Annotated in this window: 48 protein-coding genes and 2 rRNA genes (1 of these 50 running past the window's edge); 15 read left to right on the top strand and 35 right to left on the bottom strand. The window is 58.1% G+C overall.

The window, feature by feature from the left end; genetic code table 11:
• From iscA to trmJ, 5 genes are all read right to left on the bottom strand, one after another.
• Positions 1–269: the 5' portion of an iron-sulfur cluster assembly protein IscA gene (gene iscA, locus ACLEXF_RS09790; RefSeq protein ID WP_002913979.1), read on the bottom strand. Its footprint begins 55 nt before the window's first position; 269 of the gene's 324 nt are visible here — the first part of the coding sequence; it begins with the start codon at positions 267–269; the stop codon falls past the left edge of the window.
• Between the two features lie 17 nt (positions 270–286).
• Positions 287–673, bottom strand: coding sequence for a Fe-S cluster assembly scaffold IscU (gene iscU, locus ACLEXF_RS09795; protein WP_002913991.1), 387 nt, complete (start codon positions 671–673; stop codon positions 287–289).
• Positions 674–699: 26 nt separating this feature from the next.
• Positions 700–1,914 carry a cysteine desulfurase gene (gene iscS, locus ACLEXF_RS09800; RefSeq protein ID WP_017900428.1) on the bottom strand — a complete coding sequence of 405 codons (1,215 nt, stop codon included), beginning with the start codon at positions 1,912–1,914 and terminating at the stop codon, positions 700–702.
• 178 nt (positions 1,915–2,092) lie between these two features.
• Entirely contained in the window at positions 2,093–2,584 is a 492-nt protein-coding gene (gene iscR, locus ACLEXF_RS09805; RefSeq protein ID WP_002913993.1) for a Fe-S cluster assembly transcriptional regulator IscR, read from the bottom strand.
• A 252-nt stretch (positions 2,585–2,836) separates the two neighbouring features.
• Positions 2,837–3,571, bottom strand: a complete 735-nt coding sequence (trmJ, locus tag ACLEXF_RS09810; RefSeq protein ID WP_017900427.1) for a tRNA (cytosine(32)/uridine(32)-2'-O)-methyltransferase TrmJ — start codon at positions 3,569–3,571, stop codon at positions 2,837–2,839.
• A 120-nt stretch (positions 3,572–3,691) separates the two neighbouring features.
• On the opposite strand from trmJ, the gene suhB reads away from it, so the two are divergent.
• Positions 3,692–4,495, top strand: a complete 804-nt coding sequence (gene suhB / locus ACLEXF_RS09815) for an inositol-1-monophosphatase (RefSeq protein ID WP_002913995.1) — start codon at positions 3,692–3,694, stop codon at positions 4,493–4,495.
• Between the two features lie 45 nt (positions 4,496–4,540).
• On the opposite strand, the gene ACLEXF_RS09820 is transcribed toward suhB, so the two are convergent.
• The 3 genes from ACLEXF_RS09820 to ACLEXF_RS09830 all read right to left on the bottom strand — a co-directional run bounded on the left by ACLEXF_RS09820 (position 4,541) and on the right by ACLEXF_RS09830 (position 7,086).
• Complete coding sequence (locus ACLEXF_RS09820; protein WP_276417464.1) at positions 4,541–5,377, bottom strand: hypothetical protein; 837 nt, start codon at positions 5,375–5,377, stop codon at positions 4,541–4,543.
• A gap of 99 nt (positions 5,378–5,476) precedes the next feature.
• Positions 5,477–6,457, bottom strand: a complete 981-nt coding sequence (locus tag ACLEXF_RS09825; protein WP_049116064.1) for a nickel/cobalt transporter — start codon at positions 6,455–6,457, stop codon at positions 5,477–5,479.
• Positions 6,448–7,086 (bottom strand): DUF1007 family protein, encoded by a 639-nt coding sequence (locus ACLEXF_RS09830; RefSeq protein ID WP_004201860.1) that lies wholly within the window; start codon positions 7,084–7,086, stop codon positions 6,448–6,450. The genes ACLEXF_RS09825 and ACLEXF_RS09830 overlap by 10 nt, the downstream gene beginning before the upstream one ends.
• 124 nt (positions 7,087–7,210) lie before the next feature.
• Here ACLEXF_RS09830 and csiE point away from each other — a divergent pair, with 124 nt between their 5' ends.
• On the top strand, positions 7,211–8,488 hold the full coding sequence (csiE, locus tag ACLEXF_RS09835) for a stationary phase inducible protein CsiE (protein ID WP_004201858.1): 1,278 nt from the start codon (positions 7,211–7,213) through the stop codon (positions 8,486–8,488).
• Here csiE and ACLEXF_RS09840 read toward each other — a convergent pair.
• A complete protein-coding gene (locus ACLEXF_RS09840; protein WP_060656206.1) occupies positions 8,485–9,621 on the bottom strand; it encodes a 3-phenylpropionate MFS transporter in 1,137 nt (378 codons plus the stop codon). The two genes, csiE and ACLEXF_RS09840, sit on opposite strands and share 4 nt — an antisense overlap.
• 300 nt (positions 9,622–9,921) lie before the next feature.
• On the opposite strand from ACLEXF_RS09840, the gene ACLEXF_RS09845 reads away from it, so the two are divergent.
• Positions 9,922–10,344: a DoxX family protein gene (locus tag ACLEXF_RS09845; protein WP_048326434.1), complete on the top strand. Its 423-nt coding sequence runs from the start codon at positions 9,922–9,924 to the stop codon at positions 10,342–10,344.
• Between the two features lie 55 nt (positions 10,345–10,399).
• On the opposite strand, the gene glyA is transcribed toward ACLEXF_RS09845, so the two are convergent.
• Entirely contained in the window at positions 10,400–11,653 is a 1,254-nt protein-coding gene (gene glyA / locus ACLEXF_RS09850) for a serine hydroxymethyltransferase (protein WP_002914027.1), read from the bottom strand.
• Positions 11,654–11,978: 325 nt separating this feature from the next.
• Here glyA and hmpA point away from each other — a divergent pair, with 325 nt between their 5' ends.
• The gene (hmpA, locus tag ACLEXF_RS09855) at positions 11,979–13,169 is read left to right on the top strand and encodes an NO-inducible flavohemoprotein (protein WP_407259635.1); all 1,191 of its coding nucleotides are present in this window, start codon (positions 11,979–11,981) and stop codon (positions 13,167–13,169) included.
• 74 nt (positions 13,170–13,243) lie between these two features.
• Here the strand turns inward: hmpA and glnB are convergent, their stop codons facing one another.
• The 5 genes from glnB to purL form a co-directional block, all read right to left on the bottom strand.
• On the bottom strand, positions 13,244–13,582 hold the full coding sequence (gene glnB / locus ACLEXF_RS09860) for a nitrogen regulatory protein P-II (protein WP_002914032.1): 339 nt from the start codon (positions 13,580–13,582) through the stop codon (positions 13,244–13,246).
• Between the two features lie 65 nt (positions 13,583–13,647).
• Positions 13,648–14,985, bottom strand: a complete 1,338-nt coding sequence (gene glrR, locus ACLEXF_RS09865; RefSeq protein ID WP_004201849.1) for a two-component system response regulator GlrR — start codon at positions 14,983–14,985, stop codon at positions 13,648–13,650.
• A complete protein-coding gene (gene qseG / locus ACLEXF_RS09870) occupies positions 14,972–15,658 on the bottom strand; it encodes a two-component system QseEF-associated lipoprotein QseG (RefSeq protein ID WP_004201847.1) in 687 nt (228 codons plus the stop codon). Before qseG ends, glrR begins: the two co-directional genes overlap by 14 nt.
• A 29-nt stretch (positions 15,659–15,687) precedes the next feature.
• Complete coding sequence (locus ACLEXF_RS09875) at positions 15,688–17,109, bottom strand: sensor histidine kinase (protein ID WP_004201845.1); 1,422 nt, start codon at positions 17,107–17,109, stop codon at positions 15,688–15,690.
• Positions 17,110–17,701: 592 nt separating this feature from the next.
• Positions 17,702–21,589, bottom strand: a complete 3,888-nt coding sequence (gene purL, locus ACLEXF_RS09880) for a phosphoribosylformylglycinamidine synthase (protein WP_065878254.1) — start codon at positions 21,587–21,589, stop codon at positions 17,702–17,704.
• A gap of 175 nt (positions 21,590–21,764) precedes the next feature.
• On the opposite strand from purL, the gene mltF reads away from it, so the two are divergent.
• Positions 21,765–23,381, top strand: a complete 1,617-nt coding sequence (gene mltF, locus ACLEXF_RS09885) for a membrane-bound lytic murein transglycosylase MltF (protein WP_004201842.1) — start codon at positions 21,765–21,767, stop codon at positions 23,379–23,381.
• Here mltF and tadA read toward each other — a convergent pair.
• Entirely contained in the window at positions 23,378–23,887 is a 510-nt protein-coding gene (gene tadA / locus ACLEXF_RS09890; RefSeq protein WP_023318886.1) for a tRNA adenosine(34) deaminase TadA, read from the bottom strand. The genes mltF and tadA overlap by 4 nt on opposite strands.
• 62 nt (positions 23,888–23,949) lie before the next feature.
• Positions 23,950–24,585, bottom strand: coding sequence for a phosphatidylglycerophosphatase C (gene yfhb / locus ACLEXF_RS09895; RefSeq protein WP_004201838.1), 636 nt, complete (start codon positions 24,583–24,585; stop codon positions 23,950–23,952).
• Between the two features lie 211 nt (positions 24,586–24,796).
• Here yfhb and ACLEXF_RS09900 point away from each other — a divergent pair, with 211 nt between their 5' ends.
• Both ACLEXF_RS09900 and ACLEXF_RS09905 read left to right on the top strand, forming a co-directional pair.
• A complete protein-coding gene (locus tag ACLEXF_RS09900; protein WP_017900417.1) occupies positions 24,797–25,645 on the top strand; it encodes a MurR/RpiR family transcriptional regulator in 849 nt (282 codons plus the stop codon).
• Positions 25,646–25,701: 56 nt separating this feature from the next.
• Positions 25,702–25,962, top strand: coding sequence for a YfhL family 4Fe-4S dicluster ferredoxin (locus ACLEXF_RS09905; protein ID WP_004144350.1), 261 nt, complete (start codon positions 25,702–25,704; stop codon positions 25,960–25,962).
• 12 nt (positions 25,963–25,974) lie between these two features.
• On the opposite strand, the gene acpS is transcribed toward ACLEXF_RS09905, so the two are convergent.
• The 12 genes from acpS to rseD all read right to left on the bottom strand — a co-directional run bounded on the left by acpS (position 25,975) and on the right by rseD (position 35,445).
• A complete protein-coding gene (gene acpS / locus ACLEXF_RS09910; RefSeq protein WP_004201835.1) occupies positions 25,975–26,355 on the bottom strand; it encodes a holo-ACP synthase in 381 nt (126 codons plus the stop codon).
• Complete coding sequence (gene pdxJ, locus ACLEXF_RS09915) at positions 26,355–27,086, bottom strand: pyridoxine 5'-phosphate synthase (RefSeq protein ID WP_064189956.1); 732 nt, start codon at positions 27,084–27,086, stop codon at positions 26,355–26,357. Before pdxJ ends, acpS begins: the two co-directional genes overlap by 1 nt.
• 11 nt (positions 27,087–27,097) lie before the next feature.
• Entirely contained in the window at positions 27,098–27,835 is a 738-nt protein-coding gene (gene recO / locus ACLEXF_RS09920) for a DNA repair protein RecO (RefSeq protein WP_004201833.1), read from the bottom strand.
• An 11-nt stretch (positions 27,836–27,846) separates the two neighbouring features.
• Positions 27,847–28,752, bottom strand: coding sequence for a GTPase Era (gene era / locus ACLEXF_RS09925; RefSeq protein WP_017900415.1), 906 nt, complete (start codon positions 28,750–28,752; stop codon positions 27,847–27,849).
• Positions 28,749–29,429, bottom strand: coding sequence for a ribonuclease III (gene rnc / locus ACLEXF_RS09930; RefSeq protein WP_002914065.1), 681 nt, complete (start codon positions 29,427–29,429; stop codon positions 28,749–28,751). Before rnc ends, era begins: the two co-directional genes overlap by 4 nt.
• A 249-nt stretch (positions 29,430–29,678) precedes the next feature.
• The gene (lepB, locus tag ACLEXF_RS09935) at positions 29,679–30,653 is read right to left on the bottom strand and encodes a signal peptidase I (RefSeq protein ID WP_004201827.1); all 975 of its coding nucleotides are present in this window, start codon (positions 30,651–30,653) and stop codon (positions 29,679–29,681) included.
• 15 nt (positions 30,654–30,668) lie between these two features.
• On the bottom strand, positions 30,669–32,468 hold the full coding sequence (gene lepA, locus ACLEXF_RS09940; RefSeq protein ID WP_004201823.1) for a translation elongation factor 4: 1,800 nt from the start codon (positions 32,466–32,468) through the stop codon (positions 30,669–30,671).
• Between the two features lie 185 nt (positions 32,469–32,653).
• Entirely contained in the window at positions 32,654–33,133 is a 480-nt protein-coding gene (gene rseC, locus ACLEXF_RS09945) for a SoxR-reducing system protein RseC (RefSeq protein ID WP_004201822.1), read from the bottom strand.
• Entirely contained in the window at positions 33,130–34,086 is a 957-nt protein-coding gene (gene rseB, locus ACLEXF_RS09950; RefSeq protein ID WP_004201821.1) for a sigma-E factor regulatory protein RseB, read from the bottom strand. The genes rseC and rseB overlap by 4 nt, the downstream gene beginning before the upstream one ends.
• Positions 34,086–34,736, bottom strand: coding sequence for an anti-sigma-E factor RseA (gene rseA, locus ACLEXF_RS09955; RefSeq protein WP_004201820.1), 651 nt, complete (start codon positions 34,734–34,736; stop codon positions 34,086–34,088). The genes rseB and rseA overlap by 1 nt, the downstream gene beginning before the upstream one ends.
• Positions 34,737–34,768: 32 nt before the next feature.
• Positions 34,769–35,344 (bottom strand): RNA polymerase sigma factor RpoE, encoded by a 576-nt coding sequence (gene rpoE, locus ACLEXF_RS09960; protein ID WP_002914074.1) that lies wholly within the window; start codon positions 35,342–35,344, stop codon positions 34,769–34,771.
• Positions 35,341–35,445, bottom strand: a complete 105-nt coding sequence (rseD, locus tag ACLEXF_RS09965) for a rpoE leader peptide RseD (RefSeq protein WP_122383554.1) — start codon at positions 35,443–35,445, stop codon at positions 35,341–35,343. Before rseD ends, rpoE begins: the two co-directional genes overlap by 4 nt.
• A gap of 319 nt (positions 35,446–35,764) precedes the next feature.
• Between rseD and nadB the strand changes: the two genes are divergently transcribed.
• Complete coding sequence (gene nadB, locus ACLEXF_RS09970) at positions 35,765–37,384, top strand: L-aspartate oxidase (protein WP_017900412.1); 1,620 nt, start codon at positions 35,765–35,767, stop codon at positions 37,382–37,384.
• On the opposite strand, the gene trmN is transcribed toward nadB, so the two are convergent.
• Positions 37,369–38,106 (bottom strand): tRNA(1)(Val) (adenine(37)-N(6))-methyltransferase TrmN, encoded by a 738-nt coding sequence (gene trmN / locus ACLEXF_RS09975; protein WP_407259634.1) that lies wholly within the window; start codon positions 38,104–38,106, stop codon positions 37,369–37,371. The genes nadB and trmN overlap by 16 nt on opposite strands.
• A gap of 131 nt (positions 38,107–38,237) precedes the next feature.
• Between trmN and srmB the strand changes: the two genes are divergently transcribed.
• Positions 38,238–39,569: an ATP-dependent RNA helicase SrmB gene (gene srmB, locus ACLEXF_RS09980; RefSeq protein WP_004201817.1), complete on the top strand. Its 1,332-nt coding sequence runs from the start codon at positions 38,238–38,240 to the stop codon at positions 39,567–39,569.
• Between the two features lie 46 nt (positions 39,570–39,615).
• Here the strand turns inward: srmB and grcA are convergent, their stop codons facing one another.
• The gene (grcA, locus tag ACLEXF_RS09985) at positions 39,616–39,999 is read right to left on the bottom strand and encodes an autonomous glycyl radical cofactor GrcA (RefSeq protein WP_002914084.1); all 384 of its coding nucleotides are present in this window, start codon (positions 39,997–39,999) and stop codon (positions 39,616–39,618) included.
• A gap of 311 nt (positions 40,000–40,310) precedes the next feature.
• On the opposite strand from grcA, the gene ung reads away from it, so the two are divergent.
• Entirely contained in the window at positions 40,311–41,000 is a 690-nt protein-coding gene (ung, locus tag ACLEXF_RS09990; protein WP_057216653.1) for a uracil-DNA glycosylase, read from the top strand.
• Positions 41,001–41,056: 56 nt separating this feature from the next.
• On the opposite strand, the gene ACLEXF_RS09995 is transcribed toward ung, so the two are convergent.
• Positions 41,057–42,127 carry a tRNA/rRNA methyltransferase gene (locus ACLEXF_RS09995; protein WP_004201815.1) on the bottom strand — a complete coding sequence of 357 codons (1,071 nt, stop codon included), beginning with the start codon at positions 42,125–42,127 and terminating at the stop codon, positions 41,057–41,059.
• Between the two features lie 203 nt (positions 42,128–42,330).
• On the opposite strand from ACLEXF_RS09995, the gene trxC reads away from it, so the two are divergent.
• The 5 genes from trxC (at position 42,331) to ACLEXF_RS10020 (ending at position 48,051) form a co-directional block, all read left to right on the top strand.
• Complete coding sequence (gene trxC, locus ACLEXF_RS10000) at positions 42,331–42,756, top strand: thioredoxin TrxC (RefSeq protein WP_002914091.1); 426 nt, start codon at positions 42,331–42,333, stop codon at positions 42,754–42,756.
• 69 nt (positions 42,757–42,825) lie between these two features.
• Entirely contained in the window at positions 42,826–43,524 is a 699-nt protein-coding gene (gene tapT, locus ACLEXF_RS10005; RefSeq protein WP_065697586.1) for a tRNA-uridine aminocarboxypropyltransferase, read from the top strand.
• Between the two features lie 34 nt (positions 43,525–43,558).
• Positions 43,559–46,210, top strand: coding sequence for a bifunctional acetate--CoA ligase family protein/GNAT family N-acetyltransferase (locus ACLEXF_RS10010; protein ID WP_155008918.1), 2,652 nt, complete (start codon positions 43,559–43,561; stop codon positions 46,208–46,210).
• Between the two features lie 120 nt (positions 46,211–46,330).
• Positions 46,331–47,686 (top strand): CDP-diacylglycerol--serine O-phosphatidyltransferase, encoded by a 1,356-nt coding sequence (gene pssA / locus ACLEXF_RS10015; RefSeq protein WP_114506380.1) that lies wholly within the window; start codon positions 46,331–46,333, stop codon positions 47,684–47,686.
• Between the two features lie 41 nt (positions 47,687–47,727).
• Positions 47,728–48,051, top strand: coding sequence for a YfiM family lipoprotein (locus ACLEXF_RS10020; protein ID WP_004201811.1), 324 nt, complete (start codon positions 47,728–47,730; stop codon positions 48,049–48,051).
• A 3-nt stretch (positions 48,052–48,054) separates the two neighbouring features.
• On the opposite strand, the gene ACLEXF_RS10025 is transcribed toward ACLEXF_RS10020, so the two are convergent.
• The 3 genes from ACLEXF_RS10025 to ACLEXF_RS10035 form a co-directional block, all read right to left on the bottom strand.
• Positions 48,055–49,353, bottom strand: coding sequence for an MFS transporter (locus tag ACLEXF_RS10025; RefSeq protein WP_114506381.1), 1,299 nt, complete (start codon positions 49,351–49,353; stop codon positions 48,055–48,057).
• Between the two features lie 382 nt (positions 49,354–49,735).
• Positions 49,736–49,851, bottom strand: a 5S ribosomal RNA gene (rrf, locus tag ACLEXF_RS10030).
• 196 nt (positions 49,852–50,047) lie between these two features.
• Positions 50,048–50,269: ribosomal RNA gene (locus tag ACLEXF_RS10035) — 23S ribosomal RNA — on the bottom strand; the annotation flags it as partial.

Consider the following 50,269-nt stretch of genomic DNA (forward strand, 5'->3'; position numbering starts at 1 on the left):
AACTTAAACCCTTCGTTAAGGCCTTCTTTGACGAAGTCCAGCTGCGTGCCGTCGAGGAATTGCAGACTTTTGCCGTCGATCACGACCTTCACGCCTTTGTCTTCAAACACGGTGTCTTCAGCCGCCGGCTCGTCAACAAACTCCAGTACATAGGCCATACCTGAGCAGCCGGAGGTTCTCACGCCCAGGCGCAGGCCAAACCCTTTTCCGCGGTTTGCCAGGAAGGCATTGACTCGCGCTGCTGCACTGTCGCTAAGAGTAATCGACATAACAAAACCTCAACTAATTATTTTGCTTCACGTTTGCTTTTGTAATCCGCAATCGCGGCTTTAATCGCGTCTTCCGCCAGAATAGAGCAGTGAATTTTCACCGGCGGCAGTTCCAGTTCATCGGCGATATCGGTGTTCTTGATCGCCTGCGCTTCGTCCAGGGATTTACCCTTCACCCACTCGGTGACCAGGGAGCTGGAAGCGATAGCAGAACCACAGCCGTAGGTCTTGAAGCGCGCGTCTTCAATGATACCTTCATTGTTGACTTTAATCTGCAACTTCATCACGTCGCCGCAGGCCGGCGCGCCGACCATGCCGCTGCCGACGTTCTCGTCGCTGTTGTCAAAAGAGCCGACGTTGCGCGGGTTCTCGTAATGATCGATAACTTTTTCGCTGTATGCCATGATGAATTCTCCTTATTGGTGCCGAATTAGTGATGTGACCATTCAATACTGTTCAGATCCACGCCCTGTTTGAACATTTCCCACAGTGGAGAAAGCTCGCGCAGACGGCCAATGGATTTACGAATCAGGTTGATGGCGTAGTCAATCTCTTCTTCGGTAGTGAAACGACCTAAAGAGAAACGAATAGAACTGTGCGCCAGTTCATCAGTCATGCCTAACGCGCGCAGCACGTAGGATGGCTCAAGGCTCGCGGAAGTACAGGCTGAACCGGAGGAAACCGCCAGGTCTTTCAGCGCCATAATCAGCGACTCGCCTTCAACATAGTTGAAGCTGACGTTAAGAATGTTCGGCGCGCCCTGCTCAAGGTCGCCGTTGAGGTACACTTCTTCCATATCCTTCACGCCGTTCCACAGACGGTTGCGCAGCGTGCGCAGACGCGCCATCTCGCTTTCCATCTCTTCTTTGGCGATACGGTAAGCTTCACCCATGCCGACGATCTGGTGAACAGGCAGAGTACCGGAACGCATACCGCGCTCGTGGCCGCCGCCGTGGATTTGCGCTTCGATACGAATGCGCGGCTTACGACGCACGTACAGCGCGCCGATGCCTTTCGGACCGTAGATTTTGTGACCGGAGAAGGACATCAGGTCCACTTTCAGCTGGCTGAGATCGATAGGCAGCTTGCCCACGCTCTGGGTGGCGTCTACGTGGTAAATGATACCGCGGGCGCGACACATCTCGCCGATGGTAGCGATATCCTGCACCACGCCGATTTCGTTATTCACATGCATGATGGAAACCAGGATGGTGTCGTCACGCATCGCCGCTTCCAGCTCTTTCAGATCGATAATCCCGTTGCTCTGCGGCGCCAGGTAGGTCACTTCGAAGCCTTCGCGCTCCAGCTGACGGCAGGTATCCAGAACCGCTTTATGCTCGGTTTTGCTGGTGATGATGTGCTTGCCTTTTTTCTGATAAAAGTTGGCAGCACCCTTGATCGCCAGGTTGTCGGATTCAGTCGCACCAGAGGTAAAGACGATTTCGCGCGGGTCGGCACCGACCAGCTCGGCAATCTGATTGCGGGCGATATCAACCGCCTCTTCAGCCTGCCAGCCAAAACGGTGGGAACGAGAGGCCGGGTTACCAAAGGTCCCGTCCATGGTCAGGAACTGCATCATTTTCTCGGCAACACGCGGGTCCACCGGCGTGGTTGCGGAGTAATCGAGGTAAATCGGTAATTTCATTGCTCTTAAACTCCGTACATCACTCAATGCAAGGAATCAGGCAACCGGCTTGATGTACGACCGAGTACACGGAATGTCGGAGCATCCCGGCCTGATTCTGAAAGCTCTTTATAATCGTTGTCCCGCCGTTTCGCGCTGCCTCGCCCTGTCAGCCGCAGCCCGAAACGGGACGGGTCACTCAGGCGCGCAGTTTAACGTCGATCGCGTCCTGGGTGCGCGCATTGCGCTGGGTTTCGTGCTGATGCTGACGACCGGAAACATCGAGGATCTCCTGGTTATTCACCAGTTCTCCGAGGGTGATATTGTTCAGGAAGCCGGTCAGACGCTCGCTCAGATCGCGCCACAGCGCGTGAGTCAGGCATTTATCGCCGCCCTGACAGCCGCCCTTGCCCTGGCAACGGGTGGCGTCAACGGATTCGTCCACGGCGCTGATGACTTCGCCGACGGCGATACTGCCGGCATCTTTACCTAACAGATAACCACCGCCTGGGCCACGAACGCTGGAAACCAGGCCATTTTTACGCAGGCGAGAGAACAGCTGTTCCAGATAGGAAAGCGAAATTCCCTGACGCTCTGAAATATCTGCCAACGGCACCGGGCCCGTTTCAGAGTTGAGCGCAACGTCAAGCATCGCGGTCACGGCATAACGCCCTTTAGATGTCAGTCTCATGTCTTACTTAACCTCAAACTCGCCCCTGGCCGGGCTTTTTATTAATATGGGTATTGCATAGCAGGGCCAAGTCTGACATTCCCGAGTAATTTGGTCAACTATTTACTTGACTGTTTTAGTCAGGTATTTGGCTTTCCGTGCCGTTATTAATTTCGAGCCGCTCCCAGGGTCGGCCAAAGGCCTCGCCCGGGCTACAACAGAGATGTAGATTCGTAGGCCGGATAAGCGAAGCGCCATCCGGCGTTAACGCTCTTACTTACCTTTATTCTGCTGCTCAATAGACGCCAGCATGCCGCGCAGGATGTTCAGCTCCTGGCTTTCCGGACGTGCGCGGGTGAACAGACGACGCAGCTTGTTCATCACCTGCCCCGGATGATTCGGGCGGATAAAGCCCGTCGCCAGCAGCGTCTGCTCAAGATGGTCGTAGAATCGCTCCAGATCGTCCACCAGCGGGTACGGCGCCTCTTCATGTTCAACCGCCGGCTGCGCTTGCTCCTGCGCCGCCAGCCAGGCCATCCGCACTTCATAGGCGATAACCTGCACCGCCATCGCCAGGTTCAGCGAGCTGTACTCCGGATTGGCGGCGATGGCCACATGGTAGTGACACTTCTGCAGTTCATCGTTAGTCAGGCCAACGCGCTCGCGGCCAAACACCAGCGCCACCGGCGCATGCTGGCCTTCGGCGATGCTTTTCAGACCGCATTCGCGCGGGTCGAGCATCGGCCACGGCAGCGTGCGGGAACGCGCGCTGGTGCCAACCACCAGGCTACAGCCCGCCAGCGCTTCATCAAGGGTATCGACGATCTGCGCGTTGCCAATGACGTCGCTGGCACCCGCGGCCAGCGCAATGGCCTGGGAATCAGGCTTCACCAGCGGATTGACCAGCCACAGGTTGGTTAAGCCCATGGTTTTCATCGCGCGGGCAACGGAGCCCATATTGCCGGTGTGGGAAGTTTCTACCAGTACGATTCGAATATTTTGCAGCATTATGGTTCTTCGGCTAAAGATTATTCGGGCATGCTACCATAAAACGGAGACATAAGCAGATTTCGCTGTTATTATATGCGCCGTTTTTTCCCGTTCTTTAACATCCAGTGAGAGAGACCGATGCATCCGATGCTGAACATCGCCGTGCGCGCCGCGCGCAAGGCGGGTAATTTAATTGCCAAACACTACGAAACGCCAGACACCGTAGAAACCAGCCAGAAAGGCAGCAATGATTTTGTGACCAACGTCGATAAAGCCGCCGAAGCGATTATTATCGAAACCATTCGCAAATCTTACCCGCAGCACACCATTATCACCGAAGAAAGCGGTGAACACGCTGGTGAAGAGCAGGATGTTCAATGGGTTATCGATCCACTGGATGGCACCACCAACTTCGTTAAACGTCTGCCGCACTTCTCTGTTTCCATCGCCGTACGCATCAAAGGCCGTACTGAAGTCGCGGTGGTTTACGATCCGATGCGTAACGAACTGTTCACCGCGACCCGCGGCCAGGGCGCGCAGCTGAACGGCTACCGTCTGCGCGGCAGCAACGCTCGCGACCTCGACGGCACCATCATCGCGACCGGCTTCCCGTTCAAGGCGAAGCAGCACGCCACCACTTACATGAATATTCTCGGCAACATGTTCACCGAATGCGCCGATTTCCGCCGTACCGGCTCCGCCGCACTGGATCTGGCCTACGTTGCCGCCGGCCGCGTTGACGGTTACTTTGAAATCGCCCTGAAACCATGGGATTTCGCCGCAGGCGAGCTGATCGCTCGTGAAGCAGGCGCTATCGTGTGCGACTTCACCGGCGGTCATAACTATATGCTGACGGGCAACATCGTTGCCGGTAACCCGCGCGTGGTAAAAGCGATGCTGGCGAACATGCGCGAGCAGCTGAGCGATGCGCTGAAGCGTTAATCTCTTACTGATGTCAAAAAGGAAGCCGCGGCTTCCTTTTTTATGTCATGACAGCATCCTCAGGATCTGGCGAATCACCGCATTACCGCCAATACAGAGCACCGTCAGGCCGCTAAATAAAGCCAGCGGTCCGCGCCAGCGCAGGCAGCCCTGCGGCCCCAGCCAGCACCGGAAACACAGCGCTATTCCTACCGTCGCCAGGCGAGCGAGCAGCACGCCCACCATCGCCGGAACCAGCAGCAGCCATCCCCACAGCGGCAGCTCATACTGCTGCGCACTGAGTAAAATCCATACCAGCTGAAACGGCAGATAAAAACTCAGGGCAACGATCAGCGGAATGCGAATATTGCCTGCCGGTGCGGCAACGCCTTTAACGCCGCGCCAGCCGTCGCGCAGCAGTATTGCTGCCAGCACCAGCGTGGCCAGATAGCAAACGTCGTTACAGATGCCCGCAATCTGCATTAGCCTGTCGCTGCTTAGCTTACTCATAAACGCGAAACGCCAGAAAATGATCACCAGAAAACCGAACTGCAACGCCCAACTGCGCAGGATCCAGTCGACCATCTCCCGCGGCGAGGGTTGGTTATGCACAGCCCAGGCGACGATGGGCAGTTTACTGTGCCCGGGATGGCAAAAGGCCAGCACGAAGCCTGACAGCGTCAGGGTGGCGTAGGCCACCAGCGGGATATCCGCGACACTCGTCACCCTGAATCGCATAACATACGGCATGGCGTGGTAGACGCGCACCAGATCGGACGGCCACCAGCTGGCCAGGGCTGGAAACCAGAAGACGATCGCCAGGCCCGCCAGCAGCCCGGCGGCGCCGGCGCAGCCATAATAGAACCGCCCGCTCTGCGCGGGAGAAACGATATTTGCGGCCATAGCGACTCCTTGTCACCCGCCGAAAAGCGGAAAACTAGAGCATCGCCGCGTCAGCGGCAAGCGCCGGCGCCCACTTTCGGATTTGCGCCCGACGCCTGGCTAAAACGGACGGATCCCGCCGCCGGCCGGGACGGCGCTGAACCACATCACGCCTGCCGCCGCGAGCAAAATGACGCCGCCGGCCAGCGCCAGCGTCAGCCAGCCTACCTGGCGCCACAGCGGCGGTGCCTGATGCTGACCCAGCTTCACCGCCAGCTGGCGAAAACTGTGCACCAGCAGCGCCAGCGCCGTGATAGTCAATGAGGTCCCTGCCGCCATCGCCAGCGCCGCCGCCATCCCCCAGTTGAACACCCCGATCACTTTGCTGAACAGCAGGACCATGATCGCCCCCGAGCAGGGACGCATGCCCATCGACAGGACAATCACGGTGCGAGCCCGCCAGTCATCGCCGGCCTGCAGCTGCTCCGGGGCCGGGAGATGCTGATGCCCGCAGCCGCAGTGTTCGTTATGAACATGATGCGGGGTGAACGCGGTAAACGTTGGCCGGCTCAGCAGCAGACGCAGCTTTTTCAGCGCCCGCCAGCAGAGCAGCAGACCTAACGCGCCCACCAGCAAATAGCTGCCCTTCTCCAGCCAGAAACTGCTGAGATGCAGCTGGCGCGCTGGCAGCTGCAGTAGCGCCAGCACCACCACCACCAGCGCGATAGCCACCAGCCCCTGCAACAAAGAGGCGGCCAGCGTCAGGTTAATACTCGATTTCAGCTTTGAGGGATGGGTGGCAAGCCAGGTCGTAATGACAATTTTGCCGTGGCCGGGCCCTAAGGCATGCAGCACCCCGTAAACGAAGCTGAATCCAAGCAGCGACAGCCCCGCCGCAGCCGGGTTCTCCGCCACCGCCTGCAGCAGGCGGCTGAGCTCCAGATTGAGCGCGCGCTGCCAGACCGCGCTCTGCATCAGCACCTGCGGCCAGGCCAGCCACAGCCAGATGCCGCCCGTTACGCTCACGGCCAGCAGCAGCGCCAGCGGCCACAGCGCTTTCCAGCGCGAAGTTCGCGCGCGAGGGGTAAAAATTACTGACATGTCAGCGTCACCTTCTGGGCAAAATAGCTGCCCAGCGCCATATCCTCAGGCGGCGCATCCGCTTTATCCAGCGACTGGGCGTATGAGAGCATTTTGTCATTCGGTTTTGGCGTCATCACCGTTGCCTTACAGACGGCCTGCAGCGCGGCGGGCAGGGAAAAATCGCTATCTTTGTCATAAAACATATCGACATAGTAGGTCGGATCGAAAGTGGAAAAGGTAAACGTCTGCCCGGCAACGGGTTGCGGCGTCGCCAGCGGCAGGGTAAAGGTCAGTACCGCCTGCAGACCGTCGCGCTCAAGACCGTAGCCGTCGGGGCGATTGTCAAATTTCACCCGCTGGCCGTTGTGCCACAGCTCGCTGAAATAGTGCTGGCCGAGCACGTTGGCCATCACCTCCGCCGCCAGTTTTTTCCATACTTCGCTACCCGGTTTAGCGTTTCCGGCGTCGTAAAGCAGATCCGAGGAGGTTATTTCATCCATTGTCCAGCGCATTTTAAAGGCGCTCAGCAGGCCGTCTTTGACCACCGGCTCGCTCTGCAAACTGATGAAGCTATGCGGATGCGCAGCGGCTGTCCATGATAAAACCATGAAAAACGCCGCGCTGGTGCATTGTTTCACTCTGTTCATCTGTTCCTCACGTGAAAAATTCTGTGAACTTCGCCAGCAATCCTGAGCTAAAGCGGGCGCACTTCCCTGCCCCCGCCGCCGTCATTGTCTATCCTTAGCGGAAACCCTAACTGGAACTTACCAGATGATGACCGTCATTGAACCACCATCTGCGCTTTCCAGTCCACAGCGCCGTAGCCAGGTGCTCCTGATGTTTTATCTGCCCGGACAGTCGGTAACGACTGAACGGCTTGGCAGAATCAACCTCGTTGATGAGACCACGGCCCGGCAGGATATCGAGGAGACCGGACGCGAAATTCAGCGTTACCACCGCCTGACCCTTCGGTCACAGGTGGACGGCAGCTATCGGATTGAAGGCGCCGCGCTCGACCAACGTTTATGCCTGCTGCATGCGCTGCGGCGGGGGCTGCGCCTGTGCCCGCAGTTCGTTAACCATCATTTTACCCCGGCGCTGAAAACGCAGCTTAAACAGGAAGGCATCGCCCGTACCTTGTACGATGATACCAACCTGCAGGCGCTGGTGAACCGCTGCGCACGAGCGCTCAATCGCCAGTTCGACTGCCGGGACGTCCAGTTTCTGCGCCTGTACCTGCAGTACTGCCTGCTTGAGCATCACCGGGGCTATTCACCCGACTTCAATGATGAACAGCAACGCTGGGCGCAGACCGCCGCCGAGTTCACTCTGGCGCAGGAGATTGTCCGCCACTGGCAGCGCCGGGTCGGCGCTCCGCCGCATGTCGGAGAGCCTTTTTTCCTCTCGCTGCTGTTTATGATGCTCAAAACCCCCGATCCGCTTCGCGATGGTCACCCGCAGGATCGACGCCTGCGGCTGGCTATTTCCGGCCTGATCCACCGCTTCCAGATGCTCGCCGGCAGGTCGTTCAGTGACGAACAGGGGCTGAGCGACCAGCTTTATATTCACTTGTCGCAGGCATTGATCCGCAGCGTGTTTGCCATCGGCATCGACAGCACGCTCACGGAGGAAGTGAGCCGGCTCTATCCTCGTTTACTGCGCACCACCCAGGCGGCATTGAGCGAATTCGAGGAGGCCTGGCACGTCCGTTTTAATGAGGAAGAGACCAGCTTAATCGCGGTGATCTTTGGCGCCTGGCTGATGCAGAAAAGCGACCTGCACGAGAAGCAGGTTCTGCTGCTAACCGATGATAATCCGGATATGGAAGCGGCCCTGGAGCAGCAGCTGCGCGAACTGACGCTGCTGCCGCTGAATATCAAATACCAGAGCATAGAGCGCTTTCAGAAGGAAGGCGCGCCCAAAGGGGTGACGCTTATCGTCACTCCCTATGCGACGGCGCTGCCGCTGTTTTCACCGCCGCTGATCCACGCGGAGAACTGCTTCACCGAACGCCAGCAGCAGCATATCTGCGCGATGCTCGAGGACTAGGCCGCCACCGTTTTTGGCCGAATAGCCAACGCCGGGATGGTCAGCAGCGCCATTACCCAGAACACGCCCTGGTGCAGGTGCTGATAGAGGAAGCCGGCGAAGACGGTCATAATGGCGATACTCCCGCCCATCGCCACCGCGGAGTAGACGGCCTGCAGGCGGATCACTTCGCTGCCCTGGCGGGCGGCGATATAGCGCATCGCCGCCAGATGACACACCGTAAAGGTCCCGCAGTGAAGGATCTGCGCGAGGATAAGCCCCGGCAGCGCTGTGGTCCAGCCCATCAGCGTCCAGCGAACCAGCCCGCACAGGGCAGAGAGCAGCAGCAGATCCCGCGCGCTGAAGCGGCGGAACACCTTTTTACTCAGCGCGAAGATCACCACTTCCGCCACCACACCTAACGACCACAGATAACCGACCGCCGAGGCCGAATAGCCGGCCTGCTGCCAGTAGATGGCGCTAAAGCCATAGTAGGCGGCGTGCGCCCCCTGCAGCAGACAAACGCAGGCGAGAAAGCGCCAGCTTTGGCGCACCAGCGTCAGCCAGGCCGCCATTCCGGCCCCCTGCTGCTGGCGCGACGCCCCCTGAGGCATCACCGACGGCTTAAGCAACATGCCGAGCAGCATCGAGGCGACGCCCAGGCTTAGCATCAGCAGGATCGCCCGGTAATCGAACAGGCTCACCAGCTTACCGGTCAGCGCCGAACCAATCACAAAGGCGATGGAGCCCCATAGCCGCACCCGGCCATAGTCCATGGTGATCTGCTTTTGCCAGGTATTGGCCAGAGCATCCGTCAGCGGCACCAGCGGTGAAAAGAACAGGTTGAAGCCGATGATAATCGCCAGCAGCCATGCTACGTGGGTGCCGGCCCAGAAGGCCAGCGCGAAGAGCAAGGTTAACAGCGCCAGCACGCGCAGCGCGGCGATCAGCCGGGAGGGATCGCTCACCCGCGGGGCAATCAGCAGACTGCCGAGAAAACGGGCCACCAGACCGGCGCCAAGCAAAATGCCGATGGTTTCCGGGGTCAGCCCGTTGCCGGCCAGCCAGACGCTCCAGAAGGGCAGAAAAATACCGTAGCTAAAAAAGTAAGTGAAATAACTGAGCGCCAGCCAGCGCGTGGAGTGCAAGACCATGATTTCCTCCCGAATGGTGGCGATAGTCTGGCGATAAACCCCATCGTGAGTAAACCTGTGTCCCACTCTCTATATGGAAGTTGAGTACATTTGTCTTTAAATCGTGACGCGCATCACGGAGCACTCCCCACTCCGTCACCGGTTGTATTAAATAAAATCCGATAACCGGGCATCAAAGTGCGACCAACGATACGGCGAAATCCTAATGAAACGAAGCGCGACATTATTATTTTCCTGCTATGGCGGCTGGCAACTTTGTGTATTACGTTTAAATCACACGTCTCTCATAACGAGCTGATTATGAACACACTCCGCTATTTTGATTTTGGCGCATCCCGCTCTCTGCTACTGCTCATCGCCCGCATCGCCGTGGTGGTTCTGTTTCTACTTTTTGGCTACCCCAAACTGCTGGGCTTTAGCGGTACGGTGCAATACATGGCCGCCTCCGGCGCGCCGATGCCGACCCTGGCGGCGATTATCGCCGTCATTATGGAAGTGCCTGCCGCGATTTTAATTGTGCTGGGCTTTTTCACCCGCCCGCTGGCGGTCATCTTTATCTTCTACACCCTCGGCACGGCGGTGATTGGCCATCACTACTGGGATATGACTGGCGATGCGGTATTGCCGAACATGATTAACTTCTGGAAAAACGTCAGCATCGCCGGCGCCTTCCTGCTGCTAGCGGTAACCGGCCCCGGGGCGATCTCCCTCGACCGCCGCTAATCTGCAGACGCAAAAAAGGCCGCATACGCGGCCTTTTTGATGTCAACGCTAACGCTTACGCATATACCGGGAAGCGGGCGCAGATATCCAGCACTTTACCTTTCACGCGCTCAATGACCGCGTCGTCATTGATATTGTCCAGCACGTCACACATCCAGCCAGCCAGCTCTTTGACTTCCGCTTCTTTAAAGCCGCGACGAGTCACAGCCGGAGAACCGATGCGGATACCGGAGGTCACGAACGGGCTCTTCGGATCGTTCGGCACGCTGTTTTTGTTGACGGTGATGTTGGCGCGGCCCAGGGCAGCGTCAGCTTCTTTACCGGTCAGGTTTTTATCCACCAGGTCCAGCAGGAACAGATGGTTCTCAGTACCGCCAGACACCACTTTGTAGCCGCGGTTCAGGAACACTTCCACCATTGCTTTGGCGTTTTTCGCAACCTGCTGCTGGTAAACTTTAAACTCTGGCTCCATCGCTTCTTTCAGCGCCACCGCTTTCGCCGCGATAACGTGCATCAGCGGGCCGCCCTGCGCGCTTGGGAATACCGCAGAGTTCAGCTTCTTATACAGCTCTTCGCTACCGCCTTTCGCCAGGATCAGGCCGCCGCGCGGACCCGCCAGGGTTTTGTGGGTGGTGGTGGTCACGACGTGAGCATGCGGAACCGGGTTCGGGTATACGCCAGCGGCAATCAGGCCTGCCACGTGCGCCATATCGACGAACAGGTAAGCGCCGATGCTGTCAGCGATTTCACGCATTTTTGCCCAGTCAACGATACCGGAGTAAGCGGAGAAACCACCGATGATCATCTTCGGTTTGTGTTCCTGAGCCTGCTTCGCCATGTCGTCGTAGTCAATTTTGCCGGACTCATCAATACCGTAAGGGATGATGTTGTACAGTTTGCCGGAGAAGTTAACCGGGGAGCCGTGAGTCAGGTGGCCGCCCTGCGCCAGGTTCATACCGAGCACGGTGTCGCCCGGCTGCAGCAGCGCGGTGTAGACGGCAAAGTTAGCCTGGGAGCCGGAGTGCGGCTGGACGTTAGCATAGTCAGCGCCGAACAGCTCTTTCGCGCGGTCGATAGCCAGTTGCTCAACCACGTCGACGTATTCGCAGCCGCCGTAGTAACGCTTGCCCGGATATCCTTCAGCGTATTTGTTGGTCAGCTGAGAGCCCTGCGCCTGCATTACGCGCGGGCTGGTGTAGTTTTCGGAGGCGATCAGTTCGATGTGCTCTTCCTGACGTACTTTTTCCTGCTCCATAGCCTGCCACAGTTCGGCATCATAATCGGCAATGTTCATTTCACGCTTTAACATCCGCATCTCCTGACTCAGCTAACAATAAAATTTCGGCCTAAAAAGGCGGTCCGATTGGACAACGGCCCACAGTATAACCGAATCATTCTGTGATAACAGGTCTTGACAAAGGATTTTACGCAAACGTTTGGCTCCGCATGACACAAGGCTTTGAGCAATAACGCCTCTCTCAGTATCAACGGATTTCTTTTCAGGATTGTGATGCAAATTCTTCATGTTGTAACTGCAACGGCGGAAAGTGTTAAAGAACCATTTACAACGCAGGGTTATTTCCTTAAGATGCATTTAAAATACATCATTAAGATAACACCCAAGGAAGCACACTATGCTCGACGCTCAAACCATCGCTACGGTCAAAGCCACCATCCCTCTGCTGGTAGAGACTGGACCAAAGTTAACCGCCCATTTCTACGATCGGATGTTCGCGCATAACCCGGAGCTCAAAGAGATCTTCAATATGAGCAACCAGCGCAACGGCGACCAGCGTGAAGCGCTGTTCAACGCCATTGCCGCCTACGCCAGCAATATCGATAACCTGCCTGCCCTGCTGCCGGCGGTGGAAAAGATCGCCCAGAAACACACCAGCTTCCAGATCAAACCGGAGCAGTACAATATTGTTGGCAGTCATCTGCTGGCGACCCTCGATGAAATGTTCAGTCCGGGCCAGGAAGTGCTCGATGCCTGGGGTAAAGCCTACGGGGTGCTGGCGAACGTCTTTATCGGCCGCGAAGCCGAGATCTATCAGCAAAACGCCAGTAAAACCGGCGGCTGGGAAGGGACCCGCGCGTTCCGCATCGTCAGGAAAACTCCGCGCAGCCAGCTTATCACCAGCTTTGAGCTCGAGCCGGTCGACGGCCAGCCGGTCGCCGATTACCAGCCTGGCCAGTATCTGGCCATCTGGCTGAAGCCGGAAGGCTTCGAATATCAGGAAATTCGCCAGTACTCCCTGACCCGCAAAGCGGACGGCAAGGGCTACCGCATCGCGGTTAAACGCGAGGAAGGCGGCCAGGTTTCCAACTGGCTGCATAACCATGCCAGCGAAGGCGATGTGGTCTATCTGGCCGCCCCGGCGGGAGATTTCTTCCTTAATGTTGAGCCGCAGACGCCGGTCACCCTGATCTCAGGCGGCGTCGGGCAAACGCCGATGCTGGCGATGCTGGATGCGCTGGCGAAGAGCCATCATCAGGGTCAGGTGAACTGGTTCCATGCGGCGGAAAATGGCGAGGTCCACGCCTTTGCCGATGAAGTGCAGGCGCTCGGCGCGGCGCTGCCGGCGTTTACCGCTCACGTCTGGTATCGCAACCCGAGCGAGGCTGACCGTCAGGCAGGACGTTTTGATAGCGAAGGTTTGATGGATTTAGCGGCGGTGGCGGAAACTATTCGCGACCCGCAGATGCAGTATTATCTCTGCGGCCCGGTAGCGTTTATGCAGTTTGCAGCGAAGCAGCTGGTAGAATTAGGGGTCAATAAAGACCACATTCATTACGAATGCTTCGGCCCGCATAAGGTGCTGTAAGTCCCGACGCCGCGGGGATTTGTAGGCCGGGTAAGCGCAGCGCCACCCGGCAATACTGCAACGAGCGGCGAGCGTTAAATCGCCGCGTCGTCTTCTTCGCCGGTACGGATACGAATGACCCGCGCCACGTCGAAGACAAAGATCTTGCCGTCACCGATTTTACCGGTCTGCGCGGTACGGATGATGGTATCCACACAGGTATCGACGATATCGTCGGTCACCACGATTTCAATTTTCACTTTCGGCAGAAAATCCACCATATATTCCGCGCCGCGGTAGAGTTCGGTGTGCCCTTTCTGGCGGCCAAAGCCTTTCACTTCCGTTACCGTCATCCCGGTGATGCCGACTTCGGCCAGCGCTTCACGCACGTCATCCAGTTTGAAAGGTTTAATAATCGCATCAATCTTTTTCATGGTGTTCCTGTCTTAGTCGCGTAACCGGTTGCTTACCGTATCATATCTTGCGCTATGTTGCGGAGCTACTCTTTAAAGTCATTGGCGTCGAGCTCATGGCGCGACAGCAGCTTATAGAATTCGGTGCGGTTGCGTCCAGCCATCCGCGCGGCGTGGGTGACGTTGCCCCTGGTAATCTGCAGCAGCTTGCGCAGGTAGTTCAGCTCAAACTGATTGCGCGCTTCCACGAAGGTCGGCAGCGCCGTGTTCTCGCCTTCCAGCGCCTGCTCCACCAGCGCATCGCCGATCACCGGCGACGAGGTCAGGGCCACGCACTGCTCAATCACGTTCACCAGCTGGCGCACATTGCCCGGCCATTTGGCGGCCATCAGCCGCTTCATTGCATCGCTGGAAAATGCCCGCACGAACGGCTTATGGCGATCGGCGGACTGACGCAGCAGATGGTTGGCCAACAGCGGAATATCTTCCGTGCGTTCGGAGAGCGGCGGGATCTTCAGGTTAACCACATTGAGGCGATAAAACAGATCTTCGCGAAACTCGCCGCGGGCCATCGCCTTCGGCAGGTCGCGGTGGGTGGCGGAGATGATCCGCACGTTGATCTCGATATCGCGGTTGCTGCCGAGCGGGCGAACCTTACGCTCCTGCAGGACGCGGAGCAGCTTCACCTGCAGGGCGACAGGCATATCGCCGATCTCGTCGAGAAACAGCGTGCCGCCTTCGGCGGCCTGGAATAACCCTTCGCGGTTGCTGACCGCGCCGGTAAAGGCGCCCCGCGCATGGCCGAACAGTTCGGACTCGAGCAGCTGTTCCGGCAGCGCGCCGCAGTTAATCGCCACGAAAGGCTTGTCATGACGCGGGCTGGCGTTGTGGATCGCCTGGGCGACTATCTCCTTCCCGGTCCCGCTCTGGCCGTTAATCAGCACGCTGACGTCGGACTGCGCCACCATCCCGGCCTGCTCGAGCAGGCGCAGCATCAGCGGGCTGCGGGTGACAATCGCCTGGCGCCACGCTTCGTCGGTGGCTGGCGATCGCTGCTCCAGCGCCTCATCAATGGCTTTATACAAGGCGTCTTTATCAACTGGCTTGGTCAGGAAGCTGAAGACGCCCTGCTGGGTGGCCGCCACCGCGTCGGGGATCGAGCCATGGGCGGTGAGAATGATCACCGGCATGCCGGGCTGCCCCTTCTGGATCTCACTGAACAGCTGCAGGCCGTCCATTTCATCCATCCGCAGATCGCTAATCACCAGATCCACTTTCTCACGTCCCAGCACGCGCAGCGCTTCCGGTCCGCTCTCGGCGGTGACCACGCTATAGCCTTCGCTGACCAGACGCATGCCGAGCAGCTTCAGCAGCCCCGGATCGTCATCCACCAGCAGCAAACGCGCCGGTTTACGGATCGTCATGGATCACCTCCGGTACTTTTTCGCTGCCGAAATTGCCGCCCGGCTTGCGGCTGGAGAGCTGGCGTTCAATATCCGTCAGATTCTCCAGCTTACGGGTGGTCAGCTCCAGCTGCTGGCGCAGCGACTGCTCCTGCTGGCGCAACGTCTCCAGCTCGCTATCGCTGGACTGCTGAAGCTTCGCGTAGCGGGCTCGCTCCTCCACCAGCTGCAGCTGACGGGTCTGCCCGTCGCGCCAGAGCTGATATAGCGGGCGGACCTGAACGGCGATTTGCGGGCTGAAGGTGTCGAGACGCGCCACCAGCTCGCGGCGCTCGTCAGGGGTAATTTTGGCATCGGCAAGCAGAATGCCGCGGCGGAATGCGTCCTGCCAGCTGTCGTCGGTATGGCGTTTCGCCTCCGCTCGCGCCTGCACCGGCGCGAGACGATCGGCGCAGTCAATGCCCCGCAGCCAGTAGAGGGGGTTTTTGTCGCTGGCATCGCTGCTGTGCGCCCAGATATCAGCGCAGTCCACGGCGACAAAATCGGCCACCTGGTGCTGCGCCTGCCCGGGGGCGGCGGCACCTTCCGCACTATGCGGCGAGAAGCCGGCGGAACACCCCGCCAGCGTCAGACAAGCAATGCCTGAGAGCAGCCATCCGCTAAGGGAACGGCGCCAGGCCAGGAATTGGGACATAGTTCCCCGATATCGATTCATTAGTTGGATTATTCCGGCGCTGAGGGTAGCGTAATGCGAAAACAGACCTGCCCGGCGGGGGCGTCAACCAGACTGAGTTCCCCTTGCATCTGACGGACGCAGTCGCGGGCGATGCTTAACCCCAGCCCACTGCCTTTAACGGCCCCCTTACGCTGGTGACTTCCCTGGTAAAAAGGCTCAAAAATCATATTCTTTTCCGCGGCCGGGATCGGTTCGCCGCTGTTGGCGACATCAATACGCACCTGCTCTCCGTGCCGGTAGCTATGGATACGAATGTTACCGGATTCAGCGCCATAGTGCACCGCATTGGAGTAGAGATTATCCATTACGCTTATCAATAACGCAGGCTCCGCCAGACAATGCCGCGCCCGCAGCGCCAGCTCGGTATGCATCAGTTTAGCCCGCGCAGGCAAACTGTGCGCCGCCACGACGTTTTCCACCAGCTCCACCAGGTCCACTGCTTCCCGGGCTACCGGGCCGTCGGCCTGTTTGCGGTTGTAGTCCAGCAGCTGTTCAATCAGCTTTTGCAGGTTGCGGCTGCTGCTGTCGAGGATCTCGACGATCTCCTGCTGCTCCGGCGTCAGCGGTCCGGCGACCCGGTCGGCCAACAGCTCGGTGCCTTCACGCATACTGGCCAGCGGGGTTTTAAGCTCATGCGACAGATGGCGAAGAAACTGATGCCGCTGCGACTCCAGCCATGCCAGGCGCTCGCTGAGCCAGATGATGCGCTTGCCCACCGAGCGCAGCTCGCGCGGGCCAGTAAACAATGCCGCGTCGTCCAGCGACTTCCCTGCGCCCAGCTGATTGATCATTCTTTCGATACCTTTCACCGGGCCGATGATCATGCGGGTGAAAAGCAGCACCAGCGCCAGGCTCAGCAGAAACAGCACCAGCGCCTGCCAGCCGAAAAACTGGCCGCGCTCGGCAATCTCCTGCTGCAGCTGCTGGCCGCGGGAATAGACCACCGCCCGGGTCGCCTGGACCATGTCGCTGTTATTACTGGCGAAAACTTCCAGTCTGGCGGCTGCCTCGGCGTCAGGGCCGCTGTTGTTACACTGCAGCTGCGCCAGATCGCTGACATCCTGGCGCAGCGCCTGCCAGAGCTTTTCGTCCGGCAACACGCCGGCGTGCGCGTCCAGCATCTGGCTGTAGCGCTGCCGCTGGTTTTGATAGACGCGCGCCAGCGTCGGATCGTCCAGCACGCAGTACTGGCGATAGCTGCGTTCCATCTCCAGCGCGGCATTGATCATCGCCTCACTGCGGCGGGCATCGACCAGCGTCGTACGGTTGATATGCGCCGCCTGGGCGCTGAGGGCATTGAGGCTCTGCCAGGCCTGCCAGGCCAGCACCAGCAACGGCAGCAGGATCAGCACAAAGGAGAGCGTCACCAGCTGACGCAGCGAACGGGGAAAAAGAGAGAGTCGCTTCAAAGGTGTGGTCTCAATCATTAGCTCTGGTCGATGCTAACTGAGGAGCGCGCCGGAGAAAAGCGATACCCGTCGCCACGGCGCCCCAGAAACAACAAAGCCAGGCGCAAGGCCTGGCTTTGTTCAGGAATGAGGCGGTGCCTTACTCGACGTTTCGCCCGATGTCTGATAAAGCCAGGCTATTATCAGGAGTTGGACGGCAGGCACCTGTTTGTGCGTCATTCGAAGTTTATGTAGCGCGTCCCGAAGGGGCTGACATAAGAAGGTGAATGAGCCACTGGTTATTATTATGCATGAACTATGCCACCTTTCCAAACATTTTATTAACACATTGATATATATGGCTTTAACCATAAAAGCCAGCCACCCCAGCGCAGTACACTTTTTATCCATAGCGTCGCCAATTAGCGACACCAAATGTATCCCAAGTTACTCATCATTTAAATCAATAACTTAAGTGTCGCCTTTTGGCGACACTGCAATATGCCGGTTGTCGGTGATTCCCGACACCCTGGCGTGCCGGCCGTCACAGATAAAAAAAAGCCCCCTGCCTGAGCAGGGGGCCGATACGTTCGCGTGACACGCTGCGGGAAAATTAACCCAGCTGTTTACGCGCATTGCGGAAGATACGCATCCACGGGCTGTCTTCGCCCCAGTTTTCCGGGTGCCAGGAGTTGCTTACGGTGCGGAAGACGCGTTCCGGGTGCGGCATCATGATGGTCGCACGCCCGCTTTCGCTGGTCACGGCGGTGATACCGTTCGGGGAACCGTTCGGGTTCGCCGGATAGGTTTCGGTCACTTTGCCGAAGTTATCCACGAAGCGCAGCGCCACCAGGCCTTTGCTCTCCAGCTGGGCCAGATGCGCGCTGTCGCGCACTTCCACCTGACCTTCGCCGTGGGAGACCGCAATCGGCATCTGTGAGCCAACCATGCCTTGCAGCAGCAGAGACGGGCTTTGCGTCACTTCCACCAGGCTGAAGCGCGCTTCAAAGCGGTCAGAGTGGTTGCGCACAAAGCGCGGCCACAGGTCGCTGCCCGGGATCAGCTCGCGCAGATTGGACATCATCTGACAGCCGTTGCACACGCCGAGCGCCAGGGTCTGCGGACGATGGAAGAAGGTCGCGAACTCATCGCGCACGCGCTCGTTGAACAGAATCGACTTCGCCCAGCCTTCACCTGCCCCCAGCACGTCGCCGTAGGAGAAGCCGCCGCAGGCCACCAGGGCATGGAAATCGCCGAGACCGGTGCGGCCCGCCAGCAGGTCGCTCATATGCACGTCAATGGCGTCAAAGCCAGCGCGATGGAAGGCCGCCGCCATTTCAACGTGAGAGTTCACACCCTGCTCGCGCAGGACGGCCACTTTCGGACGCGCGCCGGTGGCAATGTACGGTGCGGCGACATCGTCATTAATATCAAACGAGAGCTTCACATTGAGGCCCGGGTCGGCGTCGTTGGCTTTCGCCTCGTGCTCCTGATCGGCGCAGGCCGGGTTGTCGCGCAGACGCTGCATCTGCCAGGTGGTTTCCGCCCACCACATGCGCAGCGTGGTGCGGCTTTCGCTAAACACCGTCTGATCGCCGGCGGTCAGCACGAAGCGATCGCCCTCGACCGCTTTACCGAGGTAATGCACAGAGTCCGCCAGGCCGTTAACCGCCAGAATGGCTTCCACCGCCTCACGGTCTGCGGCGCGGACCTGGATCACCGCCCCCAGCTCTTCGTTGAACAGCGCCGCCAGACGGTCGTCGCCCAGCGCGGCGATATCCGCCTCCACACCGCAGTGGCCGGTAAAGGCCATTTCCGCCAGGGTGACCAGCAGGCCGCCGTCGGAGCGGTCGTGGTAGGCCAGTAGTTTACGCTGCGCCACCAGGGCCTGCATCGCATCCCAGAAGCCTTTCAGCTGCGCGACATCGCGCACGTCAGCCGGCTTGTCGCCGAGCTGGCGATAGACCTGCGCCAGCGCCGTCGCGCCCAGCGCGTTGTGCCCTTTACCGAGGTCGATCAGCAGCAGGGCGTTATCTTCCGTCGAGAGCTGCGGCGTGACGGTATGACGAACATCTTCGACACGGGCGAAGGCGGAGATCACCAGCGACAGCGGAGAGGTCATCTCACGCTGCTCGCTGCCTTCCTGCCAGCGGGTTTTCATCGACATTGAGTCTTTGCCGACCGGAATGGTCAGGCCCAGCGCCGGGCACAGCTCTTCGCCCACCGCTTTCACCGCCTCATACAGGCCAGCGTCTTCGCCCGGGTGGCCGGCAGCGGCCATCCAGTTAGCCGACAGCTTCACGCGGTTCAGCTCGCCAATCTGCGTGGCGGCGATGTTGGTCAGCGCTTCGCCAACCGCCAGACGGCCGGAGGCGGCGAAGTCCAGCAGAGCAACCGGGGCGCGCTCGCCCATCGCCATCGCTTCGCCGTAGTAGCTGTCGAGGCTGGCGGTGGTTACCGCGCAGTTGGCCACCGGGATCTGCCACGGGCCGACCATCTGGTCGCGAGCGACCATGCCGGTCACGGTGCGATCGCCGATGGTCACGAGGAAGGTTTTCTCGGCCACCGTCGGCAGGTGCAGTACGCGGTTAACCGCGTCGGCGATGGTGATCGGTTGGCGATCCAGCGCGCTGCCCTGGGCTTTCAGAGTCTGCACGTCGCGGGTCATTTTCGGCGTTTTACCAAGCAGGACGTCCAGCGGCAGATCGATCGGCTGATCGTTAAAGTGGCTGTCGCTCAGGCTCAGGTGCTGCTCGGCGGTGGCTTCGCCGATAACCGCATATGGCGCGCGCTCGCGGCGGCACAGCTCGTCAAACAGCGGCAGTTGCTCCGGGGCGACTGCCAGGACATAACGTTCCTGCGATTCGTTACACCAGATCTCCAGCGGGCTCATGCCTGGCTCATCGCTCAGGATATCGCGCAGCTGGAATTTACCGCCGCGGCCGCCGTCGCTGACCAGCTCCGGCATGGCGTTGGAGAGACCGCCGGCGCCGACGTCGTGGATAAACAGGATCGGGTTGGCGTCGCCCAGCTGCCAGCAGCGGTCGATCACCTCCTGACAGCGACGCTCCATTTCCGGGTTGTCACGCTGGACGGAGGCGAAATCGAGGTCGGCATCGGACTGGCCGGAGGCCATGGAAGACGCCGCGCCGCCGCCGAGGCCGATGTTCATCGCCGGGCCGCCCAGCACGATCAGCTTCGCGCCGACGGTAATCTCGCCCTTCTGCACGTGCTCGCCGCGGATGTTACCGATACCGCCGGCCAGCATGATCGGTTTGTGGTAGCCGCGCAGCTCTTCGCCGTTATGGCTGGTGACTTTCTCTTCATAGGTGCGGAAGTAGCCGTTCAGCGCCGGACGACCAAATTCGTTGTTAAACGCCGCGCCGCCCAGCGGGCCTTCGGTCATGATGTCCAGGGCGGTGACGATGCGATCCGGTTTCCCGAAATCTTCTTCCCACGGCTGTTCGAAGCCCGGGATGCGCAGGTTGGAAACCGAGAAGCCCACCAGACCCGCTTTCGGCTTCGCGCCGCGGCCGGTGGCGCCTTCATCGCGGATCTCGCCGCCGGAGCCGGTTGCCGCGCCCGGCCATGGGGAGATGGCCGTCGGGTGGTTATGGGTTTCCACCTTCATCAGAATGTGCGCCGGCTCCTGATGGAAGTCGTAGCGCCCGGTCTGGTGGTCGGCAAAATAGCGCCCCACTTCAGACCCTTCCATCACCGCGGCGTTGTCTTTATAGGCCGACAGGACGTAGTCCGGCGTTTTTTCGAAGGTGTTTTTGATCATTTTGAACAGCGACTTCGGCTGCTGTTCGCCGTCGATGATCCAGTCGGCGTTGAAAATCTTGTGGCGACAGTGCTCTGAGTTCGCCTGGGCGAACATGTACAGCTCGATGTCGTTCGGATTGCGTCCCAGACGGGTAAACGCGTCCTGCAGGTAGTCAATTTCGTCATCTGCCAGCGCCAGACCCAAACGGAGGTTGGCGTCAATCAGCGCCTGACGCCCTTCGCCCAGCAGGTCAACGCTGGTCACCGGCGTCGGCTGATGGTGAGCGAACAGCTTTTCGCCCGCTTCCAGCGCGTCGAAGACGCTCTCCATCATGCGGTCGTGCAGTTCCGCCGCCACCGCGGTCCACTGCGCTTCGCTCAGGGTCGAGGCTTCAACATAATACGCCACGCCGCGCTCCAGACGCACAACCTGAGCCAGGCCGCAGTTATGGGCGATATCGGTAGCTTTAGAAGACCAGGGAGAGATGGTGCCAGGGCGAGGGGTCACGAGCAGTAATTTACCGGTCGGGGTATGGCTGTTTAAGCTCGGGCCATATTTAAGCAGTCGCGCCAGGCGCTCGCGATCGTCAGCGCTCAGCGGGGCGTTCAGATCGGCAAAATGAATATACTCGGCGTATATGGCGCTTACCGGAAGGTTGGCCGCCTGAAATCGTGCCAGCAGTTTATTAATACGGAATGCCGACAGTGCAGGTGAACCACGCAAAATTTCCATCATAAGTCTCTCGTCTTCGAAGCTTTCAGGGTGAGCCAGGGGGGGAAACGGGCGTCATTATAGTGAATCCTGCGCCCCGACGAAACCGTTTGCGTAGAAATAAAATCATTGATGCTGTTTATCAATAAATGTGACGCCTATCGCGAATAAGTTGCCAACTGGCGCATTCTTAAGCAGAATGCCGCTCATTCGACGACAACCTTGCGTTTTTTCCGGACATCGCCTGCTGAGGAACCTGAAGCTGCAGAAGATTAACGCGCTGAAAAAATTAAAGATTAATTATCTGCTGATCGGCATTGTCACCCTTTTGCTGGCGGCTGCCCTGTGGCCGTCGATCCCCTGGTCCGGTAAACCCGAGAACCGGGTGGCGGGTATTATCGCTCGCGGCGAGCTGCGCATCAGCACCATCAACTCGCCGATGACCTTTGCCACCATGAACAATAAAACGTTCGGCCTGGACTACGAACTGGCGAAGCAGTTTGCCGACTACCTCGGCGTGACGCTTAAGATAACCGTCCGGCAGAACATCAGCCAGCTGTTTGACGACCTCGACGACGGTCAGGCCGATATGCTGGCTGCCGGGCTGGTCTATAACCAGGAGCGGGTGAAAAACTATCAGGCCGGCCCCACTTACTATTCTGTTTCGCAACAGCTGGTCTACCGCGTCGGCAATACCCGGCCGCGCACCCTCGCGGCGCTGACCGCCGAGCAGCTCGCCATCGCTCCGGGCCACGTGGCGATCAACGACCTGCAGACCTTAAAAGCCGAGAAATACCCGGATCTTGCCTGGCGCGTGGACGAAAAACGCGGCACCACGGCGCTGATGCAGGCGGTGATTGACGGCAAACTCGATTACACCATCGCCGACTCGGTGGCCGTCAGCCTGTTTCAGCGCGTCCATCCGGAGCTGGCGGTAGCCCTCGATATCACCGACGAACAGCCGGTCACCTGGTTCAGCGCCCGGGACGATGATAATTCCCTGTCGGCGGCGATGCTTGATTTCTTCAACAACATCAATGAAGACGGCACCCTGGCGCGCCTGGAGGAGAAGTACCTCGGCCACGGCAACGATTTTGATTACGTCGATACCCGCACCTTCCTGCGCGCGGTGGAAAACATTCTTCCGGAGGTGCAGCCGCTGTTTGAAAAGTACGCCCGCGAGATCGACTGGCGCCTGCTGGCCGCCATCGCCTGGCAGGAATCCCACTGGGATCCACAGGCCACCTCTCCTACCGGCGTGCGCGGCATGATGATGCTCACGCGCAATACGGCGCAAAGTCTGGGGCTGACTGACCGGACCGATGCGGCGCAGAGTATCGACGGCGGCATGCGCTATCTACAGGATATGATGGATAAAGTGCCGGATTCGATCCCGAAAGATGAACGCATCTGGTTTGCGCTGGCCGCTTACAATATGGGCTATGCCCATATGCTGGACGCCATGGCCCTCACCCGCAAACAGAAAGGCAATCCTAACAGCTGGGCGGACGTTAAGCTGCGTTTACCGCTGCTGAGCCAGAAACCCTATTACAGCAAACTAAAATACGGCTATGCCCGCGGCCATGAGGCCTACGCCTATGTGGAAAACATCCGCAAATATCAGATAAGCCTTGTCGGCTATTTGTCAGAGAAGGAGCGCCAGCAGCAGCAAACGCTGGCCCTGGCGGAAGATTACCCGGCCGTGCTCCCCAATGAGCTCGAACAGCCGCAGGAGACCACCCTGCCCTTTTTCAAGTTTCGCGCCGATAAACAGATGGATAATGCCCGGATGAAACTCCCGGGCCACCTGTATTAACTTTCCCCGTTCTGCTCCCGGGCTTTCTTCAGCGCTTTTTTCTCTTCCCGCCGCCAGCGGAAGAAGTCGCTCAGCATGGCAGAGCAGGACTCCGCCAGCACGCCTTCGCTAATCTCAACCCGATGGTTCATTCCCGGGTGATGCAGAACATCCATCAGCGAGCCGGCGGCACCGGTCTTGGCATCCCTGGCGCCAAACACCAGGCGGGCGATACGGCTGTGCACCATCGCCCCCGCGCACATCACGCAGGGCTCGAGGGTCACGTACAGCGTGGCATCGATCAGGCGGTAGTTTTGCAGCACCAGTCCGCCCTGGCGTAAGGCCATAATTTCCGCATGGGCGGTAGGGTCGTGACGGCCTATCGGCCGGTTCCAGCCCTCGCCAATGACCTGATTGTTATGCACCAGCACCGCGCCCACCGGTACCTCGCCCTCTTCCCAGGCGCGCTTCGCCAGCGTCAGGGCATGACGCATCCAGTATTCATCATTGAGTTCGAGGTCAGACACAGCGGCCACTCCAGCAGAAAAAGCGGGGCGCATTATACATGGGAGCTATCAATTACACACTATTACTCCAGCTGCTGCAGCTCTCCCTGCGGGGTGACCCGCCAGCGATGCTGGCAAAAGCCGAGCAACGGGTTATCCTGCTCACTGTCGCTATAGCCGCTATACAGCTGCAGCGGTGCGCCAATCTTTTTCTCCAGCTGCACCACCTTTTCATGGCCCAGGCAGCGCAGGGTCAATACCCAGCCGCCCCAGCGGCGCGCGGTGCGGCTGGCTATCAGATTCACCCGCGGCAGCCAGAGGGTATCGCGATAAACCTGTTCCACCAGCGACTGCGGCGAGCCGGTGATCAACCAGACGTCGGCATCGGTACTGGTGAGGTAGGCCGTCAGCCGCGCATGAACCACGGGAAACGCTGTCACATGATGACGAAACCAGCCGACAAACTCCGCTTCCAGCCGCTTCAGTACCGCCTCGCGACGGCCAAAGGTTGACGCCCATAGCAGGAGGCTCATCGGCCAGCGCGCCGCCCGCCCGCACACCGCCAGCCCGGCAAGGATCACCGGCCCCATCGCCACCACCAGCAGCAGGTTCAGCGGCAGATGGCGCAGCAGGTAGCGCAGAAAACTGCCGAACATATCCTGTTGATGCAAGGTTCCGTCCAGATCGAAAAACACCACTCTCCGTTCACTGTGCTGCAAACTGCCCCCTTCTCTCAGGATTCACTTCTCGTTAGGGTAAGCTTAACAGTCTTATGCCATGAAGAGGGAAAACATCCCTGCCGTTAAGGAAGAATTAAATTAGCAGGCGAAGGAAAAATTGTGGCTTATGAATTTTTAATTCGTGGTATACCCCTTATAATCGAATAAAAATTCTTTCAGTCACGAGCCGGACGGCTCCAGCGGAGCTCCAATGAACTGTTTAACGCGTATTCGTCAGCGCTATCCCACCCTGGCGGCGAGCGACAAAAAGTTGGCCGATTTTATTCTGAGCCAACCCGATGACACCCGGCACCTCAGCTCACAGCAGCTGGCGACGGAAGCCGGGGTGAGTCAGTCCAGCGTGGTTAAATTTGCCCAAAAACTGGGGTTCAAAGGCTTTCCGGCGCTGAAGCTGGCGCTGAGTGAAGCGCTGGCCAGCAGCCCGGATCCGCACTCCGTCCCGGTACATAACCACATTCGCGGTGACGACCCGCTGCGTCTGGTGGGCGAGAAACTCATCAAAGACAATGTCGCCGCCATGCATGCCTCGCTGGACGTCAACACTGAAGAGACGCTGCGGGAAGCCGTCACGCTGCTGCGCAACGCCCGGCGGGTGATCGTCACCGGGATTGGCGCGTCCGGCCTGGTGGCGCGTAACTTTAGCTGGAAGCTGATGAAGATCGGCGTCAACGCTGTCTCTGAGCAGGATATGCACGCTCTGCTGGCGACGGTGCAGGCCATGTCCAGCGACGATCTGCTGCTGGCGATCTCTTACTCCGGCGAGCGTCGGGAGATCAATATGGCGGCCGGTGAAGCGCTGCGCGTCGGCTGTAAGATCCTGGCGATCACCGGCTTTAGCCCTAACGCCCTGCAGCAGCAGGCGACCCACTGCCTGTATACTATCGCCGAAGAGCAGGCGACGCGCAGCGCGGCCATCTCCTCCACCAGCGCGCAAATGATGCTCACCGACCTGCTGTTTATGGGGCTGGTGCAGCAGGATCTGGAGCGGGCGCCGGAGCGCATTCGCCATAGCGAAGCGCTGGTGAAAAAGCTGGTCTGAGCAGAAAATGGGCGTATAATGCCCGCCCTGTTTGTGTTGTTTCTGAGATTTTCCTGATGGCGCTGTTAATTACCAAAAAATGCATCAACTGCGATATGTGCGAGCCGGAGTGCCCCAATGAGGCCATTTCGATGGGTGACAGCATTTATGAAATTAACAGCGACCGCTGCACCGAATGCGTGGGCCATTACGATACGCCCACCTGCCAGAAGGTGTGCCCGATCCCGAATACTATTCTGAAAGATCCGGCACACGTCGAGAGTGAAGAACAGCTGTGGGATAAATTCGTCCTGATGCACCACGCGGATAAAATTTAACCGCCGTCGCGCTTAGCTTTCGACAATCACCGTGGCGCAGGCGTAATGGCGCTCATCGGCGAGCGTGACATGAATATGGCTCACCCCCAACCGTTCCGCCAGCCGTTGCGCCTCACCCCATAGCCGCAGCTTCGGCTTGCCCAGCTCATCGTTGTAAACTTCGAACTGATTAAAGGCCAGCCCGTTGCGGATCCCGGTCCCCAGCGCTTTCGCCGCCGCTTCCTTGACCGCAAAGCGTTTCGCCAGAAAACGCACCGGCTGCTGGTGCTGCTCCCAAATGCTCCATTCATGGTCGCTCAGCACCCGGCGGGCAAGGCGATCGCCGCTGCGGGCGATCACCGCTTCGATGCGGGCGATCTCGACGATGTCGGTACCCAGCCCGAGAATGGCCATTAGCCGCGCGCTTCCAGCATCAGACGCTTCATTTCCGCGACCGCCTGTTTCAGGCCGCTCATCACCGCGCGGCCAATAATCGCGTGACCGATATTCAGCTCATGCATTTCAGGCAGCGCAGCAATCGCTTTCACGTTGTGATAGGTCAGACCGTGACCCGCATTAACCTTCAGGCCGAGGCTGGCGGCGTAGGCGGCCGCTTTGGCAATACGTTCCAGCTCCTTCGCCTGCTCGGCGTCGGTTTTAGCATCGGCATAGCAGCCGGTGTGGATTTCGATATATGGCGCGCCAACGTCCGCTGCCGCTTTGATCTGCGCTTCATCCGCATCGATAAACAGGGAGACCAGGATGCCGGCATCCGCCAGGCGTTGACAGGCATCACGCATCTTGTCGCGCTGGCCGGCGACGTCCAGCCCGCCTTCGGTGGTCACTTCCTGGCGCTTCTCCGGCACCAGGCAGCAGAAATGCGGTTTGGTTTCGCAGGCGATCGTCAGCATCTCTTCGGTGACCGCCATTTCAAGATTCATGCGGGTGTGCAGCGTCTGGCGCAGGATACGCACATCGCGATCGGTGATATGGCGGCGGTCTTCGCGCAGATGCACGGTAATGCCGTCGGCGCCGGCCTGTTCGGCAATGAAAGCCGCCTGAACCGGATCCGGGTAGGCGGTGCCGCGGGCGTTACGCAAGGTCGCGATATGGTCAATATTGACCCCTAACAGTAATTCAGCCATGACAATCCTCGTTAATCATTCTTCGTATTATCCGCTCGCGCCTTTCGCGCGGGCATAAACTGGCGAAACAATTCCCGGCTCTTGAGCGGTTTGCCGCCGAGATAGGGCTTCAGGGCGATACGGGTAAAGCGCTTCGCGGCGCGCAGCGTATCAACATCAGGAAACTCGCGACTCGCCAACGCTTTCAAATGGTGCCCGGTAAACGTGTTGTTATCAATCACCAGGCTGGCAATAAAGCCTTTTTCTTCGCGATAGCGGTAGGTCATGGTGTCGTCCACCGGCTCGCCGCTCCCGGCGCAGTGGAGAAAATCCACGCCATAGCCCAGGTGCCCGAGCAGCGCCAGCTCAAAGCGCCGCAGCGCCGGCTCCGGCGAGCCGCTGGCCCCGGCGAGCGCCTGAATGCAGTGCAAATAGTCAAAAAAGAGTTCGGAGAAGCGCGTTTCGTGCTCCAGCACACGGGAGATAAGCTCGTTAACGTAAAGACCGCTGTAGAGGGTGATGCCGCTGAGCGGCAGCGCCAGCGAGACAGCTTCCGCGCTGCGCAGGGTTTTGACTTCGCCGCGGCCGCCGAAGCGAACCAGCAAGGGGGTAAAGGGTTGTAAAGCGCCTTTAAGATTCGAGCGTTTGGAGCGTGCGCCCTTGGCAACCAGGCGCACGCGACCGGATTCTTCCGTGAAGACGTCCAGCATCAGGCTGGTTTCGCTCCACGGTCGGCTATGCAGGACAAAGGCGCGCTGCCATCCATCCACGTTGCGTTAACTCAGAGGTCGTCAACATAACCGAGACTGCGCAGGGCGCGCTCGTCATCGGCCCAGCCGGATTTCACTTTAACCCACAGCTCGAGGTGCACCGGCGCTTCAAACATCTCCTGCATGTCCTTACGCGCTTCGATACCGATGGTTTTGATTTTGGCGCCTTTGTTGCCAATCACCATCTTCTTCTGCCCTTCACGCTCGACGAGGATCAGGCCGTTGATGTCATAACCGCCGCGCTCGTTGGTCACAAAACGTTCGATTTCCACGGTGACGGAGTACGGCAGCTCAGCGCCAAGGAAACGCATCAGTTTTTCACGGATGATTTCGGAGGCCATAAAGCGCTGGGAACGATCGGTAATATAATCTTCCGGGAAGTGATGGATCGCTTCCGGCAGATGCTTACGCACGATCGCCGCGATGGTGTCGACGTTGGTCCCCGTTTCCGCCGACATCGGCACGATATCAAGGAAGTTCATCTGGCTGGCGAGGAACTGCAGGTGCGGTAACAGATCCGCTTTTTCCTGCACGTTATCTACCTTGTTGACCGCGAGGATCACCGGCGCTTTCGCGTCGCGCAGCTTGTTGAGCACCATCTCGTCGTCCTGCGTCCAGCGGGTGCCTTCCACCACGAAGATGACCAGTTCAACATCGCCAATCGAGCTGCTGGCCGCTTTGTTCATCAGGCGGTTAATGGCGCGCTTCTCTTCCATATGCAGGCCCGGAGTATCGACGTAAATCGCCTGATACGGCCCTTCGGTATGGATGCCGACGATGCGGTGACGGGTGGTCTGCGCTTTACGGGAGGTGATCGAGATCTTCTGCCCAAGCAGCTTATTCAACAGCGTGGATTTGCCAACGTTTGGACGACCCACGATGGCGACAAACCCACAATAACTTTTTTCTTCGCTCATTCCAGCTCCAGCTTTTTCAGCGCCTGTTCGGCGGCAGCCTGCTCCGCCTTACGACGGCTGGAACCTGTGCCAACCACCGGTTCACTCAGGCCACTGACCTGGCAGTGGATAGTAAATTCCTGATCGTGCGCTTCGCCGCGCACCTGGACCACCAGGTAGGACGGCAGCGGCAGATGACGACCCTGCAGATACTCCTGCAGACGCGTCTTCGGATCCTTTTGCTTATCGCCCGGGCTGATTTCGTCCAGACGAGTCTGGTACCAGGAGAGAATTAAGCGTTCAACGTTCTGAATATCGCTGTCGAGGAAAACCCCGCCAATTAACGCTTCAACGGTGTCCGCGAGAATCGATTCGCGACGGAAACCGCCGCTTTTCAGTTCGCCCGGCCCGAGGCGCAAGCATTCGCCCAGCTCAAACTCGCGGGCGATTTCCGCCAGCGTGTTGCCGCGCACCAGCGTCGCGCGCATACGGCTCATGTCGCCTTCATCCACGCGAGGAAAGCGATGATACAGCGCGTTAGCGATCACGAAACTTAAAATGGAGTCGCCTAAAAATTCCAGGCGCTCATTATGTTTGCTGCTGGCACTGCGGTGAGTTAATGCCTGTTGCAACAGCTCCTGATGATGAAAAGTGTAGCCCAGCTTTCGTTGAAGCCGATTAATTACGATGGGGTTCATGCGTTACCAATAAATGAATGCGTCAAAGATGCAGCACACGAAACCGACCTGAGCATACGCTTCAAACAGGAAGTTGAAACAGACCAATACGCTTTCGTGTGCAGTGTCACCCGGCAGAGCGACAACCAAAAACTTCGGGGGGATATTCTATACGCAACGACACGGGATGTCGTTAGTTTGAATGGATTTAAATACTAAATAATTCACGCCGCTGCGATAACAGCAGCGGCGTGAATTCAGCAGATGAAATTAATGAATTCCACCAATGCGCGATAACCGCACACCGGTCGGCCATTCACCTTCCTGCTTTTCAAAACTCATCCAGATAGCGGTGGCTTTTCCGACCAGGTTTGCTTCCGGCACAAAGCCCCAGTAACGGCTGTCGGCGCTGTTATCCCGGTTGTCGCCCATCATGAAGTACTGACCCGGCGGCACAATCCAGGTGGCCAGCGGCAGACCGCTCTGATGGTAATACATGCCAGCCTGATCCTGAGCAATCGGCACCATCAGAATACGATGCGTGACGTCGCCCAACGTCTCCTGACGCTCGGTGAGGCGAATGCCGTCGGCTTTGGTTTCGCCCTTCGGCAGCTGCCAGAAACCGCTGCTCGCCTCGCCGCCGTTGCTGCGGGAGAAAGTCTGAACGAAATCGCTCGGCTCCACGTTGGAGTAAGTCACCGGCAGCGCGTTGCCGCAGGCCTGTCCGGAGCTGCAGCCCGGCTGAATAGTGACCTGCTTGGCAATCGGATCGTAGGTGACCTTATCCCCCGGTAGCCCCACCGCGCGCTTGATGTAGTCCAGGCGCGGGTCTTCCGGATATTTAAACACCACGATGTCGCCGCGCTTCGGATGGCCCGTCTCGATCAGCGTTTTCTGGTAGATAGGATCTTTAATGCCGTAGGCAAATTTCTCCACCAGGATGAAATCGCCAATCAGCAGAGTCGGCATCATCGAACCGGACGGGATCTGGAACGGCTCATAAATGAATGAACGTACCACCAGAACGATCGCCAGCACCGGGAAAACTGATGCGCCGGTTTCCAGCCAGCCCGGTTTCGGGCCGACTTTCTTCAACGTCTTTTTGTCCAGCTGCTCGCCGGTCGCTGCCTGAGCAGCGGCCTGACGCTCACGACGTTTCGGTGCAAAAATGAACTTGTCCAGGCACCATAAAACGCCCGTCACCAGGGTTGCAATCACCAGGATCAGGGCAAACATGTTCGCCATGCCAACTCCTTAGGGTTATTTGCCGTCTTTACCAACGTGCAGAATGGCGAGGAACGCTTCCTGCGGCAGTTCAACGTTACCGACCTGCTTCATACGCTTCTTACCTTCTTTCTGCTTCTGCAGCAGCTTTTTCTTACGGCTGACGTCACCGCCGTAGCATTTCGCCAGCACGTTTTTACGCAGCTGTTTCACGGTAGAGCGCGCGATGATGTGGTTGCCGATGGCCGCCTGAATCGCGATGTCGAACTGCTGACGCGGAATAAGATCTTTCATCTTTTCCACCAGCTCGCGGCCGCGATACGGCGCGTTATCGTTGTGGGTGATCAGCGCCAGCGCATCGACGCGCTCGCCGTTGATCAGCACATCGACGCGTACCATGTTCGACGCCTGGAAGCGTTTGAAGTTGTAGTCCAGCGACGCATAGCCGCGGGAGGTAGACTTCAGACGGTCGAAGAAGTCGAGCACCACTTCCGCCATCGGGATTTCGTAGGTCAGCGCCACCTGTTTACCGTGGTAAACCATGTTGGTCTGCACACCACGTTTCTCCACACACAGAGTGATCACGTTGCCGAGGAACTCCTGCGGCAGCAGCATGTGACACTCGGCGATCGGCTCGCGCAGCTCCTGAATATTATTCAGCGGCGGCAGCTTGGACGGGCTGTCGACGTAGATAACTTCTTTGGAGGTGGTCTCCACTTCGTACACTACCGTCGGCGCGGTAGTGATCAGGTCGAGATCGTATTCACGCTCCAGACGCTCCTGAATGATCTCCATGTGCAGCAGGCCGAGGAAGCCGCAGCGGAAGCCGAAGCCCAGCGCGGTAGAACTTTCCGGCTCGTAGAACAGAGAGGCGTCGTTGAGGCTCAGTTTGCCCAGCGCGTCGCGGAAAGCTTCATAATCATCGGAGCTCACCGGGAACAGGCCGGCATACACCTGCGGTTTCACCTTCTTAAAGCCAGGCAGCGCTTTGTCTGCCGGGTTGCGGGCGGCGGTCAGGGTATCGCCCACCGGCGCGCCGAGGATGTCTTTGATCGCGCAGACCAGCCAGCCAACCTCGCCGCATTTCAGCTCGGTACGGTCAACCTGTTTCGGGGTAAAGATGCCCAGACGGTCGGCGTTATAGACCTGGCCGGTGCTCATGACCTTGATCTTATCGCCCTTGCGCATGGTGCCGTTTTTAATCCGCACCAGCGACACCACGCCGAGGTAGTTATCGAACCAGGAGTCGATAATCAGCGCCTGCAGCGGCGCGTCCGGATCGCCTTCCGGCGGCGGAATATCGCGCACCAGACGCTCCAGCACGTCGGTCACGCCGACGCCGGTTTTCGCCGAGCAGCGCACCGCATCATGGGCATCGATCCCGACGATATCTTCAATCTCGTCCGCTACGCGCTCAGGGTCGGCCGCAGGCAGGTCGATCTTGTTGAGTACCGGAACGACCTCCAGGTCCATCTCCATGGCGGTGTAGCAGTTGGCCAGGGTCTGGGCTTCTACGCCCTGCCCGGCGTCAACCACCAGCAGCGCGCCTTCGCACGCGGCGAGGGAACGGGAGACTTCATAGGAGAAGTCCACGTGGCCCGGGGTGTCGATAAAGTTCAGCTGATAGGTCTCACCGTCGTTGGCCTTATAGTCCAGGGTGACGCTCTGCGCCTTGATAGTGATCCCGCGTTCGCGCTCAAGATCCATGGAGTCCAGAACCTGGGCTTCCATTTCACGATCAGAAAGGCCACCGCAAATCTGGATGATACGGTCAGACAGCGTCGACTTACCGTGGTCGATGTGAGCGATGATCGAAAAGTTACGTATATTCTTCATATTTAGAGTTAATTATGCCTTACGAGTATCATGAGGCCGCTGTACTGTGCCTGACGTTTTTTAATCCGAAAACGCCGCATTCTACACTACATCCTTGAAACCAGGAAATGCTGTTAGATCCAGCATAACCGCAGAAATTGTGGCGTTGTAACAGGAAGGGTAAATACAGATAAGGGCCAGTGAAATCACTGACCCATGTCGGAGGAAGGCGTTTCGATACGCACCAGATCCGGCGGCAACGCGACGCTCAGGATCACCGGCTGCCACGACTGGCGCGCTGCCAGCTGCGGCGACAGACCGCGCGCCACCAGGAACCCGCCGACGCCGCCCAGCAGCGCGCCGCAAAGTGACGCGATATCGCTGGCAAACAGCACCTGGAAAATCGACGCCATCACAAACAGACCCACCAGCGGCGCCATGTAGACCAACAGCGCCGAACCCAGCAGACTGCTCTCGGCGATCCCCAGCTCCACTTTTTGCCCCGCCGTCAACGGCTGCTCGCAGGGCACGCTGATGGTATGGCTGGTCTGCGGCCCCAGCTTGTTTAATACCCGGCTGCCGCAGCCGGCGCGGGAGGCGCAACTGCTGCAGGAGGCTTTAACGTCGCAGTGCACCTGCGCCACGCCGTTATGCCAGGAAACCACGGTGGCCCACTCTTTGATCATTGTACTGCCTTGAATTTAATGCTGTCTGAGATACGCTTCGCCGTCTGCGGCGGCAGTTCGCCCACCACGGTGATCTCCGCGTTATCGCGTACCGTCGTGCTGACGGTGCGTCGGCCGGTGCGCAACAGCTGGTCGCTGCTGGCCGCGGTGGCGCGGTTGATATTGATCGAGAAGCTGAACAAGCCGTCGGAATAGAGACGTGATTCTACCGGACCATCAAAGGTGGGCAGACGACGCTGGCTGCTGGAAACCTCAGTCATGCCCTGAGGGAGCCACGTCGGCGCCCAGTTAAAGTTGGCTTTGTCGCCCCCTTCAGGCACCGACAGCTGCGGCGGCAAATTCGCTTTTGCCAGCGTCTCCATGCTGGCGCTGACGTTATCGCCAACGTTGAAAGAGACGACCCGGAACTGCTCCAGCGTTTCACCGTCGCGGTCGAGTAAATCGACGCGCAGCGGCAGCTTAGTCTCAGCGTCCAGCCAGGCGATAAAGCTATAGCGCGTGCCGTCGCGAGCCACGACGCGGATCACGTCGCAGAGGCGGTCGGCGATACGGGTACGACCCACGGAGATAAAATCATAGGCTGCGCTGAGACGTTTGAAATCGCTGTAAACCAACGACGGCAGCGAATCGACGATATAGTCGCCGTTCAGGGTGAACGGATCGAGGCCGGGTTCAAAATAGCTGATTTCCGTACCGCGCAGGACCACTTCCCGGCGCGGACCGTCCAGCTGCAGAAGCTGCGCCAGCGGTTGATTGTTCAGTCGCGCGTGACGATAGCGCAGCGACTCAACGCCTTGTTTGCTGATGCTGACGAACGAGAGCTCATAGTTGAGGGACTGGCTGGCCAGGTTCATCTGCTGCAACAACGCCCCGGACGATGTATCAGCCGAGGCGTTGACAGAGAACAACAGACTGCCTGCCATGAGCGACATGGCACACCAAAGTTGCTTCATTACTGCGATTGCGTTCCTAAAGTTTGATAACCCGGCACCTGGACTGCGGCCTGCTGAGTCTGGGCCTGGCCAAACTGAAGCTGCTCAGCGTGCAGGCGGCGCTGCAGTTCGTAGTCCTGCAGCATGGCGTTAATCCGCCGGCGCTGTTCCTGGACCTGAGCCTGCTGGCCGCTACCTGCTGATGCGTCAGCCGGTACGCCAAGACTTACCGGGCTCGCTTTGCCCATCATTGGCAGCGTATTGAACACCGGCGCCTCTGGCTGCTGAGCGGCATCAGACTGCCCATTATAGTGCTGGACGCCGACGATAACCGCAAGCGATACGCAGGCGGCAACGCCCATCTGGGTTAGTGAGCTGGCCCACGGACGCACTTTGTTCCAGAACGGCATCTGCCGCCACTGGTGTGGTGCGGGCTGAGATTCAGGAATAAGCGGCGCCGTCTGACGAACGGGCTCATTTTCAATGGCGGCCATCACCCGGGCGGAGATATCAAATTGCAGCACCTCTGCGGTATCGCCACGCAGCGTATCGCGGATAAGGTGGTAACTCTCCCAGGTTTTTTGCATCTCAGAAGAACGACTCAGCTCGTTGAGCAGTTCGTTATCCAGCGTTTCACCATCCATTAAAGCCGAAAGTTTTTCTTTCTGCATGCCTGATACCCTTTTCCAGTATTCCGCTATCGTCAACGCCTGATAAGCGGTTGAACTTTATTATCAATAGCTTCTCGCGCCCGGAAGATACGCGAACGCACCGTCCCAACCGGACAATCCATGATAGCGGCTATCTCTTCATAGCTCAGGCCATCCAGCTCCCGTAACGTAATTGCCATGCGTAAATCTTCCGGGAGCGATTCAATGGTACGAAAAACTATTTGTCTCAGTTCTTCTGACAACATTAAGTTCTCAGGGTTCGAAATTTCTTTCAACGCTCCGCCGCTTTCGAAGTTTTCCGCCTCGTTGGCGTCAACATCGCTGGACGGCGGACGGCGTCCCTGAGCAACCAGATAATTCTTCGCCGTATTGACGGCGATACGGTATAACCAGGTGTAAAAAGCGCTATCTCCCCGGAAAGAGTCCAGCGCACGCCATGCCTTAACGAACGATTCCTGAACGACGTCAGCGATATCGCCCGGCGGTACATAGCGGGAAACCAGGCTCGCGACCTTATGCTGATAGCGCACTACCAGCAAATTAAACGCTTTCTGATCTCCTTTCTGGACCCGTTCAACAAGGACCTGATCCGTTAACTGCTCGCTCATCCGAGGTAATGTCTCCCCAAACCCAATTCCCATGCGTCTTCAAAACACCACCCAAAATCTGCATTATGAGCAAGCTGACTGTTGGAGTGTATGAAAACAATAAAGTTCCGTTACGCTTTTTGTTTTTTGTCTGGCAACGGCGGCAGATCGTTATCAATCATTATATGCCCTGGTTGCTAAACGATAGGTTAGTCAATAAGAAAAAGCGCAGGCCCGCCTGAAGGGTATCGTAACACGGCGTTTATTTCACTATAAAATCCAATGCTATCAACCTGCCACGCGTCTCATTTTCGCCGTGCTCCAGACCGTTTCCGCTCGCCTGCTGTTTAGCCGTCACAACGCCCGCCAAAAAAAATGTACGATTCCTCACGAGCTGGTGCTATTGTGAGCTAAATGTGTTTAGTAAATTAAACAAAGACGATGAATACCACTCCTGACTTCTCTTGTGATGTGTTGATTATCGGCAGCGGCGCTGCCGGCCTCTCCCTTGCGCTGCGCCTGGCAGAGCACAGTTCGGTGACCGTGCTGAGTAAAGGGCCGATCAGCGAAGGTTCTACGTTCTATGCCCAGGGCGGGATTGCCGCCGTTTTCGACGAGACGGACAGTATTGAATCCCATGTCGAAGATACCCTGATTGCCGGCGCAGGGTTATGCGATCGCCATGCGGTCACCTTCGTCGCCAGCAATGCCAGATCATGCGTCCAGTGGCTTATCGATCAGGGCGTATTGTTTGACACTCAGGTCCAGGCCAATGGCGAAGAGAGCTATCATCTCACGCGCGAAGGGGGTCACAGCCATCGGCGCATTCTCCACGCCGCCGACGCTACCGGCAAAGCGGTGGAGACGACGCTGGTCGATAAAGCCCTCGCCCACCCCAATATCCGCATCCTTGAGCGCAGCAATGCCGTCGACTTGATCGTATCGGATAAGATTGGCTTGCCAGGCACGCGCCGGGTGGTCGGGGCGTGGATCTGGAACCGCAATAAAGAGCGCGTGGAAACCTGCAGCGCGAAGGCGGTGGTGCTCGCCACCGGCGGAGCCGCCAAGGTTTATCAATACACCACTAACCCCGACGTCTCTTCCGGAGACGGTATCGCGATGGCCTGGCGGGCGGGCTGCCGGGTGGCGAATCTGGAATTTAACCAGTTTCACCCCACCGCGCTGTATCATCCGCAGGCGCGCAACTTCCTGCTTACCGAAGCGCTGCGCGGCGAAGGCGCCCACCTTAAACGCCCGGACGGCACCCGCTTTATGCCGGACTTTGACGAACGCGGCGAGCTGGCTCCACGCGATATCGTCGCCCGCGCCATCGATCATGAGATGAAGCGCCTTGGCGTGGACTGTATGTTCCTTGATATCAGCCATAAACCCGAGGCGTTTGTTCGCCAGCACTTCCCGATGATTTACGAGAAGCTGCTCGGCCTGGGAATTGATTTAACCAAAGATCCGGTGCCGGTCGTCCCTGCCGCACATTACACCTGCGGCGGCGTGATGGTGGATGATAATGGCCGCACCGACGTCGATGGGTTATACGCTATCGGCGAAGTCAGCTATACCGGGCTGCACGGCGCGAACCGTATGGCCTCGAACTCGCTGCTGGAGTGCCTGGTTTACGGCTGGTCCGCCGCGGAAGATATTGCCCGACGCCTGCCGCTGGCCCAGAAGGTTAGCACCCTGCCGGCGTGGGATGAAAGTCAGGTGGAGATCCCGGATGAACTGGTGGTTATCCAGCATAACTGGCACGAGCTGCGGCTGCTGATGTGGGATTACGTGGGGATTGTGCGCACCACCCGCAGGCTGGAGCGCGCCCTGCGGCGCATTACCATGCTGCAGCAGGAGCTGGATGAGTATTACGCCCGCTTCCGCGTCTCGAATAATCTGCTGGAGCTGCGCAATCTGGTGCAGGTGGCGGAGCTTATCGTACGCTGCGCGATGTTGCGCAAAGAGAGCCGCGGTCTGCATTACACCCTCGACTATCCGCAGCCGCTGCCGAACAGCGGCCCGTCGATACTGTCGCCCCTGGCTCACATAAAGAGATAAAAATCCGCGGTCAGAGCGGTAAAGCCTTCAGAATACTGCTGCTCTGGCCCGCGAATCGCCAGCCTGTCGCTGAAACACTCCCCCGCCGTCGGGGAGAAAGCCAGCAGCACCCGGTGCGGCGGCCGCAGCTCGGTCTCCGCCACGTCAGTGCGCAGTCGCAGGTGCCAGCCCATCGCGGTTGCCCGTTCGATAAACGCATTACCGATATCTACCGGCAGCACCACGCAAAAAAAGCCTTCTTCGGTGATATGTTCAGCGGCGCAGGTCAGCAGAGAAGTGTGATCGAGCGTAGTGGTATACCGCGCCTGCTCCCGCTGCGAGGTGGCGCAAGGCACCCCTTCCGCAAAAAAGGGCGGGTTACTGATTATCAGTTGATAGCGTCGGGTCTGCGGCGGCTGCCACTGATGAATATCGGCCTGACAGACCTCAACCCGCGCAGCCCATGGCGACGCGAGAGCATTTTCCTGCGCCTGGGCGGCGGCCTCTGCGTCCAGTTCAACCGCATCGACACATACATCATCGCCGGTACGCTGGGCGAGCATTAGCGCCAGCAAGCCGCTGCCCGCGCCAATATCCAGCACATGCTTCACCCCGGCAATCGGCGCCCAGGCACCGAGCAAAATGCCGTCGGTACCCACCTTCATCGCGCAACGATCGTGGGCGATAAAAAACTGTTTGAAGGTAAAACCATTGCGCGGCAGCGCAAACTTCGACTGAGACATCCTCAATAACCTTGCCGACAAAAACTCCTGAACGTAAGGCTATGCACAATACCGGAGAACAGATAGCCTTACAAACAGATGAACATTACGTCAGTAACGTCTATAATCGGCGGCCCACTCAGAGGTAGAACATGACTGTAACGACTTTTTCCGAACTTGAACTCGACGAAAACCTGCTGGAGGCCCTCCAGGATAAAGGTTTCACTCGCCCGACAGCCATTCAGGCCGCCGCTATTCCGCCTGCGCTCGATGGCCGTGACATCCTCGGTTCAGCGCCGACCGGCACTGGTAAAACGGCGGCGTATCTGCTGCCAGCGTTGCAGCACCTGCTCGATTTCCCGCGTAAGAAATCCGGCCCGCCGCGTATTCTTATCCTGACGCCGACCCGCGAGCTGGCGATGCAGGTGGCTGACCACGCCCGCGAGCTGGCAAAGCATACCCATCTGGATATCGCCACCATTACCGGCGGCGTAGCCTACATGAACCACGCGGAAGTGTTCAGCGAAAACCAGGACATCGTGGTCGCCACCACTGGTCGCCTGCTGCAGTATATAAAAGAAGAGAACTTCGACTGCCGCGCCGTCGAGACCCTAATCCTCGATGAAGCCGACCGCATGCTGGACATGGGCTTTGCGCAGGATATCGAAACCATCGCCGGTGAAACCCGCTGGCGCAAGCAGACCATGCTGTTCTCCGCGACGCTCGAAGGCGATGCGATCAAAGACTTCGCCGAACGTCTTCTGGAGGAGCCGGTTGAAGTTTCCGCTAACCCTTCGACTCGCGAGCGCAAGAAAATCCATCAATGGTACTACCGCGCTGACGATATCGAACATAAAACCAAACTGCTGGTGAATCTGCTGCAACAGCCGGAAGCTACCCGCGCTATCGTCTTTGTGCGCAAGCGCGAGCGCGTGCATGAGCTGGCCAACTGGCTGCGTGAAGCCGGGATTAACACCTGCTGGCTGGAAGGCGAGATGGTGCAGGCCAAGCGTAACGAAGCCATCAAGCGTCTGACCGATGGCCGCGTAAACGTGCTGATCGCTACCGACGTCGCCGCCCGCGGTATCGATATTCCGGACGTCAGCCACGTCTTTAACTTCGATATGCCGCGCACCGCCGACATCTATCTGCACCGTATCGGTCGTACCGGGCGTGCAGGTAAGAAAGGCACCGCGATTTCGCTGGTTGAAGCGCACGACCACCTGTTGCTGGGCAAGATCGGCCGCTACGTTGAAGAACCGCTGAAAGCTCGGGTGATTGATGAATTGCGACCAAAAACCCGCGCGCCAAGCGAGAAGCTGACCGGTAAACCATCGAAGAAAGTGCTGGCGAAACGCGCCGAGAAAAAAGAGAAAGAAAAAGAAAAGCCGCGGGTGAAAAAGCGCCACCGCGATACGAAAAATATCGGTAAGCGCCGGAAACCAAGCGCAGCCGGGACGCCATCAGCGCCCAACGAAGAGTAAAAAAAAACGCCGGGTTATCCCGGCGTTTTCACATCTGGCGTTAGCCTTACAGGCTTTCGGTAAAGGTACGAGCGATAACGTCGCGCTGCTGTTCCGGCGTCAGGGAGTTGAAGCGCACCGCGTAGCCAGAAACACGAATGGTCAGCTGCGGATATTTTTCCGGATGTTCAACCGCGTCCAGCAGGGTTTCACGACGCAGCACGTTAACGTTCAGGTGCTGACCGCCTTCCACGCGAACTTCTGGTTTCACGTCTACCGGGATTTCACGGTATTCGATTTCACCCAGTTTGCTGACCGCCACCACGTCATCTTCCGCAAAACCACCTTTGGCGCACAGGCAGCGCGCTTCGCCTTTTTCACTATCCAGCAGCCAGAAAGAGTTCAGCAGGTCGTCGTTTGCTGCTTTAGTAATTTGGATACCAGTAATCATTTGATGCCTCCCAGGCAGTGTTTATTCGATTTTGGCCTCTTCGCGGCCAATTGGTAAAACCATTGTTGTATGAGTGTATATATATCAGCCGCCCCTTCGGCATTCTTTGATGTAAATCAATAAAAACCACTCACTCTAAGTGGGTATGCAAGGATTTTGTTGTTTTACATCAAGTTACGCCATGCGCTGCTATAAATAATTTTGTAAATTTTCAATTTTTTTTGCATGAAGGCCCGCGTTGAGCCGTGCCGATTTTGTTCTGTAGAAAGAAGCCGTTAAGCTATAGCAATGACCCTTTGCAGGAGAGCAAGATGACCCCCCCTTTAACCTGGCATGACGTGCTGGCGGATGAAAAGCAACAACCCTATTTTCTCAATACTCTGAAGACCGTCGCCGAAGAGCGCCAGTCCGGGATCACCATCTATCCACCGCAAAAAGACGTCTTCAATGCGTTTCGCTTTACCGAACTGGGCGATGTCAAAGTCGTCATTCTCGGCCAGGACCCCTATCACGGCCCGGGGCAAGCCCACGGTCTGGCGTTCTCGGTTCGCCCGGGCGTCGCCATCCCGCCCTCGCTGCTAAATATGTACAAAGAGCTCGAGGCCACTATCCCTGGCTTTACCCGCCCTACCCATGGTTACCTGGAAAGCTGGGCGCGCCAGGGAGTGCTCCTGCTGAATACGGTCCTGACCGTCCGCGCCGGGCAGGCGCACTCGCACGCCAGTCTCGGCTGGGAAACGTTTACCGATAAGGTAATCGCGTTAATCAATGAGCATTGCGAGGGAGTGGTCTTTCTACTGTGGGGCTCCCATGCACAGAAGAAAGGCGCGATTATCGATCGCCAGCGCCACTGCGTACTGAAGGCGCCGCACCCGTCACCGCTCTCTGCACATCGCGGCTTCTTTGGCAGCAACCATTTCGTGCAGACCAATCAGTGGCTGACCGAGCGCGGCGAAGCGCCGATTGACTGGATGCCGGTCCTTCCCGCCGAAAGCGAGTGATCAACAGCCATAAAAAAAGCCAGCATCAGCTGGCTTTTTTTATTCAGGGACAGGTATTACGCCTTGTTCTGACGCCACCACTCCGCCAGCAGAACGCCGGTCGCCACAGAGACGTTCAGGCTTTCGACATTGCCGGTACCATCGATGGCGACGCTGAGGTCCGCGCTGGAGATCGCTGCATCCGACAGGCCATCGCGCTCCTGGCCTAACACCAGCACCATTTTCTTCGGCAGCTCGGCTTTAAACAGCGGGGTACCATTATGGCTGGAGGTCGAGACAATCGCGTAGCCCGCCTGACGGAATTGATCAAGAGTATCGATGAAGCTGTCGCCGGTGATCGGCTCAACATGTTCCGCACCGCCTTCCGCCGTACGGATCGCCGCGCCGGACTCCAGCACGCCGGCATCCTGAACCACAACGCCCTTCACGCCGAAGTGCGCGCAGCTGCGCATGATCGCCCCGAGGTTGTGCGGGTTACCCACGTCTTCCAGCGCCAGAACGCAATCTTCTTCTGCGGCCTTCGCGACCCACTGGGCAACAGAGGTGCCGTGCCGTTTTTTGATCAGGAAGCAGACGCCGCCGTGGTGATCGGTCCCGGAGGCTTTCGCCAGCTCGGCTTCATCAACCACATGATAGGCTTTACGGTTAGCCGCCATCCAGCGCAGCGCCTCTTTAAAACGCGGCGTCACGCTCTGGATAAACCAGGCGCGGACAATAGCTTCCGGGCGGCTCTGGAACAGGGCCTGACAGGCGTTTTCACCATACACGCGGGTCTCTTCCGCGCGCTGGCGACGCAGCACTTCCGGATCGATAAAACTCTTCCCGCTGATCCCGCCGTGATCTTCTTTTACCGGGGTCTCATCGCCAGGGGCGCGGGAAACGGTACGCCACGGGGACGCATCGTCACGATGAAAATCATCGCGCTTGCGGTCATCGCGTTTACGATCGTCACCGCGGCTGTTTCGTTCGTCACGCGCAGGGCGGCTGCGGCCGTCAACACGAGATTTTCCTGGACGACCTCCCCCTTTCCCGGTACGTGGGTTATGGGTGCGTTTGTCAGAATCATCATCACTGCGGACATACATCACTTTGACCTTGCCGCTTTTATTTTTCAGTTCGTCGCTCATCAATTTTCTCCACCTGCGCTGCGCGAAGCGCGCAGATTACCCGATGTGTCATCGCTTCGCCATGATTTCGTTTAAAAGCCGGCCTCTATTGCACTCATCGAACAAAACGCATTGTCCTTAAATAACACTTAATCGATAATATGTAACATCACAGAAACATATCGGCCACGTGCCACGTTGCAACCCATAACCAGAGGTTAGTTATGAATACCGTTTGTGCCAGTTGTCAGGCTCTGAACCGCCTCCCGGACGATCGTAGCGCGGATGGCGCAAAGTGCGGACGCTGCGGTCACGATCTTTTTGACGGCGACGTCATCAACGCGACCGGGGCAACGCTGGATAAACTCTTAAAGGACGATCTGCCGGTCGTTGTTGATTTCTGGGCGCCATGGTGCGGTCCCTGCCGTAGCTTCGCGCCGATCTTTGAAGACGTTGCGGAAGAGCGTAGCGGGAAGATGCGCTTTGTGAAAGTTAACACCGAAGCGGAACGTGAGCTTAGCGCACGGTTTCGTATCCGCAGCATCCCGACCATTATGATGTTCAAAAATGGCGAAGTGATCGACATGCTCAATGGCGCGGTGCCAAAAGCGCCATTTGATAGCTGGCTGAACGAAGCCGGACAGCAGTAATCCTTCCGGGGCACCGCTTGTGCCCCGTTTTAGCCTCTGCGACAATAGCGCTTTTCATTAGCGACTCCCATGACTGATAACGCTGTCCTTCGCCTGCGCGCCGAACGTCTCGCGCGAGCCACCCGCCCTTTCCTTGCGCGCGGCAATCGCATCCGCCGCTGCCAGCGCTGTCTGCTGCCGCTCAAGCAGTGTCTGTGCGCCACGTTAACGCCGGCGCAGTCCACCAGCCGCTTTTGCCTGGTGATGTTTGATACGGAACCGATGAAGCCCAGCAACACCGGTCGGCTCATCGCCGATATTCTGCCGAATACCGAGGCTTATCAATGGTCGAGAACCGAGCCGCCGCAGGGGCTGCTTGACCTGGTCGCCCATCCCGATTACCAGCCGATGGTGGTGTTCCCCGCCTCCTACGCCGGGCCGGAGCGCCAGGTCCTGAGCGCGCCGCCGTCTGGCAAACCGCCGCTGTTTATCATGCTCGACGGCACCTGGACCGAAGCGCGTAAAATGTTCCGTAAGAGCCCTTATCTGGACGCGCTGCCGATAATCTCCGTCGATCTGTCGCGCATCTCAGCCTACCATCTGCGCGAGGCGCACGCCGACGGACAATATTGTACCGCGGAAGTGGCTATCGCCCTGCTGGATCTGGCGGGCGATGCGCCGGCCGCCGCCGCGCTTGGCGAACACTTCACCCGCTTTCGGACCCGCTACCTGGCGGGAAAAACCCAGCATAAGGGCAGTATCACAGCGGGCCAGGTGGAAAACGTTTAAAATCATTCGGTCACTGGGATGAAAGGAGACCGGTATGAGCCAACGAGGCCTGGAAGCGCTGCTGCGACCAAAATCCATCGCCGTTATTGGCGCATCAATGAAGCCGCAGCGCGCTGGCTATCTCATGATGCGCAACCTGCTAGCCGGCGGCTTCAATGGCCCGGTACTGCCGGTGACCCCCGCCTGGAAGGCGGTGCTTGGGGTGCTGGCGTGGCCCACCATCGAGAAGCTGCCGTTTACGCCGGATCTGGCGGTGCTTTGTACCAACGCGCGACGTAATCTCGAGTTGCTCGAAGCCCTGGGGCAGAAAGGCTGCAAGACCTGCATCATTCTCTCTTCGCAGCCGGAACAGTATCCGGCGCTGCTGGCGTGCGCCACCCGCCATCAGATGCGCCTGCTCGGCCCCAACAGTCTCGGCCTGCTGGCGCCGTGGCAAGGGTTGAACGCCAGCTTTTCGCCGGTGCCGATCCATCGCGGTAAACTGGCCTTTATCTCGCAATCGGCTGCCGTCTCCAACACCATCCTTGATTGGGCGCAACAGCGCGAGATGGGGTTTTCCTACTTCATCGCGCTGGGTGATAGTCTGGATATAGATGTCGATGACCTGCTGGACTTTCTGGCCCGCGACAGCAAAACCAGCGCCATTTTGCTCTACCTTGAGCATCTCAGCGACGCGCGCCGGTTTGTTTCCGCCGCGCGCAGCGCCTCGCGAAACAAGCCGATCCTGGTGATTAAAAGCGGTCGTAGTCCCGCGGCGCAGAAGCTGTTGCACGTCAACTCCGGGATGGATCCGGCATGGGACGCGGCCATCCAGCGTGCTGGTCTACTGCGGGTCCAGGATACCCATGAGCTCTTCTCCGCCGTAGAAACCCTGAGCCATATGCGCCCGCTGCGCGGTGAAAAACTGATGATCGTCAGCAACGGCGCGGCGCCGGCGGCGTTGGCGTTGGATGAGCTTTGGCTGCGTAACGGTAAGCTGGCGACCCTCAGCGAGGAGACGCGCGAGGCCCTGCGCCAGGCGCTGCCGGGCGGCGTCGAGATCGCCAACCCACTGGATCTACGTGATGACGCCAGCAGCGAACATTATCAGCGGGCGGTGAATATTCTGCTTAACAGCCAGGACTATGACGCGCTGCTGGTGATCCACTCTCCCAGCGCCGCCGCGCCGGGCACCGAGAGCGCCCTGGCGCTGATCGACGCCCTGAAGCACCATCCGCGTGGCAAATATGTCACCGTGCTGACCAACTGGTGCGGCGAATTCTCCTCCCAGGAGGCGCGACGGCTGTTCAGCGATGCCGGCCTTCCCACCTACCGTACGCCGGAGGGGACCATCACCGCCTTTATGCATATGGTCGAGTACCGCCGTAACCAGAAACAGCTACGCGAGACCCCCGTGCTGCCGGACTCGTTAACCGCCAATACCAGCGAGGCGCATGCCCTGCTCCAGCAAGCGATCGATGACGGCGCCACCACGCTGGATACCCACGAGGTCAGCCCGGTACTCCGGGCCTACGGCATCCACACACTGCCAACCTGGATCGCTGCTGACAGCGCGGAAGCGGTGCATATTGCTGAGCAGATAGGCTATCCGGTTGCGTTGAAGCTGCGTTCCCCGGATATTCCGCACAAATCAGAAGTACAGGGGGTCATGTTGTATCTGCGTACCGCGGCAGAAGTGCAGCAGGCAGCGGATGCGATGATCGATCGCGTCAGGCTGGCCTGGCCCCGGGCGCGCATTCATGGCCTGCTGGTGCAGAGTATGGCCAATCGCGCCGGCGCCCAGGAGCTGAGAGTGGTGGTTGAGCACGATCCTCTCTTCGGCCCGTTGATTATGTTGGGCGAAGGCGGCGTGGAGTGGCGGGCCGAGGACCAGGCCGCCGTGGCGCTGCCGCCGCTGAATATGAACCTGGCGCGTTATCTGGTGATCCAGGCGATCAAAAATAAGAAGATCCGCGGCCGCAGCGCATTGCGACCGCTGGATATCGCGGGCTTAAGCCAGCTGCTGGTTCAGGTCTCGAACCTGATCGTCGACTGCCCGGAGATCCAGCGCCTGGATATTCATCCCCTGCTCGCCTCCGGCAACGAGTTTACGGCGCTGGATGTTACCCTTGGGCTTGCTCCCTTCAGCGGCGACAGTGAAAGCCGTCTCGCTATTCGTCCCTATCCGCACCAGCTGGAGGAGTGGGTGGTGATGAAAAATGGCGATCGCTGTCTGTTCCGGCCGATCCTGCCGGAAGATGAACCGCAGTTGCTCGCGTTTATCGCCCAGGTCACCAAAGAAGATCTCTATTATCGCTATTTTAGTGAGATCAACGAATTTACCCATGACGACTTAGCCAATATGACCCAGATCGACTACGATCGAGAAATGGCGTTTGTCGCCGTCAGGACCACCGCGGAACAGAGCGAGATCCTTGGCGTGACGCGGGCGATCTCAGACCCTGATAATATTGATGCCGAGTTTGCTGTGCTGGTCCGTTCAGATTTGAAAGGGTTAGGCCTGGGCCGAAGGCTGCTGGAAAAGCTGATCGCCTATACGCAAAGCCATGGCCTGCAACGGCTGAATGGGATTACGATGCCGAATAACCGAGGCATGATCGGCCTCGCCAGAAAGCTGGGATTCACCGTTGATATTCAGCTGGAAGATGGGATTGTCAGTCTGTCGCTGCCCCTGAATCAGGGATAATCGCGCGACGCTGACCGCAATTGTTGACCACATTAGCGGGTAGTAATGGTATTATTGCCCGCTTACGTCGTCTGCATGGTACAGAAGACCCTTCAATAAACAGAGAAGAAACGCACTGTGATGTTGTCAAAATTTAAGCGTAATAAACATCAACAACACCTTGCCCAACTCCCTAAGCTTTCTCAGTCAGTTGATGATGTAGAGTTCTTTTACGCCCCTGCGGATTTCAGGGAAGCGTTACTGACCCGGATTGCCAACGCCACTCAGCGTATATGCATTATTGCGCTCTACCTGGAGCAAGATGATGGCGGAAAAGGAATTTTGCAGGCCCTGTATGACGCCAAGCGTCAGCGTCCGCAACTGGATGTTCGCGTCCTCGTGGACTGGCACCGCGCTCAACGTGGCCGTATCGGCGCCGCCGCCTCCAACACCAACGCCGACTGGTATTGCCGGATGGCCACTGAAAATCCGGGCGTAGAGATCCCCGTTTACGGCGTGCCGATTAACACCCGGGAGGCGCTCGGCGTTCTCCATTTCAAAGGCTTTATTATCGATGACTGCGTCCTCTACAGCGGCGCCAGCCTGAACGATGTTTATCTGCATCAGCATGATAAGTACCGCTATGATCGATATCAGTGCATCCGAAACGGCAAAATGGCGGACGTCATGTTTGACTGGGTCGACAATAATCTGGTTCAGGGACGCGGTGTGAATCGTCTCGACAGACAGGATCGGCCAAAAAGTCCGGAAATCAAAAACGACATTCGCCAGTACCGTCAGGAGCTCCGCGACCGCAGCTACCATTTTGTCGGCACCGCCGGTGACGAAGAACTCTCCGTCACCCCGCTGGTAGGCCTGGGGAAATCCAGCCTGCTGAACAAAACTATCTTTCACCTGATGCCCTGTGCCGAGCACAAGTTAACGATCTGCACCCCCTACTTCAACCTTCCTGCCGTGCTGGTAAGAAATATCATCCAGCTGCTACGCGACGGTAAACAGGTGGAGATTATTGTCGGCGATAAAACCGCTAACGATTTCTATATTCCCGAAGATCAGCCGTTTAAAATCATCGGCGCGCTTCCTTATCTGTATGAAATCAACCTGCGGCGTTTCCTCAGCCGGCTGCAGTATTATGTGAATACCGATCAGCTGATCGTCCGCCTGTGGAAGGATGACGATAACAGCTACCACCTGAAAGGCATGTGGGTTGATGATGAGTGGATGCTGCTCACCGGCAACAACCTTAACCCGCGCGCCTGGCGACTCGATCTGGAAAATGCCATTCTGATCCACGATCCAAAGCAGCAGTTGGGGGCCATGCGGGAGAAAGAGCTGAAGCTCATCCGCACCCACACCACGGTGGTGAAACATTATCGGGATCTGCAAAGTATTGCCGACTACCCGGTGAAAGTGCGTAAACTGATCCGCCGACTGCGGCGGATCCGCATCGACCGGCTGATCAGCCGTATTCTCTGACAATCAGCCCCGCCTCGACGGGGCTTTTTTCTGGAAGCACTATGCGTACGATAATCGTGATTGCTTCGCTGATGTTAACGGGCTGCAGCCACATGGCAAATGATGCATGGTCCGGTCAGGACAAAGCCCAGCATTTTCTGGCCTCGGCGATGCTGTCTGCCGCGGGCAATGAATATGCGCAACATCAGGGTTACAGCCGGGACCGCAGCGCCGCTATCGGCCTGATGTTTTCTGTCAGCCTCGGCGCCTCAAAAGAGCTTTGGGACAGCCGCCCGGCAGGGAGCGGCTGGAGCTGGAAGGATTTCGCCTGGGATGTAGCCGGCGCGACCACCGGCTACGCTGTGTGGCAACTGGCGCACCAGTAGCGGCTAAAGACGCAGGCCTTTGCCCTTGCGATGCAGCATCCGGGAGACCAGGAAGGCGATGGCCGCCATCACCGTTACGTACCAGTAAAAAGCGTGCTCTATCCCCGCCGATTTAAGCGACAGCGCGACATACTCCGCCGAGCCGCCAAACAGGGCATTCGCGACGGCATAGGAAAGCCCTACCCCAAGCGCACGAACCTGCGCCGGGAACATCTCGGCCTTCAGGATGCCGCTGATCGAGGTATAGAAACTGACAATCAGCAAGGCGCAGATCACCAGGCCGAAGGCAGCATAGGGGGAGCTCACTTTTTGCAAGGCGCTCAGGATAGGCACGGTAAATAATGTCGCCAGTACGCCAAAGCACAGCATGGAGGTACGGCGGCCTACTTTATCCGAAAAAGCGCCGAACAGCGGTTGAACCAGCATATAAACGAACAGCGCCGCAGTCATGATCACGCTGGCGGTGCTGGCCGTCATTCCCGCCGTGTTGACCAGATACTTTTGCATATAGGTAGTAAAAGTATAAAAGGTCAGCGATCCGGCGGCGGTAAAGCCCAACACCATCACGAAGGCCCGGCGATTACGCCACAACCCTTTAAATGAGCCAGCCTCTTTCAGCGCCCGGGTCTCCTGCTTCGAGGTTTCGTCCAGCTGGCGACGCAGCCACAGCGCGACGATGGCCAGTACTGCCCCGAGAGCAAAAGGAATACGCCATCCCCAGGCATGCAGATCTTCGTCGCTCAGCACCTGCTGGAGCGCCACGACCACTAATACCGCCAGTAGCTGTCCGCCAATTAACGTGACGTACTGGAAAGAGGCATAGAAGCCTTTCTTTCCTTCAATCGCCACTTCACTCATATAGGTCGCGCTGGTGCCATATTCTCCACCGACCGACAGCCCCTGGAACAGACGGGCCAACAGAAGCAACGCCGGAGCCCAGGTGCCGATGACTGCATAGCCCGGCAGGCAGGCAATTACCAGTGAACCAAAGCACATCATGCAGACCGAAATAAGCATGGAAGTTTTACGTCCGCGGCGGTCGGCGATCCGACCAAACAGCCAGCCACCGATAGGACGCATCAGAAATCCGGCGGCGAATACGCCTGCCGTTTGTAAAAGTTGAGTGGTGGTATTTCCGGATGGAAAGAAGATATGGGCAAAATAGAGCGAGCAGAATGAGTAGACGTAAAAATCAAACCACTCAACCAGATTTCCCGAGGAAGCGCCAACAATTGCCCAAATACGACGACGGGTGTCAGCCTGCTCCGGCGCGGCCCGTTCGGTAATGCTACTCTCTGTCATTGTTATATTGCTCCAGCAAAGACTGCAATCTGTCTTGTCGGGCGTACCACGTCACGCAGACAAATTAGTTAGTAAACTAAATGTTATATAATTGTTATATCTTTATATGTGATTGCATTCACATTTTTTTTCGTAAGCACGGTTTTCGCGATCAACGCCAGTGCAGGAGCAAGGAAAAAGTGGATTATGGCGAAGGGATTGCCACGACGGGGTTTTATGTTGCTTTGAATGAAGATGATGAGGGAGATATGGTGGGATTTTCGCCGGAGGCGGTGCTGAGCCCCCCTGGCCGGGCTACCGGGGAGGCATGCCGGCACCCTCGCCGGATGACACAAACGCAAAAAAGCTCAGCCTTCCGACTGAGCTTTCTGCTTTATTTGATGCCTGGCAGTTCCCTACTCTCACATGGGGAGACCCCACACTACCATCGGCGCTACGGCGTTTCACTTCTGAGTTCGGCATGGGGTCAGGTGGGACCACCGCGCTAGTGCCGCCAGGCAAATTCTTTGTGCTCAGCACGCAATTCTTTATCGCATCAGCTGCGTTGCCTGCGCTCGTAAAGTCAGTCACATACTTCAGTATGCTCCTTCCTTTCTTTCGCTGGTCGCCTTGCTGCTGCGCAAATTATTGCGTACTCAACTCTGAATCTAAGCTGAAAATCTTCTCAAATCCGCCAAAACATCTTCGGCGTTGTAAGGTTAAGCCTCACGGTTCATTAGTACCGGTTAGCTCAACGCATCGCTGCGCTTACACACCCGGCCTATCAACGTCGTCGTCTTCAACGTTCCTTCAGGAGACTTATAGTCTCAGGGAGAACTCATCTCGGGGCAAGTTTCGTGCTTAGATGCTTTCAGCACTTATCTCTTCCGCATTTAGCTACCGGGCAGTGCCATTGGCATGACAACCCGAACACCAG

The organism is Klebsiella pneumoniae complex sp. WS1778, from assembly GCF_049472055.1.
Lineage (GTDB): Bacteria > Pseudomonadota > Gammaproteobacteria > Enterobacterales > Enterobacteriaceae > Klebsiella > Klebsiella quasipneumoniae.

Bases quoted from the DNA above. Each gene is read 5' to 3' on its own strand.
- iscU (WP_002913991.1), bottom strand. From the start codon at position 673: ATGGCATACAGCGAAAAAGTTATCGATCATTACGAGAACCCGCGCAAC.
- iscS (WP_017900428.1), bottom strand. From the start codon at position 1,914: ATGAAATTACCGATTTACCTCGATTACTCCGCAACCACGCCGGTGGAC.
- iscR (WP_002913993.1), bottom strand. From the start codon at position 2,584: ATGAGACTGACATCTAAAGGGCGTTATGCCGTGACCGCGATGCTTGAC.
- trmJ (WP_017900427.1), bottom strand. From the start codon at position 3,571: ATGCTGCAAAATATTCGAATCGTACTGGTAGAAACTTCCCACACCGGC.
- suhB (WP_002913995.1), top strand. From the start codon at position 3,692: ATGCATCCGATGCTGAACATCGCCGTGCGCGCCGCGCGCAAGGCGGGT.
- ACLEXF_RS09820 (WP_276417464.1), bottom strand. From the start codon at position 5,377: ATGGCCGCAAATATCGTTTCTCCCGCGCAGAGCGGGCGGTTCTATTAT.
- ACLEXF_RS09825 (WP_049116064.1), bottom strand. From the start codon at position 6,457: ATGTCAGTAATTTTTACCCCTCGCGCGCGAACTTCGCGCTGGAAAGCG.
- ACLEXF_RS09830 (WP_004201860.1), bottom strand. From the start codon at position 7,086: ATGAACAGAGTGAAACAATGCACCAGCGCGGCGTTTTTCATGGTTTTA.
- csiE (WP_004201858.1), top strand. From the start codon at position 7,211: ATGATGACCGTCATTGAACCACCATCTGCGCTTTCCAGTCCACAGCGC.
- ACLEXF_RS09840 (WP_060656206.1), bottom strand. From the start codon at position 9,621: ATGGTCTTGCACTCCACGCGCTGGCTGGCGCTCAGTTATTTCACTTAC.
- ACLEXF_RS09845 (WP_048326434.1), top strand. From the start codon at position 9,922: ATGAACACACTCCGCTATTTTGATTTTGGCGCATCCCGCTCTCTGCTA.
- glyA (WP_002914027.1), bottom strand. From the start codon at position 11,653: ATGTTAAAGCGTGAAATGAACATTGCCGATTATGATGCCGAACTGTGG.
- hmpA (WP_407259635.1), top strand. From the start codon at position 11,979: ATGCTCGACGCTCAAACCATCGCTACGGTCAAAGCCACCATCCCTCTG.
- glnB (WP_002914032.1), bottom strand. From the start codon at position 13,582: ATGAAAAAGATTGATGCGATTATTAAACCTTTCAAACTGGATGACGTG.
- glrR (WP_004201849.1), bottom strand. From the start codon at position 14,985: ATGACGATCCGTAAACCGGCGCGTTTGCTGCTGGTGGATGACGATCCG.
- qseG (WP_004201847.1), bottom strand. From the start codon at position 15,658: ATGTCCCAATTCCTGGCCTGGCGCCGTTCCCTTAGCGGATGGCTGCTC.
- purL (WP_065878254.1), bottom strand. From the start codon at position 21,589: ATGATGGAAATTTTGCGTGGTTCACCTGCACTGTCGGCATTCCGTATT.
- mltF (WP_004201842.1), top strand. From the start codon at position 21,765: ATGCCGCTCATTCGACGACAACCTTGCGTTTTTTCCGGACATCGCCTG.
- ACLEXF_RS09900 (WP_017900417.1), top strand. From the start codon at position 24,797: ATGAACTGTTTAACGCGTATTCGTCAGCGCTATCCCACCCTGGCGGCG.
- ACLEXF_RS09905 (WP_004144350.1), top strand. From the start codon at position 25,702: ATGGCGCTGTTAATTACCAAAAAATGCATCAACTGCGATATGTGCGAG.
- acpS (WP_004201835.1), bottom strand. From the start codon at position 26,355: ATGGCCATTCTCGGGCTGGGTACCGACATCGTCGAGATCGCCCGCATC.
- pdxJ (WP_064189956.1), bottom strand. From the start codon at position 27,086: ATGGCTGAATTACTGTTAGGGGTCAATATTGACCATATCGCGACCTTG.
- era (WP_017900415.1), bottom strand. From the start codon at position 28,752: ATGAGCGAAGAAAAAAGTTATTGTGGGTTTGTCGCCATCGTGGGTCGT.
- rnc (WP_002914065.1), bottom strand. From the start codon at position 29,429: ATGAACCCCATCGTAATTAATCGGCTTCAACGAAAGCTGGGCTACACT.
- lepB (WP_004201827.1), bottom strand. From the start codon at position 30,653: ATGGCGAACATGTTTGCCCTGATCCTGGTGATTGCAACCCTGGTGACG.
- lepA (WP_004201823.1), bottom strand. From the start codon at position 32,468: ATGAAGAATATACGTAACTTTTCGATCATCGCTCACATCGACCACGGT.
- rseC (WP_004201822.1), bottom strand. From the start codon at position 33,133: ATGATCAAAGAGTGGGCCACCGTGGTTTCCTGGCATAACGGCGTGGCG.
- rseB (WP_004201821.1), bottom strand. From the start codon at position 34,086: ATGAAGCAACTTTGGTGTGCCATGTCGCTCATGGCAGGCAGTCTGTTG.
- rseA (WP_004201820.1), bottom strand. From the start codon at position 34,736: ATGCAGAAAGAAAAACTTTCGGCTTTAATGGATGGTGAAACGCTGGAT.
- rpoE (WP_002914074.1), bottom strand. From the start codon at position 35,344: ATGAGCGAGCAGTTAACGGATCAGGTCCTTGTTGAACGGGTCCAGAAA.
- nadB (WP_017900412.1), top strand. From the start codon at position 35,765: ATGAATACCACTCCTGACTTCTCTTGTGATGTGTTGATTATCGGCAGC.
- trmN (WP_407259634.1), bottom strand. From the start codon at position 38,106: ATGTCTCAGTCGAAGTTTGCGCTGCCGCGCAATGGTTTTACCTTCAAA.
- srmB (WP_004201817.1), top strand. From the start codon at position 38,238: ATGACTGTAACGACTTTTTCCGAACTTGAACTCGACGAAAACCTGCTG.
- grcA (WP_002914084.1), bottom strand. From the start codon at position 39,999: ATGATTACTGGTATCCAAATTACTAAAGCAGCAAACGACGACCTGCTG.
- ung (WP_057216653.1), top strand. From the start codon at position 40,311: ATGACCCCCCCTTTAACCTGGCATGACGTGCTGGCGGATGAAAAGCAA.
- ACLEXF_RS09995 (WP_004201815.1), bottom strand. From the start codon at position 42,127: ATGAGCGACGAACTGAAAAATAAAAGCGGCAAGGTCAAAGTGATGTAT.
- trxC (WP_002914091.1), top strand. From the start codon at position 42,331: ATGAATACCGTTTGTGCCAGTTGTCAGGCTCTGAACCGCCTCCCGGAC.
- tapT (WP_065697586.1), top strand. From the start codon at position 42,826: ATGACTGATAACGCTGTCCTTCGCCTGCGCGCCGAACGTCTCGCGCGA.
- ACLEXF_RS10010 (WP_155008918.1), top strand. From the start codon at position 43,559: ATGAGCCAACGAGGCCTGGAAGCGCTGCTGCGACCAAAATCCATCGCC.
- pssA (WP_114506380.1), top strand. From the start codon at position 46,331: ATGTTGTCAAAATTTAAGCGTAATAAACATCAACAACACCTTGCCCAA.
- ACLEXF_RS10020 (WP_004201811.1), top strand. From the start codon at position 47,728: ATGCGTACGATAATCGTGATTGCTTCGCTGATGTTAACGGGCTGCAGC.
- ACLEXF_RS10025 (WP_114506381.1), bottom strand. From the start codon at position 49,353: ATGACAGAGAGTAGCATTACCGAACGGGCCGCGCCGGAGCAGGCTGAC.